Source organism: Sinomonas atrocyanea (assembly GCF_030811715.1).
Taxonomy (GTDB): Bacteria; Actinomycetota; Actinomycetes; order Actinomycetales; family Micrococcaceae; genus Sinomonas; species Sinomonas atrocyanea_A.
Window position 1 is genome coordinate 509,222 of the sequence record NZ_JAUSRH010000002.1, and the last position, 55,199, is coordinate 564,420.

At 73.0% G+C, this 55,199-nt stretch carries 57 protein-coding genes (2 of these 57 running past the window's edge); 42 read left to right on the forward strand and 15 right to left on the reverse strand.

The window, feature by feature from the left end:
- The 4 genes from J2W21_RS05155 to J2W21_RS05170 all read left to right on the forward strand — a co-directional run.
- Nucleotides 1–161 carry the end of an FtsK/SpoIIIE family DNA translocase gene (locus J2W21_RS05155; RefSeq protein WP_307113426.1) on the forward strand. It extends 2,734 nt beyond the left edge of the window, so 161 of the gene's 2,895 nt are visible here — the last part of the coding sequence; its start codon lies beyond the left edge, outside the window; it ends in the stop codon at nucleotides 159–161.
- 9 nt (nucleotides 162–170) lie between these two features.
- Nucleotides 171–764 (forward strand): CDP-diacylglycerol--glycerol-3-phosphate 3-phosphatidyltransferase, encoded by a 594-nt coding sequence (pgsA, locus tag J2W21_RS05160; RefSeq protein ID WP_307113427.1) that lies wholly within the window; start codon nucleotides 171–173, stop codon nucleotides 762–764.
- A gap of 4 nt (nucleotides 765–768) precedes the next feature.
- On the forward strand, nucleotides 769–1,296 hold the full coding sequence (locus tag J2W21_RS05165; protein WP_373423064.1) for a CinA family protein: 528 nt from the start codon (nucleotides 769–771) through the stop codon (nucleotides 1,294–1,296).
- A 147-nt stretch (nucleotides 1,297–1,443) separates the two neighbouring features.
- A complete protein-coding gene (locus J2W21_RS05170) occupies nucleotides 1,444–1,869 on the forward strand; it encodes a helix-turn-helix domain-containing protein (RefSeq protein ID WP_066497267.1) in 426 nt (141 codons plus the stop codon).
- A gap of 115 nt (nucleotides 1,870–1,984) precedes the next feature.
- Here the strand turns inward: J2W21_RS05170 and J2W21_RS05175 are convergent, their stop codons facing one another.
- A complete protein-coding gene (locus tag J2W21_RS05175; protein WP_307113428.1) occupies nucleotides 1,985–2,449 on the reverse strand; it encodes a MarR family winged helix-turn-helix transcriptional regulator in 465 nt (154 codons plus the stop codon).
- Nucleotides 2,450–2,518: 69 nt separating this feature from the next.
- On the opposite strand from J2W21_RS05175, the gene J2W21_RS05180 reads away from it, so the two are divergent.
- From J2W21_RS05180 to dapF, 7 genes are all read left to right on the forward strand, one after another.
- On the forward strand, nucleotides 2,519–2,740 hold the full coding sequence (locus tag J2W21_RS05180; RefSeq protein WP_307113429.1) for a DUF3046 domain-containing protein: 222 nt from the start codon (nucleotides 2,519–2,521) through the stop codon (nucleotides 2,738–2,740).
- Nucleotides 2,741–2,956: 216 nt separating this feature from the next.
- A complete protein-coding gene (gene recA / locus J2W21_RS05185) occupies nucleotides 2,957–4,009 on the forward strand; it encodes a recombinase RecA (protein ID WP_066497272.1) in 1,053 nt (350 codons plus the stop codon).
- A gap of 4 nt (nucleotides 4,010–4,013) precedes the next feature.
- A complete protein-coding gene (locus J2W21_RS05190) occupies nucleotides 4,014–4,565 on the forward strand; it encodes a regulatory protein RecX (protein ID WP_307113430.1) in 552 nt (183 codons plus the stop codon).
- 138 nt (nucleotides 4,566–4,703) lie between these two features.
- Complete coding sequence (locus J2W21_RS05195; protein ID WP_307113431.1) at nucleotides 4,704–6,041, forward strand: lytic transglycosylase domain-containing protein; 1,338 nt, start codon at nucleotides 4,704–4,706, stop codon at nucleotides 6,039–6,041.
- Between the two features lie 97 nt (nucleotides 6,042–6,138).
- Entirely contained in the window at nucleotides 6,139–7,671 is a 1,533-nt protein-coding gene (miaB, locus tag J2W21_RS05200) for a tRNA (N6-isopentenyl adenosine(37)-C2)-methylthiotransferase MiaB (RefSeq protein ID WP_307113432.1), read from the forward strand.
- Between the two features lie 71 nt (nucleotides 7,672–7,742).
- Nucleotides 7,743–8,786, forward strand: a complete 1,044-nt coding sequence (miaA, locus tag J2W21_RS05205; RefSeq protein ID WP_307113504.1) for a tRNA (adenosine(37)-N6)-dimethylallyltransferase MiaA — start codon at nucleotides 7,743–7,745, stop codon at nucleotides 8,784–8,786.
- 10 nt (nucleotides 8,787–8,796) lie between these two features.
- Nucleotides 8,797–9,738: a diaminopimelate epimerase gene (gene dapF, locus J2W21_RS05210; RefSeq protein WP_307113433.1), complete on the forward strand. Its 942-nt coding sequence runs from the start codon at nucleotides 8,797–8,799 to the stop codon at nucleotides 9,736–9,738.
- 5 nt (nucleotides 9,739–9,743) lie between these two features.
- On the opposite strand, the gene J2W21_RS05215 is transcribed toward dapF, so the two are convergent.
- Nucleotides 9,744–10,286: a DUF488 domain-containing protein gene (locus tag J2W21_RS05215; RefSeq protein WP_307113434.1), complete on the reverse strand. Its 543-nt coding sequence runs from the start codon at nucleotides 10,284–10,286 to the stop codon at nucleotides 9,744–9,746.
- A gap of 11 nt (nucleotides 10,287–10,297) precedes the next feature.
- Nucleotides 10,298–10,909 (reverse strand): class I SAM-dependent methyltransferase, encoded by a 612-nt coding sequence (locus tag J2W21_RS05220; protein ID WP_307113435.1) that lies wholly within the window; start codon nucleotides 10,907–10,909, stop codon nucleotides 10,298–10,300.
- Nucleotides 10,910–11,239: 330 nt separating this feature from the next.
- On the opposite strand from J2W21_RS05220, the gene hflX reads away from it, so the two are divergent.
- Nucleotides 11,240–12,847 (forward strand): GTPase HflX, encoded by a 1,608-nt coding sequence (gene hflX / locus J2W21_RS05225; RefSeq protein WP_307113436.1) that lies wholly within the window; start codon nucleotides 11,240–11,242, stop codon nucleotides 12,845–12,847.
- Nucleotides 12,840–14,924: an ATP-dependent DNA helicase gene (locus J2W21_RS05230; RefSeq protein WP_307113437.1), complete on the forward strand. Its 2,085-nt coding sequence runs from the start codon at nucleotides 12,840–12,842 to the stop codon at nucleotides 14,922–14,924. Before hflX ends, J2W21_RS05230 begins: the two co-directional genes overlap by 8 nt.
- Nucleotides 14,925–14,932: 8 nt before the next feature.
- Here the strand turns inward: J2W21_RS05230 and lexA are convergent, their stop codons facing one another.
- Nucleotides 14,933–15,640, reverse strand: a complete 708-nt coding sequence (gene lexA, locus J2W21_RS05235) for a transcriptional repressor LexA (RefSeq protein ID WP_066497283.1) — start codon at nucleotides 15,638–15,640, stop codon at nucleotides 14,933–14,935.
- A gap of 357 nt (nucleotides 15,641–15,997) precedes the next feature.
- Here lexA and J2W21_RS05240 point away from each other — a divergent pair, with 357 nt between their 5' ends.
- The 8 genes from J2W21_RS05240 to J2W21_RS05275 all read left to right on the forward strand — a co-directional run bounded on the left by J2W21_RS05240 (nucleotide 15,998) and on the right by J2W21_RS05275 (nucleotide 22,189).
- Complete coding sequence (locus tag J2W21_RS05240) at nucleotides 15,998–16,369, forward strand: LysM peptidoglycan-binding domain-containing protein (RefSeq protein ID WP_307113438.1); 372 nt, start codon at nucleotides 15,998–16,000, stop codon at nucleotides 16,367–16,369.
- An 89-nt stretch (nucleotides 16,370–16,458) separates the two neighbouring features.
- Complete coding sequence (locus J2W21_RS05245; RefSeq protein ID WP_307113439.1) at nucleotides 16,459–17,580, forward strand: histidinol-phosphate transaminase; 1,122 nt, start codon at nucleotides 16,459–16,461, stop codon at nucleotides 17,578–17,580.
- Nucleotides 17,581–17,627: 47 nt separating this feature from the next.
- Nucleotides 17,628–18,260, forward strand: a complete 633-nt coding sequence (gene hisB, locus J2W21_RS05250) for an imidazoleglycerol-phosphate dehydratase HisB (RefSeq protein ID WP_307113440.1) — start codon at nucleotides 17,628–17,630, stop codon at nucleotides 18,258–18,260.
- A gap of 83 nt (nucleotides 18,261–18,343) precedes the next feature.
- Nucleotides 18,344–19,009 carry an imidazole glycerol phosphate synthase subunit HisH gene (gene hisH / locus J2W21_RS05255; protein WP_307113505.1) on the forward strand — a complete coding sequence of 222 codons (666 nt, stop codon included), beginning with the start codon at nucleotides 18,344–18,346 and terminating at the stop codon, nucleotides 19,007–19,009.
- 12 nt (nucleotides 19,010–19,021) lie between these two features.
- Nucleotides 19,022–19,171: a hypothetical protein gene (locus J2W21_RS05260; protein WP_307113510.1), complete on the forward strand. Its 150-nt coding sequence runs from the start codon at nucleotides 19,022–19,024 to the stop codon at nucleotides 19,169–19,171.
- Nucleotides 19,172–19,201: 30 nt separating this feature from the next.
- Entirely contained in the window at nucleotides 19,202–19,942 is a 741-nt protein-coding gene (gene priA, locus J2W21_RS05265) for a bifunctional 1-(5-phosphoribosyl)-5-((5-phosphoribosylamino)methylideneamino)imidazole-4-carboxamide isomerase/phosphoribosylanthranilate isomerase PriA (RefSeq protein WP_307113441.1), read from the forward strand.
- Nucleotides 19,943–20,833, forward strand: a complete 891-nt coding sequence (locus J2W21_RS05270; protein WP_307113442.1) for an SseB family protein — start codon at nucleotides 19,943–19,945, stop codon at nucleotides 20,831–20,833.
- Between the two features lie 45 nt (nucleotides 20,834–20,878).
- A complete protein-coding gene (locus J2W21_RS05275) occupies nucleotides 20,879–22,189 on the forward strand; it encodes an MFS transporter (protein WP_307113443.1) in 1,311 nt (436 codons plus the stop codon).
- Between the two features lie 26 nt (nucleotides 22,190–22,215).
- On the opposite strand, the gene J2W21_RS05280 is transcribed toward J2W21_RS05275, so the two are convergent.
- Nucleotides 22,216–22,632, reverse strand: a complete 417-nt coding sequence (locus J2W21_RS05280; protein WP_373423065.1) for a DUF1844 domain-containing protein — start codon at nucleotides 22,630–22,632, stop codon at nucleotides 22,216–22,218.
- 321 nt (nucleotides 22,633–22,953) lie between these two features.
- Between J2W21_RS05280 and infC the strand changes: the two genes are divergently transcribed.
- From infC to J2W21_RS05305, 5 genes are all read left to right on the forward strand, one after another.
- Complete coding sequence (gene infC / locus J2W21_RS05285) at nucleotides 22,954–24,132, forward strand: translation initiation factor IF-3 (protein WP_307113444.1); 1,179 nt, start codon at nucleotides 22,954–22,956, stop codon at nucleotides 24,130–24,132.
- Nucleotides 24,133–24,303: 171 nt separating this feature from the next.
- Nucleotides 24,304–24,498 carry a 50S ribosomal protein L35 gene (rpmI, locus tag J2W21_RS05290; protein ID WP_066497294.1) on the forward strand — a complete coding sequence of 65 codons (195 nt, stop codon included), beginning with the start codon at nucleotides 24,304–24,306 and terminating at the stop codon, nucleotides 24,496–24,498.
- Nucleotides 24,499–24,590: 92 nt separating this feature from the next.
- Nucleotides 24,591–24,974 (forward strand): 50S ribosomal protein L20, encoded by a 384-nt coding sequence (gene rplT / locus J2W21_RS05295; protein WP_307113445.1) that lies wholly within the window; start codon nucleotides 24,591–24,593, stop codon nucleotides 24,972–24,974.
- A 147-nt stretch (nucleotides 24,975–25,121) separates the two neighbouring features.
- Nucleotides 25,122–25,985 (forward strand): TrmH family RNA methyltransferase, encoded by an 864-nt coding sequence (locus J2W21_RS05300; RefSeq protein ID WP_307113446.1) that lies wholly within the window; start codon nucleotides 25,122–25,124, stop codon nucleotides 25,983–25,985.
- Between the two features lie 93 nt (nucleotides 25,986–26,078).
- Entirely contained in the window at nucleotides 26,079–27,032 is a 954-nt protein-coding gene (locus tag J2W21_RS05305; RefSeq protein ID WP_307113447.1) for a cation diffusion facilitator family transporter, read from the forward strand.
- A gap of 30 nt (nucleotides 27,033–27,062) precedes the next feature.
- On the opposite strand, the gene J2W21_RS05310 is transcribed toward J2W21_RS05305, so the two are convergent.
- Nucleotides 27,063–28,202, reverse strand: a complete 1,140-nt coding sequence (locus J2W21_RS05310; RefSeq protein WP_307113507.1) for an MFS transporter — start codon at nucleotides 28,200–28,202, stop codon at nucleotides 27,063–27,065.
- Between the two features lie 263 nt (nucleotides 28,203–28,465).
- On the opposite strand from J2W21_RS05310, the gene J2W21_RS05315 reads away from it, so the two are divergent.
- Nucleotides 28,466–28,915, forward strand: a complete 450-nt coding sequence (locus J2W21_RS05315; protein ID WP_307113448.1) for a (deoxy)nucleoside triphosphate pyrophosphohydrolase — start codon at nucleotides 28,466–28,468, stop codon at nucleotides 28,913–28,915.
- A gap of 30 nt (nucleotides 28,916–28,945) precedes the next feature.
- On the opposite strand, the gene J2W21_RS05320 is transcribed toward J2W21_RS05315, so the two are convergent.
- Both J2W21_RS05320 and J2W21_RS05325 read right to left on the reverse strand, forming a co-directional pair.
- Nucleotides 28,946–30,022, reverse strand: a complete 1,077-nt coding sequence (locus J2W21_RS05320; RefSeq protein ID WP_307113449.1) for an Rv2578c family radical SAM protein — start codon at nucleotides 30,020–30,022, stop codon at nucleotides 28,946–28,948.
- A gap of 59 nt (nucleotides 30,023–30,081) precedes the next feature.
- On the reverse strand, nucleotides 30,082–30,735 hold the full coding sequence (locus tag J2W21_RS05325) for an SIMPL domain-containing protein (RefSeq protein WP_307113450.1): 654 nt from the start codon (nucleotides 30,733–30,735) through the stop codon (nucleotides 30,082–30,084).
- Between the two features lie 120 nt (nucleotides 30,736–30,855).
- On the opposite strand from J2W21_RS05325, the gene pheS reads away from it, so the two are divergent.
- The 3 genes from pheS to J2W21_RS05340 are packed head-to-tail and all read left to right on the forward strand — an operon-like array spanning nucleotide 30,856 to nucleotide 35,216.
- The gene (gene pheS / locus J2W21_RS05330) at nucleotides 30,856–31,905 is read left to right on the forward strand and encodes a phenylalanine--tRNA ligase subunit alpha (protein ID WP_307113451.1); all 1,050 of its coding nucleotides are present in this window, start codon (nucleotides 30,856–30,858) and stop codon (nucleotides 31,903–31,905) included.
- 4 nt (nucleotides 31,906–31,909) lie between these two features.
- The gene (gene pheT, locus J2W21_RS05335) at nucleotides 31,910–34,459 is read left to right on the forward strand and encodes a phenylalanine--tRNA ligase subunit beta (protein WP_307113452.1); all 2,550 of its coding nucleotides are present in this window, start codon (nucleotides 31,910–31,912) and stop codon (nucleotides 34,457–34,459) included.
- A 19-nt stretch (nucleotides 34,460–34,478) separates the two neighbouring features.
- Nucleotides 34,479–35,216: a 4'-phosphopantetheinyl transferase family protein gene (locus tag J2W21_RS05340; RefSeq protein ID WP_307113453.1), complete on the forward strand. Its 738-nt coding sequence runs from the start codon at nucleotides 34,479–34,481 to the stop codon at nucleotides 35,214–35,216.
- 35 nt (nucleotides 35,217–35,251) lie between these two features.
- Here J2W21_RS05340 and J2W21_RS05345 read toward each other — a convergent pair whose 3' ends face one another.
- Genes J2W21_RS05345 through J2W21_RS05355 form a run of 3 tightly spaced genes read right to left on the reverse strand, consistent with a single transcriptional unit; the run spans nucleotide 35,252 to nucleotide 41,529 of the window.
- Nucleotides 35,252–36,622, reverse strand: a complete 1,371-nt coding sequence (locus J2W21_RS05345; protein ID WP_307113454.1) for a M1 family metallopeptidase — start codon at nucleotides 36,620–36,622, stop codon at nucleotides 35,252–35,254.
- Nucleotides 36,619–40,515, reverse strand: a complete 3,897-nt coding sequence (locus J2W21_RS05350; RefSeq protein ID WP_307113508.1) for a Pls/PosA family non-ribosomal peptide synthetase — start codon at nucleotides 40,513–40,515, stop codon at nucleotides 36,619–36,621. The genes J2W21_RS05345 and J2W21_RS05350 overlap by 4 nt, the downstream gene beginning before the upstream one ends.
- Before the next feature lie 48 nt (nucleotides 40,516–40,563).
- Entirely contained in the window at nucleotides 40,564–41,529 is a 966-nt protein-coding gene (locus tag J2W21_RS05355; RefSeq protein WP_307113455.1) for a quinone oxidoreductase family protein, read from the reverse strand.
- 125 nt (nucleotides 41,530–41,654) lie between these two features.
- On the opposite strand from J2W21_RS05355, the gene argC reads away from it, so the two are divergent.
- From argC to J2W21_RS05390, 7 genes are read left to right on the forward strand one after another with little or no spacing between them, the layout of a single operon-like run.
- The gene (gene argC, locus J2W21_RS05360) at nucleotides 41,655–42,719 is read left to right on the forward strand and encodes an N-acetyl-gamma-glutamyl-phosphate reductase (protein WP_307113456.1); all 1,065 of its coding nucleotides are present in this window, start codon (nucleotides 41,655–41,657) and stop codon (nucleotides 42,717–42,719) included.
- A complete protein-coding gene (argJ, locus tag J2W21_RS05365; protein ID WP_307113457.1) occupies nucleotides 42,716–43,882 on the forward strand; it encodes a bifunctional glutamate N-acetyltransferase/amino-acid acetyltransferase ArgJ in 1,167 nt (388 codons plus the stop codon). Before argC ends, argJ begins: the two co-directional genes overlap by 4 nt.
- 4 nt (nucleotides 43,883–43,886) lie before the next feature.
- Nucleotides 43,887–44,852, forward strand: coding sequence for an acetylglutamate kinase (gene argB, locus J2W21_RS05370; protein ID WP_307113458.1), 966 nt, complete (start codon nucleotides 43,887–43,889; stop codon nucleotides 44,850–44,852).
- Nucleotides 44,849–46,168, forward strand: coding sequence for an acetylornithine transaminase (locus tag J2W21_RS05375; protein ID WP_307113459.1), 1,320 nt, complete (start codon nucleotides 44,849–44,851; stop codon nucleotides 46,166–46,168). Before argB ends, J2W21_RS05375 begins: the two co-directional genes overlap by 4 nt.
- Complete coding sequence (gene argF, locus J2W21_RS05380) at nucleotides 46,165–47,136, forward strand: ornithine carbamoyltransferase (protein ID WP_307113460.1); 972 nt, start codon at nucleotides 46,165–46,167, stop codon at nucleotides 47,134–47,136. Before J2W21_RS05375 ends, argF begins: the two co-directional genes overlap by 4 nt.
- Before the next feature lie 7 nt (nucleotides 47,137–47,143).
- Nucleotides 47,144–47,668 carry an arginine repressor gene (locus J2W21_RS05385; protein ID WP_307113461.1) on the forward strand — a complete coding sequence of 175 codons (525 nt, stop codon included), beginning with the start codon at nucleotides 47,144–47,146 and terminating at the stop codon, nucleotides 47,666–47,668.
- A gap of 3 nt (nucleotides 47,669–47,671) precedes the next feature.
- Complete coding sequence (locus tag J2W21_RS05390; protein ID WP_307113462.1) at nucleotides 47,672–48,112, forward strand: VOC family protein; 441 nt, start codon at nucleotides 47,672–47,674, stop codon at nucleotides 48,110–48,112.
- 50 nt (nucleotides 48,113–48,162) lie between these two features.
- On the opposite strand, the gene J2W21_RS05395 is transcribed toward J2W21_RS05390, so the two are convergent.
- On the reverse strand, nucleotides 48,163–48,957 hold the full coding sequence (locus tag J2W21_RS05395; RefSeq protein WP_307113463.1) for a LysM peptidoglycan-binding domain-containing protein: 795 nt from the start codon (nucleotides 48,955–48,957) through the stop codon (nucleotides 48,163–48,165).
- Nucleotides 48,958–49,228: 271 nt separating this feature from the next.
- Between J2W21_RS05395 and J2W21_RS05400 the strand changes: the two genes are divergently transcribed.
- Nucleotides 49,229–50,092, forward strand: coding sequence for a nucleoside-diphosphate sugar epimerase (locus tag J2W21_RS05400; RefSeq protein ID WP_307113464.1), 864 nt, complete (start codon nucleotides 49,229–49,231; stop codon nucleotides 50,090–50,092).
- Nucleotides 50,093–50,101: 9 nt separating this feature from the next.
- Here J2W21_RS05400 and J2W21_RS05405 read toward each other — a convergent pair whose 3' ends face one another.
- The gene (locus J2W21_RS05405) at nucleotides 50,102–50,680 is read right to left on the reverse strand and encodes a DinB family protein (protein ID WP_307113465.1); all 579 of its coding nucleotides are present in this window, start codon (nucleotides 50,678–50,680) and stop codon (nucleotides 50,102–50,104) included.
- Nucleotides 50,681–50,786: 106 nt separating this feature from the next.
- Here J2W21_RS05405 and J2W21_RS05410 point away from each other — a divergent pair, with 106 nt between their 5' ends.
- The 4 genes from J2W21_RS05410 to J2W21_RS05425 all read left to right on the forward strand — a co-directional run bounded on the left by J2W21_RS05410 (nucleotide 50,787) and on the right by J2W21_RS05425 (nucleotide 54,144).
- Nucleotides 50,787–51,251 carry a phage tail protein gene (locus J2W21_RS05410; RefSeq protein WP_307113466.1) on the forward strand — a complete coding sequence of 155 codons (465 nt, stop codon included), beginning with the start codon at nucleotides 50,787–50,789 and terminating at the stop codon, nucleotides 51,249–51,251.
- 100 nt (nucleotides 51,252–51,351) lie between these two features.
- Nucleotides 51,352–52,563 (forward strand): NAD(P)/FAD-dependent oxidoreductase, encoded by a 1,212-nt coding sequence (locus tag J2W21_RS05415; protein WP_307113467.1) that lies wholly within the window; start codon nucleotides 51,352–51,354, stop codon nucleotides 52,561–52,563.
- A 25-nt stretch (nucleotides 52,564–52,588) separates the two neighbouring features.
- Nucleotides 52,589–53,485, forward strand: coding sequence for an RNA polymerase sigma-70 factor (locus J2W21_RS05420; protein WP_307113468.1), 897 nt, complete (start codon nucleotides 52,589–52,591; stop codon nucleotides 53,483–53,485).
- 56 nt (nucleotides 53,486–53,541) lie between these two features.
- Complete coding sequence (locus J2W21_RS05425) at nucleotides 53,542–54,144, forward strand: GNAT family N-acetyltransferase (RefSeq protein WP_307113469.1); 603 nt, start codon at nucleotides 53,542–53,544, stop codon at nucleotides 54,142–54,144.
- A gap of 51 nt (nucleotides 54,145–54,195) precedes the next feature.
- On the opposite strand, the gene J2W21_RS05430 is transcribed toward J2W21_RS05425, so the two are convergent.
- The gene (locus J2W21_RS05430; protein WP_307113470.1) at nucleotides 54,196–54,738 is read right to left on the reverse strand and encodes a DapH/DapD/GlmU-related protein; all 543 of its coding nucleotides are present in this window, start codon (nucleotides 54,736–54,738) and stop codon (nucleotides 54,196–54,198) included.
- 32 nt (nucleotides 54,739–54,770) lie between these two features.
- A protein-coding gene (locus J2W21_RS05435; protein ID WP_307113471.1) for a GNAT family N-acetyltransferase crosses the window boundary here: on the reverse strand, nucleotides 54,771–55,199 show its 3' portion. Its footprint extends 138 nt past the window's final position; 429 of the gene's 567 nt are visible here — the last part of the coding sequence; its start codon lies off the right edge, out of view — the gene reads right to left on this strand; it ends in the stop codon at nucleotides 54,771–54,773.

Consider the following 55,199-nt stretch of genomic DNA (forward strand, 5'->3'; position numbering starts at 1 on the left):
ACGCCAGCGCCAACCACCATCTGGGCCAGTACGAGAACGACTCGCCCTACGCTGAGGACGTCGTGGCCAGGGACCTGGACGCGCGGCCGCAGGCGGTCGACTACCACGACGGTGACGACGACGAGGGCGGCGAAGACGCGTGGTCGCTGACCGGACGCTAGGCTGAGACGGTGACCACCTCGCCGTCGGCGTCCCCCTCCCAGCTCTGGAATCTCCCGAACATCCTCACGATGGCGCGGATCGTCCTCGTGCCGTTCTTCATCTGGTCGCTCCTGGCCGACGGCTCCGCGCACGGGCCGCTGCGCTGGGTGGCCTTCGCCCTCTTCGCCGTCGCGATCTACACCGACCAGCTCGACGGCTCGATCGCGCGCCGGCGCAACCTCATCACCGACTTCGGCAAGATCGCCGACCCGATCGCGGACAAGCTCCTGACCGGGGCGGCGCTGGTCCTGCTCTCGGTGCTGGCGGAGCTGCCCTGGTGGATCACGGTGCTGATCCTCCTGCGCGAGTGGGGCATCACCGCCCTGCGCTTCGTCGTGATCCGCTACGGCGTCATGCCGGCCTCGCGCGGGGGCAAGCTCAAGACCGTGCTCCAGACGGTGGCGATCCTGCTCTACCTCTTCCCGCTGACCCCCGGGCTCGCCGTGCTCTCGGCCGTCGCCTTCTGGGTGATGCTCCTGGCCCTTGCCGTGACCGTGGTCACCGGAGCCGACTACGTCCTCAAGGCCGCGCGGCTGCGGGCGGCCGCGCAGAAGGAGCAGTGAGCCGGTGCCCGCGGACCATGCCCGGGGCGTGACAGCGCGCGAGGTGGTGGAGGAGTTCATCGCCCGCGGGGCCACCGCCGCCACCGCCGAGTCGCTCACCGCGGGGCTCGTCGCGGCCTCCCTCGCGGACGTCCCCGGCGCGTCCGGGATGCTGCGGGGCGGCGTCGTGAGCTACGCGAGCGAGGTCAAGGCGGGGGTGCTCGGTGTCTCACCGGAACTGCTCGCGCGGGCCGGGTCGGTCGACGCCGAAGTGGCCCGGCAGATGGCCGACGGCGCCAGACGGGTCTGCGGCGCGGACTACGGGGTGGCGACGACGGGCGCGGCGGGCCCCGAGCCGCATGACGGGAAGCCGGTCGGCACAGTGTTCGTCGGGGTCTCGGGGCCGGGCGGCTCGGCCGTGCGCGCCTACACGTTCGATGGCGACCGTGCCGCGATCCGCCGTGCAGCGACCGAGGCGGCGCTGGCCGTCCTCCTCGAAGCGCTCCGGCACTCCGGCCGCAGACCCGGCCCCGAAACTGGGAGCGAGCTGTGAATTGGTTCGATGCGGCGCGCGGCGGGGAACAATGCAGGTGTCTTCAGAGTTGTGGATAGTGTCGTCAAGCGATGGCGGCACCACTAGGATGAGTCACACGGAGCCCCGACTGTCGGGGAGCCCCAGCCAAGGAGCGCATCGATACACATGGTTAAGCAGCCCGTATCCGTCAACGGCGTAGTGCGCTGGCGTGATGTGGGATTGGCCGACATCGGTAAGCAGGAACAGAAGGAGCGCAAGATGGTTGTTCTGCGTCATGAGATTGGAGACGTCCTGCGGGACGTCCGCCAGCGCCAGGGCCGTACGCTCCGTGAAGTCTCGCACAACGCGCGTGTATCGCTCGGGTACCTGAGCGAGGTGGAGCGCGGCCAGAAGGAAGCCTCCTCAGAGCTGCTGTCGTCGATCTGCTCCGCACTGGACGTCCCGCTCTCGGTCATGCTGCGAGAGGTCAGCGACCGGGTAGCCGTCGCGGAGGGCATCACCATTCCGGACACGGTGCCCCAGGAGTTCGCCCAGCGGTACGGGCGGGACATGAACACGGATTTCGACGCCGAACTGACCCAGGTCAGCTGACGTCATCAGCAGGGGGAGGGCCGGGCGCCGGGCGCCCGGCCCTTCGTCGTGTCCTGGGCTTCCGGGGGTCCAGGGGTGCTGGCCGCGTGAGGTGCGCAGCGTCGCCGGGGACCAGTCAGGCGCGGGGCGCCAGATCCTCGTTGAGCCGGTGCAGGTAGCGGGCGAGTTCGGCCAGTTCGCCCGTGTTCCACGCGGCGAGGCGCTCGGCGAAGTACTCGTGCCTGCGGGCCCTCAGGTCCTCGACATGGCTGCGGCCGGCCGGGGTGAGGGCCACGTGCTGGGCGCGGCGGTCGTGGGGATCGGCCTCCTTGGCCACGAGTCCGATCTCCTCGAGGAGCGCGATCTGGCGGCTCACGGTGGGCTTGCCCACGCCGACCGTCGCCGCGAGGTCGGTGACCCGTCGGGGCCCTTCACCGTGGAGGATCGTCAGCAGCCCGTAGGCGGCCGGGTCGAGCTCGGGATGGAGGTCCTTCGACAGGCCGAGGGACGCGGCGCGCCCGCGCCGCCAGAACAGGCCGAGCTGCTGCTCGACGTCGACCAGGGCGGCGTCGAACCCGGCGGAGGCAGGCGGAGAAGGCATGCCACCATCTTAGGTGCGCCGGTGCTGGCGTCGCGTGGCCGGCACCGGCGGGTGGAGGAGAATGGACCAGTGAGGAACAGCGATTTCTGGCGGCTCATGGAAGACGAATTCGGCAGCGGGTACGCCCATGTCCTGGCCTCGTCCGCAGTGCTCGCCGCCGTCGGCGGCCGTACTGCAGAGGAGGCGCTCAAGGCCGGCGTCCACCCCCGCGCCGTGTGGCTCGCCGTCTGCGACCTGCAGGATGTGCCCGCAGAGCGCCGGCTCGGCAAGGACCGCCCGCTCAAGGACTGATGACCGGATCCACGACACGCCGCGCAGGATTCGAAGATGTGTTCGGGAGAGGGGTAATGTCCTCCACAGAAGATTCCACGCGCGGCGGCGCGGCGAGATGTGCACATAGCAGGGTCGACGCGCTCGACTGTCGGTGGGCATCGGTAGCGTGAGCGGCATGGAGGAGCGGCGGGCAGGACAGGGCACTGCCGCGAACGACCAGACCCGGAGGTAGACATGGCAGCAGGAACGCCAGAGCGCCAGAAGGCACTCGAGGCAGCGCTCGCGCAGATCGACAAGCAGTTCGGCAAGGGGTCGATCATGCGCCTCGGGGACGATACCCGCGCCCCGATCGAGGTCATCCCGACCGGCTCGATCGCGCTCGACGTCGCCCTCGGAATCGGCGGCCTTCCGCGTGGGCGCGTCGTCGAGATCTACGGCCCGGAGTCCTCGGGCAAGACGACGGTCGCGCTCCACGCCGTCGCCAACGCGCAGCGGAACGGGGGCATCGCAGCCTTCATCGACGCCGAGCATGCCCTGGATCCGGAGTATGCGGCCAAGCTCGGCGTCGACACCGACGCGCTGCTCGTCTCGCAGCCGGACACCGGCGAGCAGGCGCTCGAGATCATGGACATGCTCGTCGGCTCGGGCTCCCTCGACATCATCGTCATCGACTCCGTCGCCGCGCTCGTGCCGCGCGCCGAAATCGAGGGCGAGATGGGCGACAGCCACGTCGGCCTCCAGGCCCGCCTCATGAGCCAGGCGCTGCGCAAGGTCACCGGCCGCCTCAACCAGACGAAGACCACCGCGATCTTCATCAACCAGCTCCGCGAGAAGATCGGCGTGTTCTTCGGGTCCCCCGAGACGACCACGGGTGGAAAGGCGCTCAAGTTCTACGCGTCCGTCCGCATCGACGTCCGCCGGATCCAGACGCTCAAGGAGGGCGCGGACTCCGTGGGCAACCGGACCAAGGCCAAGATCGTCAAGAACAAGATGGCTCCGCCCTTCAAGCAGGCCGAGTTCGACATCATCTACGGCCAGGGCATCTCCCGCGAGGGCGGCATCATCGACATGGGCGTGGAGCACGGCATCATCAAGAAGTCCGGCTCCTGGTTCACCTACGATGGCGACCAGCTCGGCCAGGGCATGGAGAACTCCCGTCGGTTCCTGCGCGACAACCCCGAACTCGCCGCGGAGCTCGAGCGCCTCATCAAGGAGAAGCTCGGCGTCGGCGTGAAGCCCGAGTCGGGCGAGGAGCAGCCGCGCCTGAAGGCTGTCGACGGCGAGTAGGCGCATGGCGGCCCGCAGCGGACGTCCTGTACCTCCGCAGGCGGAGCAGGATCCCGAGCCCGACCCGGAGTCGGTGGCCCGGGCGATCCTGCTCCGTCAGTTGACCCTCGGCCCCCGCAGCCGGCTGCAGCTCGAGCGGAAGCTGCGCGAGCGCAATGTCCCGGACGGTCTCGCGGAGAGGCTCCTGGACCGCTTCGAGGAAGTGGGCCTCGTGGACGACGCGGAGTTCGCCCGCCTCTGGGTTCGCAGCCGCGGCGAGACGAAGTCGCTCGGCAGGGCGGCCCTCCGGCGGGAACTCGGCGAGAAGGGGATCACGGGCGATGCCGCGGAGGACGCGCTCGGTGAGCTCTCGCCGGAGGCGGAGGAGGGGGCGGCGCGTCGCCTGCTCGCCCGCCGGGTCCGGCCCTTCGACCCGGACGACCCTGCGGCGCGGGACAAGGAGCTGAGGCGTCTGGTGGCAATGCTCGCCCGCAAAGGCCACGCTCCCGGCGCCGCCTTCAGGATCGCCGCGGAGGTCCTCGAGGGCACGGGGGAGGCCGAGCACGGGGAGGGCTGACGTCGCGCGGGCGGAGGCCGTGGAAGCCGGCATGGGTAGGCGGCCGCCCGTTCCCGAACGCCCGCGGCGTGTCTGTGTGATTGCTGAGAATCCTGTGACTAGAGTGACAAACGGGATTCCTGCGGTATCGTCTGACGCGTGCGATCAGAACGAGGTGCCCTCGCAGGCGGCCGCGTGCGTGCCGCCCGGGGCGCGCTCGTCCTTGCGCTCTGCCTGACCTCCGTCGTGCCGGCGGCGGCGCCGAGTGCGACGGCCGACGACAACACGCCTCCTTCGGGCTACCCGACGTGGGCGGACGTCCAGGCCGCCAAGGCGAATGTCGACTCCGCGAAGGCAGAGAGCGACCGGATCGCGTCCCTGCTGACCACCGTCGAGTCCAGCGCCGCCGATGCCTCGGCCAAGGCCGTGTCCGCCGGCGCCGCCTATGCCAAGGCCGCACAGGCCGTCAAGGACCAGGAGCAGGTGGTCGCCGCCCTCGAGCAGGAGTCGGCCAAACGGGCGTCGGAGCGGGACGCCGCCCAGCGCACCGCCGGGCAGTTCGCCGCCGACTCCTACATGGGCGGCTCGCCGAGCGATCCCATCGAGACCCTTTCCGTGCTGGGGCAGCAGGACGGGATCGGCCGCCTCCAGACCCTGCAGGTTCTCGGCGACCAGGCGGCGCAGGCCGTCACGGACTACCGCGTGGCGGCCAACGCTGCGACCGCCGCCGAGGAGAAGTCGCGCGCGGCCAAAGATGCCCTGGCCGACCTCGCTGCGACCGCGGCCCAGCAGCTCAGCGCCGCCCAGGACGCCCAGAAGCAGGCCGAGGACATGGTCTCCCAGACACAACAGCACGAGAACACGCTGCTCGCCCAGCTCGCCGACCTGAAGGGGACCTCGGCGAACGTCGAACGCGGCTACCGCGAGGGCCAGGCTGCGCAGGCCGCCTACGAGGCAGCCCAGGAGGCCAAACGCCGCGCCGCCGAGCAGGCTGCCCTCGAGGCCCAGCGCCGGGCCGCTGCCGAGGCCGCTGCCCAGCGGGCGCAGCAGCAGGCCCAGCAGGCAGCCCAGCAGCAGGCCCTCCAGCGGCAGAGCGCCGCAGCGGCCCAGCAGCCTGCCCCAGCCCCCGCGCCGGTGGTGATCCCGCCCCCGCCCCCGCCCGTCGTCAGCCCGGGGGTCGGCGTCGCGGACGACCCCGCCGGCGCGCAGGCCTTCGCCTCCAGCCAGCTCGGCGGGTACGGCTGGGGCGGCGGCGAGTACGGCTGCCTCGTCAACCTCTGGACCAAGGAGTCCAGCTGGATGACGGATGCAACCAACCCCTCGAGCGGCGCCTACGGCATCGCGCAGGCGCTGCCGCCGTCCAAGTACTCCACCGCGGGCAGCGACTGGCTCACCAGCTACCAGACCCAGATCACGTGGGGACTCGGGTACATCAGGGACCGCTACGGCTCACCTTGCGGCGCCTGGGCCCACGAGGTCGCCGACAACTGGTACTGACGCCCTGGCCGCGCGCCCGGCCCCAGCCCCGGCCCCGCCCCCGGCATCGGCTGGGCGGCATGCGGAGCTGCCGGGCTGCTGCCGGTACCCTTGTCGGGTGAGTTCCACCCTGCCCGCCCCGACGGCCCAGCCCGTCAGCACGGCCGCGCCGCGCTCCTACGAAGTGCGCACCTTCGGCTGTCAGATGAACGTCCACGATTCCGAGCGCATGTCCGGCCTCCTCGAGGCCGCCGGCTACACCAAGGCAGCTGAGGGCTCCGAGCCGGACGTGGTCGTCTTCAACACCTGCGCGGTCCGCGAGAACGCGGACAACAGGCTCTACGGCCACCTCGGGCAGCTGCGCCCGGTCAAGGAGCGGCACCCGGGCATGCAGATCGCCGTCGGCGGCTGCCTCGCCCAGAAGGACCGCGACACGATCCTGGCCAAGGCGCCGTGGGTCGACGCCGTCTTCGGCACCCACAACGTCGGCGCGCTCCCCGCGCTGCTCGAGCGGGCGCGCCACAACGACGAGGCCCAGCTGGAGATCCTCGAATCGCTCGAGGTGTTCCCCTCGACCCTGCCGACCAAGCGCGACTCGGCGTACAGCGGGTGGGTCTCCATCTCGGTCGGCTGCAACAACACGTGCACGTTCTGCATCGTCCCGAGCCTGCGCGGCAAGGAGCGCGACCGCCGTCCCGGCGAGATCCTGGCCGAGGTCCAGACCCTGGTGGACGACGGCGCGATCGAGGTCACCCTCCTGGGCCAGAACGTCAACTCCTACGGGGTCGAGTTCGGCGACCGGCTCGCCTTCGGCAAGCTCCTGAGGGCGTGCGGCCAGATCGAGGGCCTCGAGCGCGTGCGCTTCACGAGCCCGCACCCCGCGGCCTTCACGGACGACGTCATCGACGCGATGGCGGAGACGCCCAATGTGATGCCGCAGCTGCACATGCCGCTCCAGTCGGGCTCCGACCGGATCCTGCGCGAGATGCGCCGCTCGTACCGCAGCGCGAAGTTCCTCGGCATCCTCGAGAAGGTCCGCGAGCGCATCCCGCACGCGGCCATCACCACCGACATCATCGTGGGCTTCCCGGGGGAGACCGAGGAGGACTTCCGGGCGACCCTCGACGTCGTGGAGCGCTCCCGCTTCTCGAGCGCCTTCACCTTCCAGTACTCCCAGCGCCCCGGGACGCCGGCCGCGACCATGGCGGACCAGCTGCCCAAGGCCGTGGTCCAGGAGCGCTACGAGCGGCTCATCGCGCTCCAGGACAGGATCGCCGCCGAGGAGAACGCGGCCCAGGTGGGCCGCACGATCGAGGTCATGGCCACAGCGCAGGCCGGACGCAAGGCGGGGGAAACCCACCGCCTCTCCGGGCGTGCGCGGGACAACCGCCTCGTCCACTTCTCCGTCCCCGACGGCGCGCCCGCCCCCCGGCCGGGGGACTTGGTGACCGTGACCGTGACCGAGGCCGCCGCGTTCCACCTCATCGCGGACCCCGCCGGCCCGGCCGACTACTCGCTGCGCCGCTCGCGCGCCGGCGACGCGTGGGACCGGGCCCAGGCGGACTCCTGCGGCGTGCCCTCGCCGGGTGCCGGGTCCACGTCCCGCGGCGTGAGCCTCGGGATGCCGACGCTGCCCGTCCGCGGCGCATAGCCCCCGTGGGCCACACCGCACCGGGCGAGCAGGCGGGTCCCGCGGACGACGCCGGCCGCCCACCCGCCGTGGTGCCCCCACCGGAGGCGTCGCCCGCCGTCGTCCCCGCTGGCCTCCCCGCTCCGGCGCCGCCGGTCATCGCGGTCGTGGGGCCGACCGGCTCAGGCAAGTCGGACCTCGCCGTCGAGCTTGCGCTCGCCCTGGGCGGCGAGGTCGTCAACGCCGACGCGCTGCAGTTCTACCGCGGCATGGACATCGGCACCGCCAAGGCCACGCCCGAGGAGCGCCGCGGCGTCCCGCACCACCTCCTCGACGTGCTCGAGGTCACCGAGGAGGCCTCGGTCTCCCGCTTCCAGGGCTGGGCCCGCGCCGCCATCGCCGACATCCACGCGCGCGGCCGGCGCGCCATCCTCGCGGGCGGCTCCGGCCTGTACGTGCGCGCCGCGCTCGACGTCCTCGAGTTCCCAGGCACAGACCCGGCGGTGCGCGCCCGACTCGAGGCCGAGGCGCACGAGCACGGCCTCGGGCCGCTGCGCGAGCGGCTGCGCCGCGTCGACCCCGTCTCAGCGGGACGGCTGGGGGACGCGCGGCGGGTGATCCGCGCCCTCGAGGTGCACGAGCTCACCGGCCGGCCCTTCAGCTCCTTCATGCCCGAGCGCGAGTACGCCGCCCCGGCCGTCCAGATCGGCCTCGACCTCGACCGGGCCGCGCTGCACCGGCGCCTCGCCGCCCGCGTCCACCGCATGGTCGACGCCGGCCTGGCCGCCGAGGTCGCCCGGCTCGCCGCCGCGGGGCTCCGCGAGGGCCGCACCGCCTCGCGCGCTCTGGGCTACGGCCAGTTCCTCGCGGTCCTCGACGGGGCCTCGAGCACCGAGCAGGCCACGGAGCAGACCATCGTCGCCACACGGCAGTTCGCGCGCCGGCAGATCACCTGGTTCCGCGCCGACCCGCGGGTGCACTGGCTCGACGCGCAGGCGCCGGACCTGCTCGGGCGGGCGCTCGCCGTCGTCAGGGAGGCCGACGCCGCCTGGGCAGCGCCGTTACCCTCCGCAGCGACGTGCCCCTCCTCGGCGCCCGGGACGGCTCCCGGCGCAGGGCCCGGGGCGGCCCGGTAGGCTTGACCGCATGACCGTTCCGGCGACCTCGGCCCCCCACGTCCTCGCCTCCCTCGCAGGCCTTCCCTTCGCCAAGGGGCACGGCACCGGCAACGACTTCGTGCTCGTTGCCGATCCCGACGGCGCGCTGCACCTCGGCGAGGCCGAGGCGGCCGCGCTCTGCGACCGGCACCAGGGCCTCGGCGCCGACGGCCTCATCCGCGCCATCCGCTCGCGCCGCCTGCCCGAGGGCGAGGCCGTCCTCGCCCAGGAGCCGGACGCCGAGTGGTTCATGGACTACCGCAACGCTGACGGATCCCTCTCGGAGATGTGCGGCAACGGCGTGCGCGTCTTCGTGGCCTTCCTGCTCGATGCCGGCCTCGTCCAGCTCGCGCCCGGCGAGGTCCTGCCCATCGGGACGCGGGCCGGCGTGAAGCGCGTGGAGCGGCGAGAGGACGGCTTCGCCGTCGACATGGGCCCGTGGGCGTTCATCCATCCCGATCGTGCGGCCGCCGACGCGAGCGATGCGACCGTGACGGCCGTAGGCCTCGACGTCGCCCGGCCCGGCCTGAGCGTGAGCATGGGCAACCCGCACACCGTGGTGGCGCTCGCCGAACCGGGCGAGCTCGCCGGCCTCGGCCTCCACACGGCCCCGCTCGTCGATCCCATGCCGCCGCACGGGACCAACGTCGAGTTCGTGGTGCCCTCTGACCCGCTCGTGGCCTCGGGCGTGGGGAGCATCACCATGCGCGTGCACGAGCGCGGAGTGGGCGAGACGCAGTCCTGCGGCACCGGGGCGTGCGCGGCTGCGGTCGCCATCCGGCACTGGGCCGGTGCGGGCGCCCCCGACCGGTGGGCGGTCGCCGTCCCGGGCGGCACCGTCGGGGTGGCCTTCGTGCCGGGCACCGACGGGCGCGAGCACGTCGAGCTCTCCGGCCCCGCCGTCATCGTGGCGCACGGCACCCTCGCCTGAGGGGGTCAGCCTGCGCCGTTCCCCTCCGCGGGCGGGTAGGTGATGCCGCCGTCCGCGTCGACCCGGGCGAACGGTGTGAGCCGGGCCCGCTCCTCGGACGTGGGCGAGATGAGGTGCACCACCTCGACGCCGGCCACGAGGAGAGCGTCGGTGATGAGCCTGCGGTGGCAGCGCCACGGCACGGCCTCGCTGCACATGATGGCGGGGACGCCCTGCTCGGCCAGGCCGATGAGTTCCGCGAGGCCCTCGTGGAAGGCACTGCCGGCCATGTAGTCGGCGTAGTCGCGGAAGCCCTTGACCCGCCACCCGCCGTTCGGCGTCGGGGTGCCGGCCGGCGTGTGCCGGCGGCCGCCGAGTGCCGGCAGCCACTGGTAGCCGAGCCCGGCGGGGAGGCCTTCGCGGACCGCGTCCTGGTTCCACTGGGGATTCTTCCTCGACGCGGGGAACGAGCGTACGTCCACCAGCTGCGTCACCCCGTGGGGGAGCAGCATCGCCACGAGCTGCTCGAGCTGCCGGGTCGAATGGCCGATGGTGAAGACTTCCGTCACGGGCGCGCCCCCTATCGGCGGCGGGTGAGGCGCAGCACGCGGAAGCCCTTCGACGTCGCCGGCCGCGCGACGTCGTACGCGTCGCCGAGCTCCTCGGCGAGCCAGCGCGCGAGCGAGTCCGCGCCGAGGTTCTTCTGCACCACGAGCCACGCCTCGCCGCCCACCTCGAGCCGGGGCAGCCAGGTGCGCAGCAGCTCGTGCAGGGCGTCCTTGCCGATGCGGATGGGCGGGTTGGACCAGATGGTCGCGAAGCGGATGGCTGGGTCGACGTCGCCCGGGAGCTCCGCCGCGACGTTCGCGAGCCCGAGCAGGCCGGCGTTCTCGGCGGTCAGGGACAGGCTGCGGGTGTTGACGTCGACAGCGTGGACCCGGGCCGCGGGGGAGCGCAGGGCCATCGTGAGGGCGATCGGGCCCCAGCCGCAGCCGATGTCGAGCAGGTCGCCTTCCGGGGCCGGGTCGGGGGCCTCGGCCAGGAGCACCGCCGTGCCCTTGTCGATGCCGTCCGGGCTGAAGATGCCCGCCGAGGTCCGCAGGGTCACCTCGCGCCCCTCCAGGACGACGGCGAGCGGCCGGCGCACGTCCGGGATGCCCGGGTCGGCGTTGAAGTAATGAGCCTGGTCCATGGGAATCGAGCCTAGTGCGAATCCGCCCGCGGGCGTGAGCCGCGCGCCCGCGGTGTACCGCGGAGGGCTCCGCGCATCCCGTATACTTGGTCCATGCGCCTGTTCAAGTGACCCGATGACGCCTCGTGCTGCCCCCTGATGGGCGAGCAGCCGACGCTTCCGGGCAGATCCCCGAGCCGATGACCATCCCGGCCGGACCATGAACAGAGACATCCAAGGAGCAGCGTGCTACCCGAGCACCCTCTCGGCGCTTTTCCACAGCGCATCACGCCTCGCAGTGGCGCCGCCGCGCGCCCGCACTATTCTGGAACTGCATCCTCGAAGGAGACCATGACCGACGAACAGCACACCACGGGTTCGTCCCGTGCGGCAGGGGGCAGCAACGCGCCCCAGGACCTCAGCCCGGCCGACATCCAGGCGGTGATCGACAGGATCCTCGCCAAGGAGGAGGCCGCGACCGCCAAGGGCGCCCGCGCCGACCAGGACACCGAGGCCCCGCGCAGGGCCTTCGGCGACCGACGGGCGCTGGCCATCTCCGACGTCGAGACCGAGCACGGCGACTACGACGGCGACCAGCAGGACCTCGCCGAGCGGCGCGCGCTGCGCAGGGTCGCGGGCCTCTCGACCGAGCTCGAGGACGTCACCGAGGTCGAGTACCGGCAGCTGCGCCTCGAGCGCGTGGTGCTCGCCGGCCTCTGGTCCGAGGGCACGCTCGAAGATGCGGAGAACTCCCTCCGCGAGCTGGCGGCGCTCGCCGAGACCGCCGGCTCCGAGGTGCTCGACGGCGTGGTCCAGCGCCGCCAGAAGCCCGATGCGGGGACGTTCCTCGGTTCGGGCAAGGCGCTCGAGCTGCGCGACATCGTCGCCGCGACCGGGGCCGACACGGTGGTCGTGGACTCGGAGCTCTCCCCGTCCCAGCGCCGCGGGCTGGAGGACATCGTCAAGGTCAAGGTCATCGACCGGACCGCGCTCATCCTCGATATCTTCGCCCAGCACGCCAAGAGCCGCGAGGGCAAGGCCCAGGTGGAGCTGGCGCAGCTCGAGTACCTGCTCCCGCGCCTGCGCGGCTGGGGTGAGTCGATGTCCCGGCAGGCCGGCGGCCGCGTCGGCGCCGCCGGCGGCGGCATCGGCTCCCGCGGCCCGGGCGAGACCAAGATCGAGCTCGACCGGCGGCGCATCCGCACCCGCATGGCCAAGCTGCGCCGCGAGATCGCGGGCATGAAGCCGGCCCGCGAGACCAAGAGGGCCAACCGCAGGCGCAACGAGGTCCCCTCGGTCGCGATCGCCGGCTACACGAACGCCGGCAAGTCCTCGCTGCTCAACCGGCTCACCGACGCGGGCGTGCTCGTGCAGAACGCGCTGTTCGCAACCCTCGACCCGACCGTGCGCCGGGCCGAGACTCCGGACGGCCTGCCGTACACGCTCGCGGACACGGTCGGATTCGTCCGCTCGCTGCCCACGCAGCTCGTGGAGGCCTTCCGCTCGACCCTTGAGGAAGTCGCGGACGCCGACCTGATCCTCCACGTGGTGGACGCCTCGCACCCGGACCCCGAGGGCCAGATCGCCGCCGTGCGCGCCGTCCTCGCGGACGTCGACGCCCGGAAGGTTCCCGAGATCATCGTCCTGAACAAGGCCGATGCAGCGGACCCGTTCGTCCTCGAGCGGCTCCGGCAGCGCGAGCCGCGCCACGTCGTGGTCTCGGCCCGGACGGGGCAGGGCATCACGGAGCTCAAGGAGGCCATCAGCGACGCGATCCCGCGCCCGGACGTGGCCCTGACGATCCTCGTGCCCTACAGCCGCGGCGACATCCTCAACCGGCTGCACACCTCGAGCGCGGAGATCCACTCGCTCGAGCATGTCGAGGCGGGCACGCGCGTCGAGGTCGTGGTGCGGAAGGAGTTCGCGGCGGAGCTCGAGCCGTTCGTCGTCCATGACTGATCCCGTCCACACCGCAGCGCACGACGGCGGGGGCGCGCCCGCCGTCGTGCGCTCCCCGTCCGCCGGCTCGGGAGACGAACGCGAGGCCCTCGGGCTCCTGGACGCGGCGGTCGCCGCGATGGGCGGCCAGCAGCGCGACGGCCAGCACGAGATGGCCCGCCAGGTCGCCCGGGCGATCGCCGACGGCCAGCACCTCCTCGTCCAGGCGGGCACCGGCACCGGGAAGTCGCTCGCGTACCTCGTGCCGCTCATCGCCCATGCGCAGGCCAGCGAGCGGCCGGCCGTCGTCGCGACCGCGACGCTCGCCCTCCAGGCCCAGATCGTGGGGCGCGACCTGCCCCGCCTCCTCGAGGCAGTCACGCCGCACCTGGACAGGCCGGTCGACGTGGCCCTCGTGAAGGGCCGCTCGAACTACCTGTGCCGGCACAAGCTCGAGGGCGGGTTCCCCACCGACGAGCCCGCCGAGGGGCAGCTGTTCTCCCTCGGCGAGGGCGCGGTCGCCCACCCGGGCGCCGGGCCGGCGACGCAGCTCGGCCGCGAAGTGCAGCGGCTGCGGGAGTGGGCCGAGGAGACCGAGACCGGAGACCGCGACGACCTCGTGCCGGGCGTGACCGACCGTGCATGGCGGCAGGTGTCCGTCACCGCGCTCGAGTGCATCGGCGCCCAGAAATGCCCCTTCGCCGCCGAATGCTTCAGCGAGCTCGCCCGCCAGCGCGGTGCGGAGGCCGACATCGTCGTGACCAACCACGCGATGCTCGCCATCAACGCCTTCGAGGGCCTGAACGTCCTGCCCGAGTACGACGTGGTGGTCGTGGACGAGGCCCACGAGCTTGCCGACAGGGTCACCGGGGCCGTGAGCGCCCAGCTGTCCGGGCAGATGATCCAGGCCGCCGCCTCGAGCGCGCGCAGGCACTGCACCATCTCCGTCGAGGCGCTCCAGGGCGCCGCGGCCGCCCTCGAGCTCTCGCTCACCTCGGCACCCACCGGCCTCCTCCCGCGGGGCCTGAACGAGGAGCAGTCGCAGAACGTCGCGCTCGTGCGGGACGCCTGCCGCGTCGCCCTCTCCGAGTCGAAGCCGGGGGAGGCGCAGGCCGCCGACGGCGCCCGCCAGGTCGCGCGGTCGCGGCTCATGGCCGTCCTCGAGGTCTGCGAGCGGCTCCTCGATGCCGAGGCCAACCGCGAGGTCGTGTGGGTGACCCGCATGGGCGCCCCGGACCCCGTCACCGGCTACTCGGCACCTGACGACGATGCGCCGGCCATGCTCCACATCGCGCCGCTGAGCATCGGCGGCAGGCTCCGCGACGGCCTCTTCGACGGGCACACCGTGGTGCTCACGAGCGCGACGCTCGCCATCGGCTCCGCCTTCGAGCCCACCGCCGGCGCCCTCGGCCTGCTCGGCCCGGGCGCACCCACCTGGACCGGGGTGGACGTGGGATCCCCGTTCGACTACCCGAAGCAGGGCATGCTGTACGTCGCCCGGCACCTCCCCAAGCCCGGCCGCGGCGTCTCGCCGGAGGCACTCGACGAGCTGGAGGCACTCCTTGTCGCCTCGCGCGGCGGGGCGCTGTGCCTGTTCTCCTCGCGCCGCGCCGCCGAGGAGGCCGCCGACGAGCTGCGGACGAGGCTCGAGACCACGATCCTGTGCCAGGGCGAGTCGTCCATGAGTGCGCTCGTGAAGCAGTTCGCAGCCGAGCCCGACACGTGCCTGTTCGGGACGATGTCCCTCTGGCAGGGCGTGGACGTCCCCGGGCAGTCGTGCAGGCTCGTCGTGATCGACCGGATCCCGTTCCCCCGCCCGGACGACCCGCTCATGTCCGCCCGCTCCCGGGCCGTCGCGCAGGCAGGGGGAAACGGCTTCATGAGCGTCTCAGCGACCCATGCTGCGGTGCGCCTCGCCCAGGGCGCCGGCCGGCTCATCCGCACGACGGCGGACCGCGGCGTGGTGGCCGTCCTCGACTCGCGCCTCGCCACGGAGCGCTACGGCGCCTTCCTGCGCGGGGCCCTGCCGCCGCTGTGGGGCACGACCGACCGCCGGGTGGTGCTGGACGCACTCGCGAGGCTCGCCCAGGCGGGCTGAGGCCGCCCTCAGACGGAGCGCAGCACCGAGACGACCTTGCCCATGACGGTCGCCTCGTCGCCCAGGATGGGCTCGTACCTGGTGTTCTGCGGCAGCAGCCAAGTGTGTCCATCCCGCTGCCGGAAGGTCTTGACCGTGGCTTCGTCGTCGAGCAGGGCCGCGACGATATCGCCGTTCTCGGCGCTGTTCTGCCGCCGGACCACGACCCAGTCGCCGTCGCAGATCGCCGCATCGATCATCGAGTCGCCCTTGACGCGGAGCATGAACAGCTCGCCGTAGCCCACGAGCTGGCGGGGGAGCGGCATGACGTCCTCGACGGCCTGGTCCGCGAGGATCGGGCCGCCGGCGGCGATGCGGCCGACAAGCGGCACCATGGCCGTGTCCGCCGCGGAGGCCATCGTCTCCAGCGTGGCCCCGCCGGCGCCGAGGAGCGCCGCGGCGCCCTCGCCGCTGACGCTGAGCTCGCCCTCGTCGAGCGTGAGCGGCATGAGCACTTCCATGGCACGCGGCCGCTTGGGGTCGCGCCGCAGGTAGCCGAGCTTCTCGAGCTGGGACAGCTGGTGCGTGACGCTCGAGAGGCTCGCGAGTCCGACCGTGTCGCCGATCTCGCGCATCGAGGGCGGGTACCCCTTGAGCTGTACCGAGCGCTGGATCGTCTCGAGGATCCTCTTCTGGCGCGCCGTCAGCCCTTTCGCCGCCTTCGTCCGTGGTGCCATGCCGTCCCTGTCCCTTCGCCGCCCGCGGGATTCCGCGGTCTGTGCCGACTCGGGACCAGGAATGTCGGACCCCCTCCGCACCATGGATCCATGGCCTCGAAGGAAGCAGCCGGTCCGATACTCGGGCCCGTGCCCCGTGCTGCTCCCACCGTAGGACAGTTCACTGCACCTTTCAAACACATGTTCGAGCGAGTCTGGACATGCTTCGCGAACAGGTGCTAAGAAGGATCACAAAAGTTCGAAGATGCATTCGAAAAATCTGCACACTCCGACTCCGGCCCTGCGCCGGATCTTCGAAAATGAGGTCGGAGGCCCCCGCGCTGCGGGAGGCCCGGGGTGGGCAGGGGAAGGCAGACCATGGCACACGCGATCCATCTCGGCACGCTCCCGGCGCCCCGCACGGCGCGGGCACCCCGTCCGGCGCTGCGCCTGACGCGACGGGGCCGGATCGTCCTCGTCGTCATCCCGCTGTTCCTGGCCACGCTGGCCCTGCTTGTCGCCTGGGCGGCGCTCACCGCGCCCGCCCAGGCCGCCGCCGAGCCCCTCACCGGCCCCGGCGGGACGGTGACGGTGACCGTGCAGCCCGGGGAGTCCCTGTGGACCATCGCCGCCCGGCGCGTGCCGAACCAGGACCCGCGGGTCACCATCAGCCAGATCCAGGACCTCAACGGGCTCACCGGCGTCCGGGTGCTCCCCGGCGAGCAGATCCTCGTCCCGGTCCTGCGCTAGCCCGCAGCCGCTCCGACGGGGCGTCACGAACGGCCCGTCGTGCCGCCGCCGAATGGGGCCGGCCGAGGGCGCTGGCGTAGGCTGGAGCGGTGGACGACCAGCTTCAACGACTCAACCGGCTCCCCCTCCGCGACGATCTCCGCGGCCAGCATCCGTACGGCGCGCCGCAGATCGACGTCCCCATCCAGCTCAACGTCAACGAGAACACCCACGGCGTCCCGCAGGATGTCCAGGACGCCATCGTCGAAGCCGTCCGCGGGGTTGTCGGGGGCCTGAACCGGTACCCGGACCGCGAGTTCACCCGGCTGCGAGAGTCCCTCGCCGAGTACCTCGGCCACGGCCTCGCTCCGGAGCAGCTCTGGGCAGCCAACGGCTCGAACGAGGTGCTGCAGCAGATCCTGCAGGCCTTCGGCGGCCCCGGGCGCTCGGCGCTCGGCTTCCCTCCCACCTACTCGATGTACCCGCTGCTTGCCGCCGGTACGGGCACGGCGTACTTGAAGGGCACACGCGAGGAGGACTTCGAGCTCACGGCCGCCTCGGCCGCGCGCCAGGTGCGCGCGCTCGCCCCCAACGTCGTCTTCCTGTGCTCGCCGAACAACCCGACCGGGACGGCACTCGGCCTCGACGTCGTGGAGGCCGTCTACGAGGCAGGCGAGGCGAGCCAGGCCATCGTGATCGTCGACGAGGCGTACGCCGAGTTCGCCCAGCTCGGCACGCAGAGCGCGCTCACGCTCCTGCCGGGGCGCCCTCGGCTGATCGTCACCCGCACCATGAGCAAGGCCTTCGCCCTCGCCGGCGCCCGGCTCGGCTACCTTGCCGCCGCCCCCGAGGTCATCGACGCCCTGCGGCTCGTCCGGCTGCCCTACCACCTCTCGGCCGTCACCCAGGCCACGGCGCTCGCCGCGCTCGGGCACCGCGCCTCCCTCATGGCCGAGGTCGAGGAGATCAAGCACCAGCGGGACCGCATCGTGAAGGAGCTCGAGCGGATGGGCCTCACCCCGGCGTCCTCCGACTCGAACTTCGTCTTCTTCACGGGCCTCGACGACCCGCAGAAGATCTGGCACGGCCTGCTCGAGGCCGGCGTGATCGTGCGGGACGTCGGGATCCCCGGCAGCCTCCGGGTCACCGCCGGCACCGAACGCGAGACGACCGCGTTCCTGACCCGGCTCGAGGAGCTCCTCGCCGCGGATGGGCGCCTGCCCGCCGCCTAGAATAGAGAAGCACCCCCCGCACACGCCTGATCGAAGGACACACACCCATGAGTACCGAGCTGCAGACCGCGCCCGTGACCCAGCGGACCGCGCGGATGGAGCGCACGACGAGCGAGTCCTCGGTCCTGGTCGAGATCAACCTCGACGGCACCGGCCGCTCCGACATCTCCAGCAGCGTCCCGTTCTACGACCACATGCTCACGGCCCTGTCCAAGCACTCGCTGATCGACCTGACCGTCAAGGCGACGGGGGACACCCACATCGACGTGCACCACACGGTCGAGGACATCGCGATCACGTTCGGCGAGGTCCTCAGGCAGGCGCTCGGGAACAAGGCCGGCATCCGCCGCTTCGGCGAGGCCTCGGTGCCGCTCGACGAGGCCCTCGCCCACGCGGTCGTCGACGTCTCGGGGCGCCCCTACCTCGTCCACGGCGGGGAGCCCGCGGGGCAGGAGTACCACCTCATCGGCGGACACTTCACCGGCTCGCTCACGCGCCACGTGTTCGAGGCGATCACCCTGCACGCCGGCATCTGCCTGCACATGAACGTCCTGGCAGGCCGCGACCCGCACCACATCGTCGAGGCCCAGTTCAAGGCCTTCGCGCGCGCCCTGCGCGCCGCCGTCGAGCCGGACCCGCGCATCGGCGACGCCATCCCGTCCACGAAGGGGGCCCTGTGACCGCATCGCCGGACGCGCTTCCCGCAGCTCCCGAGGGCACCCCGGATGCGGTCGTCGTCGACCCGCGGCACGCCGCGGAGAAGGTGCCGGACCCGCACGGGCGCCCCACCGTCGTCGTCCTCGACTACGGGTCCGGCAACGTCCGCTCCGCGGTCCGCGCCCTGGAGCGCGCCGGCGCGGCCGTGACCCTGAGCGCGAAGGCCGAGGACGCGCTCGCCGCGGACGGCCTCGTCGTCCCCGGGGTCGGGGCCTTCGCCACCGTCATGAAGGAACTCGCCGCGGTCGACGGCCTGCGCATCATCGGCCGCCGCGTCGCCGGCGGCCGGCCCGTCCTCGCCATCTGCGTCGGGCTGCAGGTCATGTTCGAGCGCGGCATCGAGCACGGCGTCGAGGCCGAGGGCCTCGGCGAATGGCCCGGCACGGTCGAGCTCCTCCCCGCCGAGGTCGTCCCGCACATGGGCTGGAACACCGTCAAGGTCCCCGAGGGCTCGAAGCTGTTCGCCGGGGTCGAGGACGAGCGTTTCTACTTCGTGCACTCCTACGGCGTGCAGTCGTGGGACTTCGAGGTCGCCCAGCCGCGCATGGCGCCCCCTCTCGTGACCTGGAGCGAGCACGGCGCCCCGTTCATCGCCGCGGTGGAGAACGGACCGCTGTGCGCCACCCAGTTCCACCCCGAGAAGTCGGGCGACGCCGGGGCCCGGCTCCTGCGCAACTGGGTCGAGTCGCTCGCCAAGCCCGGGGCGTCCTGACGCATGTGGTCCGTGCTGCTGTTCGGCCTCGCCGGGCTGCTCGTCGGCGGTGCCGTCTCGTTCCGCCGCCAGGGCCTGCCCAACTGGACCTGGATCGCCTTCGGGGCGCTCGCCGCGGCCGCCCTCGTGGCGGCCTACCTGCTGACCCTGCCGGCCCCGTGAGCCGGCGGAGACGACACTGAGGGAGACACCATGACCGACGAGGCCCCCATCCTCGAACTGCTGCCCGCCGTCGACATCGTCGACGGCCAGGCCGTCCGGCTCGTCCAGGGCGAGGCCGGCAGCGAGACCGGCTACGGCTCGCCGCTGGATGCCGCCCACGCGTGGCAGGACGCCGGCGCGGAGTGGGTCCACCTCGTGGACCTCGACGCGGCGTTCGGCCGCGGCGACAACCGCGCGCTCATCGCCGAGGTCGTGCGCGGCCTCTCGCTCAAGGTCGAGCTGTCGGGCGGCCTGCGCGACGACGCGTCCCTCGAGGCGGCCCTCGAGCTCGGGGTGGCCCGGGTGAACCTCGGCACGGCGGCGATCGAGGACCCCGACTGGACCGCCAAGGCCATCGCCCGCCACGGCGAGCGGATCGCCGTCGGCCTCGACGTGCGCGGCACGACCCTCGCCGGCCGCGGCTGGACCAAGGAGGGCGGAGACCTCTGGGAGGTGCTCGCCCAGCTCGAGGACGCTGGCTGCGCCCGCTATGTCGTCACCGACGTCACCAAGGACGGCACGCTGCGCGGGCCGAACGTCGAGCTCCTGCAGCAGATGTGCGCCCGCACGGACAAGCCGGTCGTCGCCTCCGGCGGCATCTCCAGCCTCGATGACCTGCGCACCCTGCGCGGCCTCGTGCCCCTCGGCGTCGAGGGCGCGATCGTGGGCAAGGCGCTCTACTCCGGCCAGTTCACCCTGCCGGAGGCGCTCGACGTCGCCGGGCGGCGCTGAATGGCCCCGACGGACGACGACGGCCCGTCGCCTTCTGCGGGACGTCACCTCCCCGGCCACATCGCCGCGGCGCTCGCCCGCGCGGGAAGCGCCGCCGACTCCGCGGGACAGCCCTGGGAAGGCCGCGACCTGCGCGGCGACGGCAACCCGCTCCACCAGTTCGACGCAGACGACGGCCGGCCCGACCCGGCCGTGGCGGCCGCGGTCGCGGACCTCCTCAGGGGCACCGGCGGCGAGGCCGACGTCCACCGCGCCCTCGCCGGGGCGCGCGTGTTCGTCGCCGTCGTGGCGAGCCTCGCCGAGGGAGGGCTCGGGGAGCATGGCTTCGCCGAGGACAAGGAGGCAGACATGGCACTCGTGACCGTCGCCGCCCCCGACGGCCGCAAGGCACTGCCGGTCTTCACCTCCGTCGAGCGCCTCGAGGCGTGGCACCGGGACGCGCGCCCGGTCGCCGTGTTCGCGCCCCGCGCGGCGCTCTCCGCCGTCTCGGAAGGGGCCGAGCTTCTGGTCCTCGACCCGGGCGCCGAGCTCACCCTCGTGCTGCGGCGCCCCGCCGTCTGGGCGCTCGCCCAGCAGAAGGAGTGGACCCCCTCCTACGCTGACCCGGCCCTCGTGGACGAGGTCGAGAAGGCGGCCGAGGGGCTTGCGCCGGTGCGCGGCATCGCGATCTCCCCGGGCGCAGGGGTGGCCTCGAGGGACGCGGAAGGCCGCGTCGTCGCGGGCGGCGGGGCGGGGCCCGAGCTGCGCCTCACGGTCTCCCTCGCCCCGGGTTTGCCAGCCGAGGCGGTGCGTGAGACGGTGTCAGAGCTGAACGGCAGGCTCGCCGCCAGCACGCGCTTCGCGGAAGCCGTCGACTCCATCGAGGTCAAGCTCCGCGCCGCGAACGGCTGAGTTCCGCCCTGCCACCGCCGGGCGGTGCGCACGGAAGAGGAACCCATGGACTTCGCCCAGTACGGGCACCTGTGGCGCCGGAAAGAGGTCCGCCGCCTCCTGCTCGTGGCGATGGTGGCGCGGCTGCCGCACTCGGCCGCCGGCGTGCTCCTGACCCTCCACGTCGTCCAGACCCTCGGCCTCGGGTACGCGGCCGCGGGCGCCGTCGCGGCGGTGCTGACGATCGGGATCGCCCTCGGCGCCCCGTGGCGCGGCCGCAGGGTCGACACGGCGGGACTTCGGCCGGCGCTCGTCCCCTCGATCGTGGCGGAGGCGCTCGTGTGGGGGGTCGCGCCGCACCTGGACTACCCGTGGCTGCTCGTCGCAGCCCTCGTCGGCGGCCTCTTCGCCCTGCCGATCTTCTCGGTGGTGCGCCAGTCCCTCGGCGTCATGACGCACGCCGGGCAGCGCCGCACCGCCTTCGCCCTGGACTCGATCTGCACCGAGGTGACCTTCATGGTCGGCCCGGCGCTGGCCGCGACCGTCGCCGTGAACGTCTCCACGGTCTGGGGACTCACGGGCGTCGGCGTCTCGGCCGCGCTGGCGGGCCTCGCACTGCTGTGGTTCAACCCACCCACGCGCTCGGGCCAGCCCGGCGCGGTCCCCGCTTCCGCGGCGGAGGACGCCGATCTCGTCGAGGTCGCCTCGGGACCCGAATCGGCCGAGTCTCCGGCGCCGACCGAGGTGGCCGCCGGGCAGGCGGACGGGGCCTCGGGCCTCCGGCGCCTCCTCGGCAGGGCCCGCGGAGGCCCCGCCTGGGCAGGGGTCGCCGTCGTCGTCGTGATGGCCGTCGCGGCCGGCGCCGGCATGGTCCTCTCAGGCACCGACGTGGGCATCGTGGCGATCCTGCGCGAGCACGGCCAGGGGGGCCAGCTCGGCGTCGTGTTCTTCTTCTGGTGCTTCGCCTCCCTCGTGGGAGGCCTGCTCTACGGGGCGATGCACCGGCCGGTCTCCCCGCTGGTCCTGCTCACGGCCATGAGCGTGCTGACCATCCCGATGGGGCTCGCCCACGACACTGTGACGCTGAGCCTGCTCTCGGTGCTGCCCGGGCTCCTGTGCGCGCCCACCCTCTCGGCAGCGTCGGAGCGGGTCGCCGAGCTCGTCCCGGAGCGCCGCCGCGGCGAGGCGATGGGCTGGTACGGCTCGGCGCTCACGGCGGGCACCGCCCTGGGCTCGCCGCTGACGGGCACGATGATCGACGCCGTGGGCCCGTGGTCCGGCTTCGTGGGCATCGGCGCCGCCGGGACCCTCCTGTGCCTGGGCGGCATCGTCGCGCAGAGCGCACGACGACGCCGCTCGCCGCAGTCGGTCGGCTGACCGCGGCCGCCCGCGGGCCTCCCGCGCTAGTTGACCGGGCCCGTGTACTTCTCGCCCGGGCCCTTGCCCGGCTCGTCCTGGATCACCGACGCCTCGCGGAACGCGAGCTGGAGGGAGCGGAGCCCGTCCCGCAACGGCCCGGCGTGCTGCGAGCCGATCTCGGGGGCGGCGGCGGTCACAAGCCCCGCGAGCGCCGTGATGAGCTTGCGGGCCTCGTCGAGGTCCTTCAGCTCCGCAGCGTCCGCGCCGTCGGCCAGCCCGCACTTGACGGCGGCTGCGCTCATGAGGTGGACCGCCGTCGTCGTGATGACCTCCACCGCCGCGACCTCGGCGATGTCGCGCACCTGGGCGTCCACGTCCGGGGCGCCGGCGGGGCCCGCGTCGAAGCTGTGGCGGTGGGCGTCGTCGGAGGACAGGGGGGCATTGGGGCTGGTGCTGCTCATGCTGATAAGCTTGGCACAGACCGACTGGATGTCGTTATTCACGTGTGAGCCGTTCGACAGCCCGGCTAGCAGCCCCCGGGGGCGCTGGTGAGGGTTTTCGTGCGTCCACCCTGTATACTTGACTGACAGTTTGCAAGCGGAGATCACCTCCCACCTGTCGGCGTCCGGGCCTCACGGCCGGAAAGCTGCCGGGTACCCAGGTTGGCCGGTCCGGCGTACGTCGGACCGAGCAGGCCCGCCCCGATGGGGAGGGCGCCATCCGAGGCCTCCGATTGCACCGGCAATCGGGGGCCTTCCTTGTTGCCGGGGCACTTCCGTCACATGTACAGGAGCTTGAACATTAGCGATCCACGCATCAATGAGCGAATCCGCGTTCCCGAGGTTCGCCTCGTAGGCCCTGCGGGCGAGCAGGTGGGCATCGTACGCATCGAAGATGCGCTGCGACTGGCTACGGAGTCAGACCTCGACCTCGTCGAGGTGGCGCCCCAGGCCAAGCCACCGGTATGCAAGCTGATGGACTTCGGCAAGTACAAGTACGAGGCTGCGGTCAAGGCACGCGAGGCGCGGAAGAACCAGACGAACACCGTTCTGAAGGAGATCCGGTTCCGCCTCAAGATCGACAAGCACGACTACGAGACGAAGAAGGGCCACGCGCTCCGCTTCCTCGGTGCCGGCGACAAGGTCAAGGCCATGATCCAGTTCCGTGGCCGCGAGCAGCAGCGCCCCGAAATGGGCATCCGGCTGCTCCAGCGGTTCGCGGAGGACGTCGCCGAGGTCGGTGCGATCGAGTCGACGCCGCGCATCGATGGCCGCAACATGGTCATGGTGATCGGCCCCCTGAAGAACAAGGCTGAGGCCAAGGCGGAGGCCCGCCGCGCGGCGCAGCGCGCTGCCGACAAGGCCAAGGCGGAGGAAGCGAAGTCCGCATCGGTCACGGCCGGGCAGGCACCGCTGACCCAGTCGCTGGGAGACGCGATCCCGGCCGAGTTCCTCCAGGCCGCCCAGGCCCGCGAGAACGCGGAGCCGGAGGCCGCCCCCGCCGAGGCGGAGGCCCCGGAGGAATCCGTGGCCCAGGCCGCGGAGCCGGCCGAGGCCGCCGAGACTGAGGCTCCCAAGGCTGAGGCCCCGGCGACGGCTGCCCCCAAGGTTGAGGCCCCGAAGGCTGAGGCCCCCAAGGCTGAGGCCCCGGAGACCGCCGCCCCCAAGGCCGAGGCCCCGAAGGCTGAGGCTCCGAAGGCCGCTGCCCCCAAGGTCGAGGCCCCCAAGGTCGAGGCGCCCAAGGCTGAGGCCCCCAAGCAGCCGGCCGCGCCGAAGCCCGCAGCCGAGGCGGCCCCGAAGCCGGCCCAGTCGGCCCCACGGCCGGCCGCAGCGCCCAAGCCGGTGGCGGCACCGAAGCCCTCGGTGCCCAAGCCGGGTGCACCGCGGCCGTCGGCTGCGGCACCGAAGCCGTCCGCCCCGAAGCCGACGGCGCCCCGGCCGTCCGGCCGCCGGGGCAACTAGACCAGACCCGGCCGGGCCGGGCCGCTCGCCCCTGGTGAGCGGACCGCCCGCCGAGTCCGCCGCCGCAGGCCCAGCGCCTGCGGGCGGCACGCAACGAGTCGGCCTGCGCGAGCAGGCCGCCAACGAAATCCGCGGCCCTGTGCCGCGGGAAGCAAAAGGAGATCGGTTCCCATGCCGAAGATGAAGACGCACAGCGGCGCCAAGAAGCGCTTCAAGCTGACCGGTTCCGGCAAGCTCAAGCGCCAGCAGGCCAACCGCCGCCACTACCTCGAGCACAAGCCGACGACGCTCACGCGCCGCCTCGCCGCGGACAAGATCGTCTCGGGCGGCGACGCCAAGGTCATCAAGCGCATGCTCGGCATCTGATTTCTTCCACCCACCGGCCCTGAGAGGGGCCACGAGCCATCCCGGCCGGGCACAGCCCGGGTGCCTGGGAGAGATTCAAAAGGAGTACGCACGTGGCACGTGTGAAGCGGGCAGTCAACGCCCATAAGAAGCGCCGTACCGTCCTCGATCGGGCGTCCGGCTACCGCGGACAGCGCTCGCGCCTGTACCGCAAGGCCAAGGAGCAGCTGCTCCACTCGTTCGTCTACAGCTACCAGGACCGCCACAAGCGGAAGGGCGACTTCCGCCGCCTGTGGATCCAGCGCATCAACGCTGCGTCCCGCGCCAACGGCCTGACCTACAACCGCCTCATCCAGGGCCTCAAGGCCGCTGAGGTCGAGGTGGACCGCCGCATGCTCGCCGAGCTGGCCGTCTCCGACGCCGCCGCGTTCTCGGCCCTCGTCGAGGTCGCGAAGAAGGCCCTGCCGGCCGACGTCAACGCCCCGGTCGCCAAGTAGCACACCGAGAGGCAGCACCGCCGGGGCGCTGGCCCCGCGCGGGTGCGTCCATCGTCCAGCGCCCGCGCAGCCCAGGCTGCGCGGGCGCTGGCGCGTTCTCGGGAGGACTCGGCTCGCTAGAGTTGGTCCGTGATACCGAGCCCGATCATGACCAACCCCCGTGCCGACCGCGTCCGCGATGTCGCCAAGCTGGCCACCCGGGCCGCGCGGACCCGCCGCCGCCAGTTTCTGGCCGAGGGACCGCAGGCAGTGCGCGAGGCGCTCCGGCTGGACGCCGAGCGCCGCGCCGAGGGGGGCAGCGCCGTCGTCGTGGAGCTCTACGCGAGCGAGCCCTGCCTCTCCCGCCACCCCGAGATCGCCCACCTCGCCGAGGCCACCGGCCGGCTGCGCCTCGCGGATGACGACGTGCTCGCCGCCATGGCCGACACGGTGAACCCCCAGGGCATCCTGGCCGTGTGCACCATGCTCGACGTCCCGCTCGACTCCGTCCTCGCGGAGCGGCCCCGCCTGCTCGCCGTCATGTGCCGGGTCCAGGACCCCGGCAACGCGGGCACGATCCTGCGCGCCGCCGACTCCGCCGGGGCCGCCGCGGTCGTCCTCACGGCCGGGAGCGTCGACATCTACAACCCCAAGGCGGTCCGCAGCACCGCCGGGTCGATCTTCCACGTGCCCGTGGTGCTCGGCGCCGATCCGGCGGACTTCGCTGCCGCGGCCCGCGGCGTGGGCCTCGGGATCCTCGCGGCCGACGGCGCGGGGCCGCTCGACCTCGACGAACTCCAGGACGCCTCGGCCGCGCGCAGGACCGGAGCCGGCGGGGCCGCGGGGGAGTACCGCCTCGAGGACCCGACCGCCTGGCTCTTCGGCAACGAGGCCCAGGGCCTCAGCGAGGCCGAGAAGGAGCTCGCCGACCACCGGGTCGCGGTCCCGCTCTACGGACGCGCGGAGAGCCTCAACGTCGGAACCGCGGCGACCGTCTGCCTGTACGCGAGCGCCAGGGGGCAGCGGCGCTGAGCAGGAGCCGGATGCCCGTAGGGTAGGACGGAGCCGTCCGTGCGCACCTCACGTGACGGCCGCACATCTGGCTGGGCTGTGAAGGAGGGGACCATGTCGTCCGGTGGTGGGTCCAAGGCTGTCGTTGCCGCGCTGGCAGCAAACCTGTCGATCGCGGTGATGAAGTTCCTCGCGTTCGCGCTCACGGCATCCTCGTCCATGCTTGCCGAGGCTATCCACTCGGTCGCCGACTCCGGCAACCAGCTGCTGCTCCTCCTCGGCGGCAAGCGCTCGCGCAAGCAGGCAAACCCGGAGCACCCCTTCGGCTACGGCCGCGAGCGGTACATCTACGCGTTCATCGTCTCGATCGTGCTGTTCAGCGTCGGTGGCCTGTTCGCCCTCTTCGAGGCGTGGGAAAAGTTCAAGGAGCCCCACGGCATCGAGGGCCCCTGGTGGTGGGTGCCCCTCGTCATCCTCGTGGGCGCCGCGACGGCGGAGGGCCTGTCCTTCCGCACCGCAGTCGGCGAGGCGAACCAGCTCCGGGGGGCCCAGTCCTGGGTGGCCTTTGTCCGGAACGCCAAGCAGCCCGAGCTGCCCGTCATCCTCCTCGAGGACTTCGGCGCGCTCCTGGGTCTCCTGTTCGCCCTCGTCGGCGTCTCGCTCACGCTCGTGACCGGCAACGGCCTCTGGGACGCCGCGGGAACGGCCATGATCGGCCTGCTCCTCGTGGTGATCGCCACCGTGCTGGCCCTCGAGACCAGCTCGCTGCTGCTCGGTGAATCGGCCACCCGCTCGGACGTGCGGCGCATCGAGGCTGCCATCACCGCCGACGGGACCCGGATCATCCACCTGCGCACCATGCACCTGGGCCCGGAGGAGCTGCTGGTCGGCGCCAAGATCAGCGTGGCCCGCGGAGCGAGCGGCGCCCAGATCGCCCGGACCATCGACGAGGCCGAGGCTCGGATCCGGGCCTCCGTCCCGAGCGCACGGGTCATCTACCTCGAGCCGGACATCCACCGCGACGGGGACGCACAGCCGCCCGCCGCCGCGGAGCAGCCGGCCCGATAGCCGCCGGGAACGCTCAGCCGCCCGGGACGCTCAGCGCGCCCGCCGCCGCTCGAGGGCGCCGCTCAGCAGCGCGATCCCGAGGCCGAGCACGGCGAGGGCCGCGCCGACGTACGCCGGCGCAACGAAGCCCCACCCCGCGGCGATGACCACGCCCCCGAGGAACGCGCCCAGGGCATTGGCCACGTTCAGGGCCGAGTGGCTCAGCGACGTGGCGAGGGTGGCGGCCCCGGGTGCCGAGTCCAGCAGGCGCGCCTGGAGCGCGGGGATGAGGACCGAGCCGGATCCGCCCACCACGAACACCATGAGGAGGGCCAGCGGCCACACGGGGGCGGCGAGCCCGTAGAGCACCATGACCCCCGCCACGGCCGTGAGCGCCCAGTAGATCGTTCCCATCACGGAGCGGTCGGCGAGGCGGCCGCCGGCCATGTTGCCCACTACCATCCCGAGGCCGTACAGCGCCACGACCACAGGCATCAGCGCCTCCGGCAGCCCCGCGACGGAGGTCATCGTATGGGCGATGTACGTGTAGGTGGCAAAGAATCCGCCGAATCCGACCACCCCGACCGCGAGGGCAAGCCACAGCTGGCCGCGCCGGAGGGCGGAGAGCTCCCGGCGGATGCTCGCCTCCGGGTGTGGCGGCTCGTAGGGGACGAACCGTGCCACCATCGCCACGCACGCGAGCCCGATCGCCGCGGTGACGACGAACAGCAGGCGCCAGCCGAGGGACTGGCCGAGCCAGGTCGCGGCGGGCACGCCGAGGACGTTGGCGATCGTGAGGCCGGACATGACCGTCGCGATGGCCCACCCCCTCTTCGTGGGTGCCACGAGCGAGGCGGCGATGACAGCGGCCGTGCCGAAGTAGGCGCCGTGCGGAAGGCCCGCGGCAAAGCGGGAGACGAGCATCGCGCCGTAGTCGGCCGCCACGAACGAGGACAGGTTGGCGACCGCGTAGAACGCCATGAGGCCGAGGACCAGCGCCTTGCGCGGCAGCCGGGCCCCGACGGCCGCGAGCAGCGGCGCCCCCACCACGACGCCCAGTGCGTAGGCGGAGATGAGCTGTCCTGCCTGCGGGGTGCTGATCGCGAGCCCGCGTTCGATCTCCTTCAGCAGCCCCATGGTCGCGAACTCGACGGTGCCGATGGCGAAGCCGCCGAGCCCCAGGGCGAGCATGGCCCAGAAGAGGGGCCTCGGCTCGAGCAGCGTGGAACGATGCGCCGGCGCCGTCTCGGGGCGAGCGCCGGAGGCGCTGGGGGAGCGGACCCCGGCGGCGGGGGCGTGCAGGGGAGCGGGCGATTCGGACGTGGGCACGGTGGCATTCCTCGTGTCGGGGCCGGGGGGATCTCTCGGGCGGGGGGGGGAGGAACGGCGTCGGCCCTCGTCTCGTGCCAACAGTACGGGAGGCGCCCCCATTCCGCCCGCCCTAGACTGGGCCCGTGCAGACGCAGACCCAGGGAGCCGGCCCGCAGTTCGTCCAAGTGGTCGGGGGAGCGATCGTCGACTCGCTCGAGCGGCCCACCATGCTCCTGGCGGCGCGCAGGACGGCGCCCCCGGCCTTCGCGGGCCTGTGGGAGTTCCCGGGGGGAAAGGTCGAGCACGGCGAGTCGGCCGAGGACGGACTGCGCCGCGAGCTGGACGAGGAGCTCGGCGTCGCGGTGGCCCTCGGCCCGGAGGTGCCCGGCCCGCTGCCGCAGGGCTGGCCGCTCAACGACCGTGCGGCAATGCGGGTATGGCTCGCCGAGGTGCGCGCGGGCGTGCCCGAGCCCCTGCAGGACCACGACGAGCTGCGGTGGGTCGGACTCGATGGGGACGCCCTGACGGAACTGGCGTGGATCCCCGCGGACTTCCCGATCGTGGACGCGGTGCGCCGCCACGCCGTCCGCTGATCCTGAGGATCCCGTGACGTCCCGCCCGGCTCAGAACAGGGCGTCCTGCCGCGCAGCGGGTGAAGGGATGTGGGCAGCCGGGCCGCCCGCGGCGAGGACGTCCCCGTCGCGGTGGCCGAAGGCCTCGTCGCGCTCGAACCCCCGCCCGAAGCCGTGGCGCGCCTTGGCTGCCGCGATGCGCCGGCCCAGCCATGCGCGGTACTCGGACGGGGCGTAGGCGCCCTTCGCATAGAGCCTGCGGTACCGGCCGACCAGCTGCGGATGCGTCCGCGCGAGCCAGCCCATGAACCACTCCCGGGTCCCCGGGCGCAGATGGAGCGCGCCCGCCGTGACCCCCGTGGCACCCGCCTGCGCGAGCTTGCCCATGAGCGCGTCGAGGTGTTCCTCGGAATCGGTGAGCCAGGGGAGGATGGGCATGGCCATGACACCGCAGGGCAGGCCCGCGTCGCGCAGCCTCGACACGAGGTGCAGCCGGGCGGCGGGGGAAGGGGTCCCCGGCTCGAGGGCGGACTGGAGCTCGGGGTCGAGGACGGCGAGGGAGATCCCGGCCCCGATCGGCACCTGGGTCGCAGCCGCCTTCAGCAGCGGGAGGTCGCGGGCCAGGAGCGTGCCCTTCGTCAGGATGGAGAACGGGGTCCCGGAATCGGCGAGGGCCCGGATGATGCCGGGCATCAGGGCGTAGCGGCCCTCCGCCCGCTGGTAGGGATCGGTGTTGGTCCCCAGCGCCACGTGCTCGCGCGCCCAGGAGCGCCTGGAGACCTCCGCACGCAGCACCTCGCCGACGTTCACTTTCACCACGAGCTGCCGGTCGAAGTCGAGGCCGGAGTCGAGGTCGAGGTAGGTGTGGGTGTTCCGGGCGAAGCAGTAGACGCACGCATGGCTACAGCCGCGGTAGGGGTTCACTGTCCAGCGGAACGGCATGGAGGACGCCGGCGGGACCTTGTTGAGCGCCGATTTCGCGGCGACCTCGTGGAAGGTGATTCCCTGGAACTCCGGCGTCCTCACCGTGCGCAGCGCGCCCGCAAGGGACAGGAGGGGCGGCTGGGCCGGGGCGCCGTCGTCCGGCCCGGAGAGCGGCTCGGCGACCGACTGCGTGTTCCATCGCATGCCCTTCATTCGAATACATCTTCGAATCGGTGTCAAGGGCAGCGCGTGCCGGAGCTCTGCTAGGCGCCATCGGCGAGCGACCACGTCACCGTCACGCTGGCCCGCACCTCGGTCTCGCCCGGCTCGAGCGGCGCGCTCGGATCGGCCGCCGCGAGGGCGACGCGGCGCAGCGGCACCGGCGGGCCGGGCGCTGCCGCGAGAGGCGCGCCGGCATCGATGCGGACCGCGGCGCCGAGCGCCCGCCCCGCCAGGGCGGCGAGCCGCCGGGCGGCACCCTCGGCCTCGTGGAAGGCCGCCTCCTGGGCCGAGGCCTCCGCTGCTGCCGGGTCCGAGACGCCGAGCGAGATCCCGTGGATGCGCACGGCGCCGCCACCGGCCGAGACCACCGCGTCGAGGAGCTCGCCCGTGCGGGCCAGGTCCCGGGCCCCGATCGTGAGTCCCCGGCTCGCGACGTAGCCCACGAGCTGCTGGCCGCGGCCCTCCTCCCAGGTCAGCTCCGGCGCGACCGAGAGGGAGGCGGAGACGATGTCGGAGCGCGTCACACCGGACCGCAGCGCCGCGGCGACGATGGCCTCGGAGGCCCGGGAGGCGCCGTCGTACGCCTCGCCCAGACGGGGGGAGCGGACCTCCGCCCCCACGCGCAGCACCGCGATGTCGGGAACCACGGTCACCGATCCGGTGCCGGTGACGGTGATGGAGTCCGGACTGCTCATCGCTTCAGGTCCTTCCGCAGGCGGTGTGCGCGCCGGGGCGCGCACAGGGGCATCGTAGCCGTGAACTAGACTTGACGGGTGCCCGAGACTACGCCCCCATCTGCCCAGACAGAGGTTCCCGTGAGCGAGACGAGCGTCCCCGATCCCGTCGACGAGGCGGCCGTCGCCGCCGTCGTCGAGAGGGCGCTCGAGGCCGTCGCGGGTGCCGCCGACCTCGATGCGCTCAAGGCGGCGCGCATCGCCCACACGGGGGAGAAGTCCCCCCTCGCGCTCGCCAACCGCGCGATCGGCTCCCTCCCCAAGGAGTCGAAGGCCGCGGCGGGCAAGCTCGTGGGCGGCGCGCGGGGCCGGGTCAACAAGGCGATCGCCGAGCGGCAGTCCGTGCTCGAGGCCGAGGACGAGGCCCGGATCCTCGTCGAGGAGACCGTCGACGTCACGGCGGCCCCCCGCCGCCGCCGCGCCGGCGCCCGGCACCCGCTCTCGACCCTGCAGGACCGGGTCAGCGACATCTTCGTGGGCATGGGCTGGGAGATCGCCGAGGGTCCCGAGGTCGAGTCCGAGTGGTTCAACTTCGACGCGCTCAACTTCAAGCCGGACCACCCCGCGCGCGAGATGCAGGACACGTTCTTCATCGACCCGCCCGAGGCGCACCTGCTCCTGCGCACGCACACCTCGCCGGTGCAGGTCCGCTCGATGCTCGAGCGCGAGGTCCCCATCTACGTGCTCTGCCCCGGCAAGGTGTTCCGCACCGACGAGCTCGACGCGACCCACACCCCCGTGTTCCACCAGTTCGAGGGCCTCGCCATCGACAAGGGCCTGTCCATGGCGGACCTGCGCGGGACGCTCGAGCACTTCGCGCGGCAGATGTTCGGCGCCGAGGCCCAGATCCGGCTGCGCCCCAACTACTTCCCGTTCACCGAGCCGAGCGCCGAGCTGGACATCTGGCACCCCGGCGCGAAGGGCGGGCCCGCGTGGATCGAGTGGGGCGGGTGCGGCATGGTCAACCCCAACGTCCTGCGGGCGGCGGGCATCGACCCCGAGGAGTACTCGGGGTTCGCGTTCGGCATGGGCATCGAGCGCACCCTCATGTTCCGCAACGAGGTCGCCGACATGCACGACATGATCGAGGGCGACGTCCGCTTCAGCCAGCACTTCGGGATGGAGATCTAGTTCAATGCGAATCCCCCTTTCGTGGCTGCGCGAGTACACGCAGCTCCCCGCGGACGCGACCGCCGAGGACCTCATGGCCGACCTCGTCAAGGTCGGCCTCGAGGAGGAAGCCGTCCACCGGCCCTCCGACTCGATCCGCGGGCCCATTGTGGTCGGCCAGGTGCTCAGTGCGGTCAAGGAGCCCCAGAGCAACGGCAAGACCATCAACTGGTGCCAGGTGCGTGTGGTGCCCGAGGGCCAGGAGCAGACCCTCACGGGCAAGGGCATCGACCCGTCCGGCGTTCAGGGCATCGTGTGCGGCGCGCACAACTTCGCGCCCGGGGACAAGGTCGTCGTGACCCTGCCCGGCGCCACGCTGCCCGGCGACTTCCACATTGCCGCCCGCAAGACCTACGGCCACGTCTCGGCCGGCATGATCGCCTCCGTGCGCGAGCTCGGGATCGGCGACGACCACGACGGCATCCTCGTCCTCTCCCGCATCGGGCTCGACCCGGAGGTCGGGACGGACGCGCTCGAGCTCCTAGGGCTCACCGACGAGGCCGCCGAGATCAACGTGACCCCGGACCGCGCGTACTGCTTCTCCATCCGCGGGATCGCCCGCGAGTACTCGCACGCGACCGGCACCGAGTTCACCGACCCCGCCGAGCTCGTGACGGCGCCCCAGGCGCTCGAGGGCGGCCACGGCGTCGTCCTCGACGACCAGGCGCCGATCTACGGCGTGCCCGGATGCGACCGCTTCGTGGCACGCACCGTGCGTGGGGTCGACCCGACCCGGCCCACCCCGCAGTGGATGGTCTCGCGGCTGCGCCTCGCCGGGGTGCGCTCGATCTCCCTGCCGGTGGACATCTCGAACTACGTCATGTTCGAGCTCGGCCAGCCCACGCACTGCTACGACCTCGACACGCTCACCGGGCCCATCACCGTCCGCCGCGCCGCGCCGGGGGAGAAGATCACCACCCTCGACGACAAGGTGCGCACCCTCGACCCCGAGGACCTGCTCATCACGGACGAGTCTGGCCCGATCGGCATCGCCGGCGTCATGGGCGGGGCCGCGACCGAGTGCTCCGACACGACCGTGAACGTCCTCATCGAGGCCGCCCACTTCGACACCGTGAGCATCGCCCGCTCGCGCCGCCGCCACAAGCTGCCCTCCGAGGCGTCCAAGCGCTTCGAGCGGGGCGTCGACTGGAACGTCGCCGGCGTCGCCGCCCAGCGCGTCGTCGACCTCCTGGTCCAGTACGGCGGCGGGATCGCCGACGAGGCGGGCACCGATGTCGGGACCGCGCCCGCCCCGGTGCGGATCGAGCTCCCGGTCGGGTTCGCATCCTCCCGGATCGGCATGGAGTTCAGCGAGGAGCTCGTCACCCGCGCCCTCGGCGACCTCGGCGCCGACGTCGTGCGCGCGGGCGAGGACTTCGTGGTCACGCCGCCGAGCTGGCGCAACGACCTCGAGACCAAGGAGGACCTGTCCGAGGAGATCGCCCGGCTCGTCGGCTACGACAAGATCCCCTCGACCCTGCCGACCGCGCCTCCGGGCCGCGGGTTCACCCGCAGCCAGCAGCAGCGCCGCCGGCTCGTCCAGGCGCTCGCGGACGCGGGCCTGACCGAGGTGCTCGCGTACCCCTTCGCCACGAAGGCCGAGAACGAGACGTTCGGCGTGGCCGAGGAGGGCGCCCCGCGGCCCGCCGTCAAGCTCGCCAACCCGCTGAGCGAGGAGCGCGGCTGGCTGCGCACCTCCCTGCTGCCCGGGCTCCTCGAGACCGCCCGGCGCAACCACGGGCGCGGCTTCCGCGACCTCGCCCTCTTCGAGGCCGGCCTCGTCTTCCTCCCCGGGGACGGGCCGCTCGGCACCGCGGTCATCCCGCCGCTGGGCGCGCGCCCGGCGGACGAGGTCCTCGACTCCCTCTACAACGGCCTGCCGGACCAGCCGCTCCATGTCGCGGGCGTGTTCACCGGCAAGGACATGCCCGAGGCGCCCGGAAGCGCGCCGCGGGCCTGGGACTGGGCCGACGCGCTGGACTACGCCCGGATCGCCGGGGACGTCCTCGGCGTGGAGCTCGTGGTCAGCCAGGGCTCGCACCAGGCGTTCCACCCGGGCCGGACGGCCCAGCTGTCGCTGCGCTCCGGCGAGACCGTGGGCCACGCCGGCGAGCTGCACCCGAAGCTCCTCGCCGGGCTGGACCTTCCGGCCCGGTCGGTCGCCTTCGAGCTCGACGCAGACGCCCTCTTCGAGGCCGCCGCCGACGTGGTGGTGGCCCGGCACCTCTCGACGTTCCCCGTCGCGACCCAGGACGTCGCACTGATCGTCGACGCCGGGATCCCGGCCGACGCCCTGCTCGGCGCGCTCCGCGAGGGCGCCGGCGACCTCCTCGAGGACGTCCACCTGTTCGACGTGTACACAGGCAAGGGCATCGACGAGGGCAAGAAGTCCCTCGCGTTCGGCCTGCGGTTCCGCGCCGACGACCGCACGCTCACCGCGGACGAGGCGTCCGAGGCGCGCGCCGCCGCCGTGGCCCTGGCCGCCGAGCGCTTCGGCGCGGTCCAGCGCGGCTAGGCAGCACCCGACAGCCGCGATGCTCCTGCGGGCAGTGCCGCTCGGTCACCCCGGGTCGGCGCTGCCCGCCGGCGTCTGCACCCCTGGCGAACTCGAACGGGCCGCGGCGATCCTCGGCGCGCAGCGCAGCCATGAGTTCGTCGCGGGCCGGCTCGCGCTGCGGTGCCTGGTCGCAGAGCTGCTCGGGGCGGACCCGCGGCTCGTGGTCCCCGTGTACCGCTGCCCCGCGTGCAGGCCGGGGGAGCACGGCGCCCCCGGCTTCGCGCTCGCCCGCGAGGTTCCGGGCACCGCGCACGACGACGGGACGCGGCTCGCGCTGCCCGTCACCGCGAGCATGTCCCGGGCCGGCGGGTGGGCCCTCCTGGCCGCCGAAGTCACCCCGTGGGAGCGCGAGGTCACCCCGTGGACGCGCGAAGTCACCCCGTGTGAGTGCGAGGTCACCCCGTGTGAGTGCGAGATCGGGGCCACAGCGCCCCGGCTCGGCGTCGACCTGGCACGCGTCGCAGACTTCCGTGGCGCGATCCCGGACGCCGCGTTCTCGGCGGCCGAGCGCCGTCGGGTGTCGGCAGCGGAAGATCCGCCCACGGAGGCGGCGCAGCTGTGGGTCCGCAAGGAGGCCCTCCTCAAGGCCCTGGGGACGGGCCTGCGCGTCCAACCCGCAGCGGTCAGTACCAGTGGCGACAGCAAGGTGGAAGACCTCGATGGGAAGGCGCTCGGGCTTCCGGCCGGCTTCGTCGCCGCTCTGGCACAGATCTGACCCCGGGGCGCGTGCAAGGTGACCCCGGGCCGGGACTAGGCCGGCAGCGGCGGCAGCGGGCCCTCGAACAGCCACGGGCGCAGGATCGCGGCGGCGTCGAACCCGGGTGCCCCGGCGCCCACGCGGCCGAGGAGCTCGAGGAAGTCGGCGGTCGAGGCGTTCCCGTGCCGGTACTCCTCCCCGAAGGCCCTCAGGGCGCGGAAGAACCTGTCCTCCCCGAGCGCGTTGCGCACCGCGTGCAGGGCGAGGGCGCCCCGCTTGTACACGCGGTCGTCGAACATCATCGCGGGCCCCGGGGCGCCGATCACGAGATCCTGCTCCTGCCACGCCACGAGCTTCCAGGCCGCGGCAGCCCGCGAGGCCACGGACCCCTGGCCCGCGTGCTCGCTCCAGAGCCACTCCGCGTAGCACGCGAAGCCCTCGTGGAGCCAGATGTCCTCCCACCGCCGGGCCGTCACCGAGTTGCCGAACCACTGGTGGGCGAGCTCGTGCGCGAGCAGCCGCTGCGACTCCCAGCTGCGGGTGATGTGGTTGCGCCCGACGATGGAGAGCGTCTGCGCCTCGAGCGGGATCTCGAGCTCGTCCTCGGTGACCACGACGGTGTAGTCCCGGAAGGGGTACGGCCCGAACAGGTCGGTGAACAGGGCGAGCATCGCCTGCTGGTCGCGCAGGCCGGCGAGTGCGCTCTCGCGCAGGGCTGGCGGCACGGCGGCGAACACCCCGACCGAGGGGTGCTCCCGTCGCGGCAGGCGCCCGAGCTCGAGCAGCTGGAACCGGCCGATCAGCAGCGTCGCGAGATAGGGCGCCATCGGCTCGTGGACCTCGTAGACCCAGGTCTCGCGGCTGGCCTTCCGCCGGTGCCCGACCACGAGGCCGTTCGACACGACGCGGTACCCGGCGTCCGCCGTGGCCGAGATCCGGAACGTGGCCTTCTGGCTGGGGTGGTCGTTGCACGGGAACCAGGTGGGCGCCCCGACTGGCTGCCCGGCGACGAGGACGCCGTCCTCGAGCTCCTCCCAGCCCACATCGCCCCACTCGCCGTCCGTGGGGCCCGGACTGCCCTCGTACCGGATCTCGAGGGAGAAGTCCCTGCCCGCGGGCACAGGCGTGGCCGGCGTGATGCGCAGCTCCTCCCCGCGCTGGACGGCCTTGGCCCTCGCGCCCTCGACCTGCACCTTGAGCACGCGGAGCCCGGCGAGGCTGAGGGTGATCGCCTCGAGGCGCTGGTTCGCGGTGGCGCGCAGGCGCGCCCTGCCCGCGAGGCGGTTGCTCGCGAGCTTGACCTCGAGGTCGAGGTCGTAGTGCGTGACCGTGTAGGCGGCGCTCCCGTGCCCCGGCGTGTAGGGATCGGGGAGCGCGGGGCGGCCGGGCGGCATAGGCAGGGCGATGTGATGGTCCTGTCTCACCTGGTGGGTGCCTCCGGTTCCTTCCACGGCACCACCGGGTTGCCCCGCCAGTACGTTCCCGCGGGCACGTGCTCGCCCCGCATGACGAGCGACGCCGGCCCTACCGTTGCGCCGTCGTCGATCCTCGCGCCGGGCAGGACGACGCCGTGCGGCCCGAGCGTCGCTCCCTCGCCCAGGGTGGCGGTGTCGATGGCCATGATGCGGTCGTGGAAGAGGTGCGTCTGCACGACGCAGCCCCGGTTCACGGTCGAGCTCCGCCCGAGCGAGACGAGGTCCGCCTCGGGCAGCCAGTAGCTCTCGCACCAGGCTCCGGAGCCGATCTTCGCCCCGAGGGACCGCAGCCACCACACGAGGGCCGGGGTCCCGGCCGCCGCCCGCGCGAACCACGGGGCGGCGACCATCTCCACGAATGTGTCCTGGACCTCGTTGCGCCACACGAACGAGCTCCACAGCGGGTGCTCGCCGGCGCGGATCCTGCCCACGAAGAGCCACTTCGCGGCCGTGGCAGACGCCGCCGCGACGGCCCCGGCCGCAAGCATGACGGCCCCGCACAGCAGTGCCGCGGGCAGGTACCCCCACGCGGCGGCGAGCCAGTCGAGGGCTGCGAACACGGCGACGGCGATCGCCACCGTGAGCACGACGGGCACCGCGCGGCACAGCTCCCACAGCGCACGCGCGACCTTGAGGCGGGGTGCCGGCCGGAACGTCCGCCCGGCGTCCGTCGAGATCGCGGTGCGGCGGAGGCGGACCGGCGGGCTCCCGAGCCAGGACGAGCCCGGCTTCGCCTTCTTCGGCGCGGCGGAGAGGACGGCGACGAGGCCGTCCTTCGGCACGGACCGGCCCGCCGCCGTCATCCCCGAGTTGCCGAGGAAGGCGCGCTTGCCGACCTTGGCTGGGGCGATCTTCAGCCACCCGCCGCCGAGTTCGTAGCTGGCCACCATGGTGTCGTCGGCGAGGAAGGCCCCGTCGGCGACCGTGGTCATCGACGGCAGCAGCAGCACGGTGGACGCCTCGACGTCCTTGCCGACCTTCGCGCCCAGGATCCGCAGCCAGACGGGGGTGAAGAGGCTCGCATAGATCGGGAACAGGACCTCCCGGGCCAGGTCGAGGACCCGTTCGGTGGCCCAGACCTGCCAGCCGGTCCGCGAGCGGACGCGGTGGTACCCGGCGGAGAGCCCGAGGCCCAGCAGGCGGGTGGTGACGGCGATGAGGACGAGGTTGAGGAGGAACCACGCGGCCGCCGCGAGGGGCGTCGCCGCGAGCAGCGGCACGAGGGCGGCGTGGAGCGAGCCGTGCCCGCGCGCCGCCCAGGCGAGCACGACGCCGGCCGCCGCGGCCGAGGCGAACGGGACGAGCGCCAGGAGCGCCGAGCCCGCCGCGAAGGCCGCGATCCACATCCCCTCGCGCGCCCGCGATCGGCGCACGGCGGCCTCGGGCCAGCCCGGCTTCGCCTTGCCCACCCGGCTCGCGGGGGATCCGGCCACCCGCAGGCCCGCCTTGACCTTGCCCGACACGGCCGAGCCCGGGTCGACGACCGCGCCGGCGCCGATGCGCGCCCCGGGCAGCAGGGTGCTCCGGGCGCCGACGGCCGCGCCGGCCCCGATGCTGATGCCGCCGAGGTGGACCCAGTCGCCGTCGATCCACCAGCCCGACAGGTCGACCTCCGGCTCCACGGACGCGCCGGGCCCGACGGAGAGCATGCCGGTGACCGGCGGGACGGAGTGCAGCACGGCGTCCCGGCCGATCTTCGCCCCGAGGGCCCGCGCGTAGTACGGGACCCACGGCGCGCTCGCGAGGCTCACGGCCTGCGCGAGGTCGGCGATCTGCTCGGCGAGCCAGAGCCTCAGGTGCACCGAGCCTGCCCGCGGGTACCGGCCGGGGGAGACCCCGCGCAGGAGGAGGCGTGCGGCTGCCACTGAGATGGCCATCCTGCCCCAGGGGCTGACGAACACGAGCCAGGAGGCGGCGACCCACCACCAGGAGAGCGTCGGGGCCGCGGCGAGTCCCGCGGTGGCCGCGAGGATGTTGTTCGCGGCCGCGAGGTAGGTCAGCCACCGCATGCCCACGAGGATGAACAGCGGGACGCCCATGAGCGTCTGGAGCCACTGGGTCCGCGCGGGCGTGGGCCGCACGGCGCGGACCGGCCCGGGCTGGGCGGAGGCCGTCCCGACCACGGCGTCGATGAGGGCGCCGACCCTGGGGTGGGCGTACACGTCGGCGACGGTGACGGTGGGGTAGCGCCGGCGCAGCGCGGAGACGAGCTGGGCGGCCGCGAGGGAGCCGCCGCCGTGGGCGAAGAAGTCGGCATCGAGCCCCGGAGCTGCGGTGCCGAGGACGGCACCCCACTGCTCCACGACCCACGCGGCGTCCTCGGGGAGCTCGAGGTCGGGACCCTCCTCGTTGTCCTGCCCCGGCAGCGGCCACGGGAGGGCCTTGCGGTCCACCTTGCCGCTCGTTGTGGTCGGGAGGGAGTCGACGACGGCGAGCACCGGCACGAGCGCGGCCGGCAGCTCGCGCGCGAGCCGCTTCCGGTACGCGGCGACGTCCGGCGCGGCCCCGCGGGCCGGCGCGAGGTACCCGACCAGGATCTGGTTCCCGGCCGCCGTCGTGCGCACCGCGGCGGCCGCGGCGGCGACGCCGGGGAGCGCCTGCAGCGCGGCGTCGACCTCGCCGAGCTCGATCCGGCGGCCGCCGAGCTTGACCTGCTCGTCCGCCCGGCCCTGGAAGGAGAGGCCCTCGGGCTCGAACCGCACGAGGTCGCCCGAGCGGTAGGCCCGGTCCCATCCGAGCGCTGGGACGGCGGCGTACTTCTCGGCGTCCTTGGCGGGGTCGAGGTAGCTGGCCAGGCCCACGCCGCCGATGATGAGCTCGCCCACCTCGCCGGCGGCCACGGGCACGCCGGCGGCGTCGACGACCGCGAGGTCCCAGCCGTCGAGGGGGAGCCCGATCCGCACCGGCCCCGTGCCGTCCAGGAGCGCCGCGCATGCCACGACCGTCGCCTCGGTGGGCCCGTACGTGTTCCACACCTCCCGGCCCTCCACGGCGAGCCGCGCGGCGAGCTCCGGGGGGCAGGCCTCGCCGCCGAAGATGAGCAGGCGCACGTTCTCGAGCGCCTCGGCGGGCCACAGGGCGGCCAGGGTCGGGACGGTCGAGACGACCGTGATCCCGCGCTGGACGAGCCACGGGCCGAGGTCCATGCCGGTGCGCACGAGCGCCCGCGGGGCGGGCACGAGGCACGCCCCGTGCCGCCACGCGAGCCACATCTCCTCGCACGAGGCATCGAAGGCGACGGAGAGGCCGGCCAGCACCCGGTCGTCTGGCCCGATCGGCTCGCCCTGCAGGAAGAGCCGGGCCTCGGCGTCGACGAACGCCGCGGCCGAGCGGTGGCTGACCGCGACCCCCTTGGGCGTGCCGGTCGAACCGGACGTGAAGATGATCCAGCAGTCGTCCCCGGGCCCGGGCAGCCTGGGCTCCGGGAAGGGCTTGGGGCGGTCCTTGGCGACCACCATGGACCCGCCGCGGCGCAGGATCCCGGCCACCTTCGCCTCGCTGAAGACGAGCTTCGCCCGCTCGTCCGGGTCGTCGGCATCGACCGGCACGTAGGCGGCCCCCACCAGCATCGTCGCGAGGATCGCCACGTACAGCTCGGCGGTGCCCGAGGGGATGCGGATGCCCACGCGGTCCCCGGCTCCCAGGCCCGCGGCGTGCAGCCTGCGTCCCATCGCCCGGACCTCCTCGAGCAGCTCCGCATAGGAGAGGGAGGTCGACCCGTCGTCGAGCGCGGGGGCCTCCGGGAAGGCCTCCGCGCTCGCGGTGAGGATGTCGACGAGGGTGCGGGGATCCGGTGCCCGGCCCGCATTCCTGAGCTGGGCCGCGGCCCCGGCCCGGGGCAGGGGCTCGTGCGTCTCGGTCACTGCCGTGCCTTCTTCACTGGTGGGCGGCTACGGGACGAGGAGGACCTTGCCGGTGGTGGCGCGGCCCTCGAGCGCGGTGTGCGCGGCGGCGGCCTCCCACAGGGGGAACTGCGCCCCGATGCGGACGTTGAGCGAGCCGTCGGCCACCGCCCCGAAGACCTCGGAGGAGCGCCAGCGCCGCTCGGCGGCATTGAGCAGGTGGTGGGCGAGCGTGGGACGGGTCAGGAAGAGCGAGCCGCCGGCGTTGAGCCGCTGGGGGTCCACCGGGGGCACCGGGCCGGACGCCGCGCCGAACAGCACGAGCATCCCGCGGACGCGCAGGCTCTTCAGGGAGCCGTCGAACGTGTCCCGCCCCACGCCGTCGTACACGACGTCGACGCCGGCCCCGCCGGTGAGCTCCCGGACCTGCTCGGGGAAGCCGTCGTAGCGGATCACGTGGTCCGCGCCGGCGCCGGAGGCCAGTTCGGCCTTGGCGTCGTTGGAGACCGTGGTGATGACGCGGGCGCCCTTGGCCTTGAGCAGCTGGATCATGAGCAGGCCCACTCCGCCGGCGCCGGCGTGGAGCAGCACCGTCTGTCCGGGCTCGACCCGGAACGTCGAGTTGACGAGGTAGTGGGCCGTCATCCCCTGGAGGGGGAGCGCGGCTGCGGTGAGCAGGTCCACACCCTCCGGGATCGGGAGGGCCTTGTCCGCGTCGATGAGCGCGTACTCCGCGTAGGTCGCGGTCCCCTCGGCGGTCGCCACCCGGTCGCCCTCGGCGAAGTCGGCGACCCCCTCGCCCACGGCTGCCACGACGCCCGAGGCCTCCGCGCCCGGGGTGAAGGGGAAGGACATCGTGTAGAGGCCCTGGCGCTGGTACGTCTCGATGAAGTTGATGCCGGCCGCGGCGACGCGGACCAGGATCTGGCCCGGGCCGGGCTCCGGCCTGGCGATCTCGGTGGGCTTGAGGACTTCCGGGCCCCCGGGGGCCGTGGCGACGATGGCGTTGATCATGGTTCTCCTGCGTGTCTCGAAGTCCAGTGTCGTTCGGTTCGCATCCCCATCCTAGGGAAGGCGCCCGGGAAGAGCCCGATGCATAAATATTGACTGCAATGCATAAACTTGCCTAGAGTGGGCCGGTGACCATTACTGCAGCTGTCTCCGGAGCCAGCGGCTACGCCGGGGGAGAGGTCCTCCGCCTGCTGGCCAACCATCCCGAGGTCGAGATCGGTGCCATCACGGCGCACTCGAGCGCGGGCAGCCGGCTGGGGGAGCTCCAGCCGCACCTGCTCCCGCTCGCCGACCGCGTCATCGTCGAGACCACGGTGGACAACCTCGCCGGCCACGACGTCGTCTTCCTCGCGCTCCCGCACGGGGCGTCCGCCGAGGTGGCCGCGGCGCTGCCCGCGGACACCCTCGTGATCGACGCCGGCGCGGACCACCGCCTCGAGGACCCCGAGGCCTGGTTCCGGTTCTACCGCTCCGAGCACGCCGGCACCTGGCCCTACGGGCTGCCCGAGCTGCCGATCGGCCCGGGTGGTGGCGCAGGCAGCGGCCAGAAGCAGCGCGAGAAGCTGCGCGGGGCGCGGCGCATCGCCGTCCCCGGCTGCTACCCGACCTCCGCCCTGCTCGCCCTCACCCCGGGCTTCGCCGCCGGCCTCCTCGAGCCCGACGACGTCGTCATCGTCTCGGCGTCCGGGACCTCCGGCGCGGGCAAGAGCGTCAAGCCGCACCTGCTCGGCTCCGAGGTCATGGGCTCGATGAGCCCGTACGGTGTGGGCGGCGGGCACCGGCACACGCCGGAGATCGAGCAGGGCCTGGCCAACGCCGCCGGCGAGCCCGTCACCGTCTCCTTCACCCCGACCCTCGCGCCCATGAGCCGCGGCATCCTCACCACGGCCACGGCACGCGTCAAGGACGGCGTCGGGGCCGCGTCGCTGCGCGCCGCCTGGGAGGCCGCCTACGGCGACGAGCAGTTCGTCCACCTCCTGCCGTCGGGCCAGTGGCCCGCCACGCAGATGGTCCTCGGCTCCAACAACGCCGTCATCCAGCTCGCCTTCGACGAGCACGCCGGCCGCGTGATCGTGAGCTCGGCCATCGACAACCTCACCAAGGGCACCGCCGGCGGCGCGGTGCAGTCCATGAACATCGCGCTGGGCCTGACCGAGGGCACCGGCCTCGCACAGCTGGGAGTCGCACCGTGACCGTCACCGCACCCAAGGGCTTCCGGGCCGCCGGCGTCACCGCGGGCCTCAAGGCCTCCGGCAAGCCGGACATGGCCCTCGTCGTCAACGACGGCCCGGACCGCCATGCCGCCGCCGTCTTCACCACCAACCGGGTCATGGCCGCGCCCGTGCGCTGGTCCAAGCAGGTCGTCACGGACGGGCGCGTCGACGCCGTCGTGCTCAACTCCGGCGGCGCCAACGCCTGCACCGGCCCACAGGGGTTCCAGAACACCCACACGACGGCCGAGAAGGCCGCCGACGTCCTCGGCATCTCGGCCGGCGACGTCGTGGTCTGCTCGACAGGGCTCATAGGCGAGCAGCTGCCCATGGACAAGATCGTCCCCGGCGTGGACGCGCTCGCGGCGGCCCTCACGGACGACGGCGGCCACGACGCCGCCCGCGCGATCATGACCACCGACACCGTGCCCAAGGAATCGGTGTTCACGGGCACCGACGCTGCCGGCATCGAGTACACCATCGGCGGCATCGCCAAGGGCGCGGGCATGCTCGCTCCTGGCCTCGCCACGATGCTCGTGGTCCTCACCACCGACGCCGCCGCCGCCCCGGAGATGCTCGACGCCGCCCTCCGGGACGCGACCCGCGTGACCTTCGACCGGGCCGACTCCGACGGCTGCATGTCCACGAACGACACGGTCGTGCTGCTCTCCTCCGGTGCCTCGGGGGCCGTTCCGGACGCCGACGCGTTCGCCGCCGGCCTCACCCAGGTCTGCGCCGAGCTCGCCCGCAAGCTCATCGGCGACGCCGAGGGCGCCGCGCACGACATCGCGGTGCGCACCTTCAACGCCGCCAACGAGCGCGACGCCGAGGTCGTCTCCCGCGCGGTCGCGCGGTCGAACCTGTTCAAGACCGCGATCTTCGGGAAGGACCCCAACTGGGGCCGCGTGCTCTCCGCCGTCGGCACCACCGACGCGGTGTTCGAGCCCGACTCCCTGAACGTGTCCATCAACGGCGTCGAGATCTGCCAGAACGGCGGCATCGGCAAGGACCGCTCCCTCGTGGACCTCGAGCCGCGGGAGGTGCTCGTCGAGATCGACCTCGCCGCCGGGGACGCCGAGGCGACCATCTGGACCAACGACCTCACGCACGACTACGTGCACGAGAACTCCGCCTACTCGAGCTGAGACGATGACTGACGCACGCACCGACCCGCAGAGTCCCAACCTCCGCCTCGCCATGGACAAGGCCGAGACCCTCATCGAGGCCCTGCCCTGGATCCAGAAGTTCGCCGGCACCACGATGGTGGTCAAGTACGGCGGCAATGCGATGGTCAACGACGAGCTCCGCCGCGCGTTCGCTGAGGACATCGTCTTCCTGCACCACGTCGGCATCCGCCCCGTGGTGGTCCACGGGGGCGGGCCGCAGATCAGCGCGATGCTGGGCCGGGTGGGCATCGAGAGCGAGTTCAAGGGCGGGCTGCGCGTCACGACCCCGGAGGCCATGGACATCGTCCGCATGGTCCTCACCGGCCAGGTGGGCCGCGAGCTCGTAGGCCTGATCAACTCGCACGGCCCCTACGCCGTGGGCCTCTCAGGCGAGGACGCGGGCCTCCTCCGCGCCGTCCGCACCGGCGCCGTCGTGGACGGCGAAGAGGTGGACCTCGGCCTCGTCGGCGAGGTGGTCGGCGTCGAGCCCGGCGCCGTGCTGGACATCCTCGAGGCCGGCCGCATCCCCGTGATCTCCGGCGTCGCCCCCGAGGTCGAGGACGCGGAGGCGGCCGACGGCGCCGCCCCCTACCAGCCGACCGGCCAGGTCCTCAACGTCAACGCGGACACGGCCGCGGCCGCGGTCGCGGTGGCCCTGAAGGCCTCGCGCCTCGTGATCCTCACCGACGTCGAGGGCCTGTACCGGAACTGGCCGGACCGGGACTCGCTCGTCTCGCAGATCTCCGCCTCGGAGCTTCGCGAGATGCTGCCCGGCCTCGCCTCCGGCATGATCCCGAAGATGGCAGCCTGCCTCAAGGCCGTCAGCGAGGGGGTGGACCGCGCAGCCATCGTGGATGGCCGCAGCCCGCACACCATGCTCCTCGAGATCTTCACCAACGCCGGCGTCGGGACCCAGGTGGTCCCCGACGGGGAAGGAACGCGCGCATGAGCCAGGACAGCAGGCAGAGCACCGAGAACGCACCGGAGGCCCGCCCCGCCTCGGAGCTCGCGGGGACCTCGAGCGGGAGCGAGTGGCTCTCGCGCTACTCGGATTCGCTCATGGGCGTGTTCGGGACGCCGCAGCGCGTCCTGGTCCGCGGGCAGGGCTGCTACGTGTGGGACGCCGACGGGAAGCAGTACCTCGACCTCCTCGGCGGCATCGCCGTCAACGCCCTCGGCCACGCGCACCCGTTCGTGACGAGCGTGATCTCCTCGCAGCTGGCCACGCTCGGGCATGTCTCGAACTTCTTCACGAGCCCCACCCAGGTGGCCCTCGCCGAGAAGCTCCTCGAAGTCACCGGCGCCCCGGCCGGATCCAAGGTCTTCTTCGCGAACTCCGGGACCGAGGCCAACGAGGCCGCGTTCAAGCTCGCGCGCCGCAACGCCGGCACCGCCGAGGAGCCGAGGACCAAGGTCGTCGCCCTCGAGGGCGCCTTCCACGGCCGCACCATGGGAGCCCTCGCCCTCACGGCGAAGAAGGCCTACCGCGAGCCGTTCGAGCCCCTCCCGGGAGGCGTGGTCCACGTGCCGTTCGGCGACGTCGACGCCCTCGCCGCGGCCGTGGACTGCACCACGCAGGCCGTGTTCCTCGAGCCGATCCAGGGCGAGGCCGGCGTCGTGCCCCTCCCGCCCGGATACCTCGCCGCGGCGCGGAAGATCACGCGCGACGCCGGCGCCCTCCTGATCGTCGACGAGGTCCAGACGGGCATGGGCCGCACCGGCACGTGGCTCGCGATCGAGGGCTCCGGGATCGTGCCCGACGCGGTCACCCTCGCCAAGGGCCTCGGCGGCGGCTTCCCGATCGGCGCCCTCGTCACGTTCGGCGAGGAGAACAGCGCCCGCCTCACCGCGGGCCAGCACGGCACCACGTTCGGGGGGAACCCGGTAGCGACGGCGGCCGCGCTCGCCACGCTGCACACGATCGAGACGCAGGGAGTCCTCGCCAACGTCCGGGCCGTGGGGGAGCGGCTGCGCGACGCGCTCGCCCACCTGCCCGAGGTCGTCGAGGTGCGCGGGCGCGGGCTGCTCCTCGGCATCGATCTGGCGGCCCCCGCCGGGGTGCCCGACGGCGCGAACCTGGCCGCCGCCGTCGTCAACGCCGCCCTCGAGGCGGGCTTCATCGTCAACGCGCCGGGCCCGCGCACCATCCGCCTCGCCCCGCCCCTCATCCTCACGGCCCAGCAGGCCGACACGTTCGTCGCCGCGCTGCCCCGGCTCGTGGCCACCGCCGCCGAGCGGCTCGCGGCAGAAAAGGAGACCCAGTGACCACGCGCCACTTCCTCAAGGACACCGACCTCAGCCCCGCCGAGCAGGCCGAGGTCCTCGACCTCGCCGTGCGGATGAAGGCCGCGCCCTACTCGGTGCAGCCGCTCGCCGCCGAGGGCTCCGCCCGCAAGACCGTGGCGGTCATCTTCGACAAGACCTCCACGCGGACGCGCGTGTCCTTCTCGGCCGGCGTGTCCGACATGGGCGGCACCCCGCTCATCATCAACCCGGGCGAGAGCCAGATCGGGCACAAGGAGTCGGTCGAGGACACCGCCAAGGTCCTCGAGCGCATGGTCGCAGCCATCGTGTGGCGCACCGGGGCCCACCAGGGCCTGGTCGACATGGCCGCGAACTCCCGCGTCCCGGTGGTCAACGCGCTCTGCGACGACTACCACCCCTGCCAGCTCCTCGCGGACCTGCTCACGGTCAAGGAGCACAAGGGCGAGCTCGCCGGCCTGTCGATGGCCTACCTCGGCGACGCGGCGAACAACATGGCCAACTCCTACCTCCTCGCCGGCGTCACGGCGGGCATGCACGTGCGCATCGCCGGGCCCGAGGGCTACCTCCCCGCGGCTGACGTCGTGGCGGAGGCCGAGGCCGTCGCCGCCCAGACCGGCGGATCGGTGCTCGTCACCGTCGATCCGGCCGCCGCCCTCGAGGGCGCCGATGTGGTCACCACGGACACCTGGGTCTCAATGGGCCAGGAGGCGGAGAAGGAGGCGCGCCTGTCGCTCTTCCGCGACTACTCGGTCGACGCCGCCGCGATGGCCAAGGCCGCGCCCGACGCCGTGTTCCTCCACTGCCTCCCGGCCTACCGCGGCTACGAGGTCGCCGCCGAGGTCATCGACGGCCCGCAGTCCGTCGTGTGGGACGAGGCCGAGAACCGCCTGCACGCCCAGAAGGCCCTGCTCGCGTGGGTCCTGCACTACTCGGGCCAGGCCGTCGTCGAGGGCCTCCCGGCCCTCTGACGAGGCGATGACCATGACAGCGGTTCCGGGCGCCGCCCCGCAGACGAAGGCCGCCCGCCAGGCGCGCATCCGAGCGCTCCTGGCGGGGCAGCCGGTGCGCTCGCAGGCCGAGCTCGCCGCTCTCCTCGCGGACGACGGCGTGCAGGTCACCCAGGCGACCCTCTCCCGCGACCTCGTGGAGATCGGGGCCGTCCGGGTCCGAGGCGCCGACGGCGGCCTCGTCTACGCGGTCCGGGGCGAGGGCGGGGACCGCAGCCCCCGCCTCGGGCAGGCCCCCGAGGTCCTCGACGCCCGGCTCGCGAAGCTCTGCGCCGACCTGCTCGTGACTGCCGAGTCCAGCGCGAACATCGTGGTGCTGCGCACCCCGCCCGGCGCGGCGAACTTCCTGGCGCTCGCGATCGACCATTCGGTGATCCCCTCGATCCTCGGCACCATCGCCGGGGACGACACGGTCATGATCGTCACCCGCGATCCCTCTGGGGGAGAGGCCGTCGCGGCCCGCTTCCTCGACCTCGCCTCCCAGGGGGCCTGAGCCATGGCACGGGTGCGGCGCCTCGACCACGTGGGCATCACCGTGGCGGACCTCGAGGCGGCCACGGCGTTCTTCGTCAGCCTGGGCCTCGAGGTCGAGGGCCGGATGGCCATGGAGGGCGAGTTCGTCGACACGGTCATCGGCATTCCCGGCTCCCGCAGCGAGATCGTCATGCTGCGGCCGCGCGACGGAGGCGCCGGCGTGGAGCTGTCCAGCTTCGTCCGGCCCGCCCACGAGCCGGGCTCGCCTGCCGCGATGTCCACCGAACTGGGGCTGCGCAACGTGGCCTTCGAGGTGGAGGACCTCCAGGCGGCCGTCGAGCGGCTGGCCGCGGACGGCTACGGCCTCGTCGGCGGGGTGGGCGAGTACGAGCACGCCTGGCGCATGGCCTACGTGCGCGGCCCGGAGGGGATCATCGTGGCCCTGGCCGAGCGGATCGACTAGCGTCCAAGGGCCGATGAGTCATTTCCTGATGGGCTGGTTCGGGTCCACGCTCAGGGTCTGGCCCGGGGCCAGCTCCCCGAACGGGCGTCCAGGTAGGTGGAGGAGGCTGGAGGGCCCGGCTTGGCGGTGGGGTTGGCCCTGTACAGGTCCTGCACCCCCAGGTTGAAGCGTTCCAGCACCCCGTCTTCGGTGTCGCCCGGGGCGGTCGTGTACGTCTCGGGGAGCCCCTGTGAGTCGGCGGTGAAGGTTCCCTGCGCGCCGACGGCGGCCTGGTCGAGCGGGGCCAGGCGCAGGCGCGTGCCCGGGGGAATCGGTGCGTCGGCGGCAAGGCCCGGATTGAGGGCCAGCAGCCGCCCGCGGGTCCGCCGCACCCTGTAGCCGATGCCGTCGAGGCTGTCCCCGGCCACGGTCCAGTAGTAGTCAGGGTTCCCCACCATGTTGTAGAGGATGTTCCCGGTACCCGAGCGCGGGTTGACCGGGTGCTTCTGCAGCTGGATGGTCCTGCCGGCCTGGGGGTACGGACGGAGCTGCGTGTGGCGTTCGGCGGGGACCATGTTGGCCTCGTCCAGCTGCTCGACGGTCAGGCCGAACCGGTAGGAGATTCCGTCGGTCCCGTCCTCCGGCGCGGCCGTGTAGGTCAGCGGGACGCCTGCCGCGTCCACGGTCGATGCGCCTTCGGCGCCGTCAATCGGTACGTCCGCCGGGATGAGGCGCAGCTTCGTCCCGGCGCCCAGCGGAGCGCCGGGGGAGAGGGCGTTGAACTCGGCGATCTTCACCGCTGACAGCCTGAGTGCTGTGCTGAGCGCGGCCAGGGTGTCGCCGGCCGCGGTGATGTAGTAGTCCACGTTGCCGAACGAGTCCGCGATTCGTTGGCCCTTCGGGGCAGATGCCTGCTGTCAAGACCAGATCCCCCCGGACGGACGGCCCACGGCCGGCATAGTTGCAGAAGGCAATCAAGGCGAGCATAGACCACACCTGCGGCGGGTGCCGTAGAGTGTGCAGGTTCTGCAGGAGGGAAGCGAGGGGGCAGCTGTGCGGGCAGTCCTGTTGGGCGGTACCGGGGCGATGGGCGGGGCGACCGCCCTGCAGCTTGCGCGGCGCGGGTGGGATGTCGACGTGACCGGACGGGACTCCGCAAGGATGCCCGCGGACCTCGTGGCCGCCGGGGTGCGCTTCCACCGGGTGGAGCGGGGCGACACCCGCGGCATCGGGCGCCTCCTGGGCAGCGGCGCCGACCTCATGGTGGACCTGGTGGCCTACACGGCCGACCACGTCAGGGCCCTCCTGCCGGTGATGGGAGAGGTGGCCTGCCCGGTGCTCATCTCGAGCCGCGCGGTCTACCTGGACGGGTCCGGCAGGCATGTCAACGGCGCCGAACCGCCACGCTTCGACGGGCCCATCCGGGAGGACGCGCCGACGCTTCCCCCCGCCGGGGACCACGTGGACCCGTACACGCGGGAGGGCTACGCGCCGTGCAAGGCCGCCGCCGAGCGGGCAGCCCTCGATTCGGGACTGCCGGTCACGGTGCTCCGTCCCGGAAAAGTGCACGGCCCGTGGGCCCGCAACCCGCGCACCAAGGGCATCGTCGATCGGATGCTCGACGGCGAGCCGACCATCCGCCTGGCCGAGCCGGACACCGCGGACCACCTCAGCGCGGCCGCCAACGTCGCCGCCCTTATCGGCACGGTCGCCCAGCATCCGGGCGCCCGTGTGCTCAACGCCGCCGATCCGGACACGCCGACCGCGGCGGAGATCGTCCGGGTCATCGCGGCGCGCCTCGCGTGGCCCGGCACCGTGGTGCGCGTCGCGGAGGGCGACGACGGGGCGCACCCCTGGCGGACCCCGATGATGCTCGACACCACGGCCGCGCAGGAGCTCGGCTACCGGCCCCTCGGCCGGGCCGTCGATCTGCTCGGCCACGAGGTCGACTGGGTGCGGGCCGTACGCGCCGGCACCGGGGCCAGCGCACCCGGTAGTTGAAGGGGTCGGTCAGAACTTGTCCGCGAGGGCGGTGAGCTTCTGCACGTACGCGGACCAGTCCTGGTCCGGGAGGTTGCTGCTGTCCACGATGAGGCCCGCCGCGCCGTCGATTCCCTCGCGGAGGATGTCGGCATGGCCCGCATGCCGGGCGAGGTCGGCAAGGACGTGCACGAGGACGCGGCCGAGCGTCACCTCGCCGTCGTTCCACCAGGGAACGCGACCGGGGGCGTCGAGGGGCAGGGCCTCGATGGTGGCGTCGGCGAACGCCCAGACGCGACGGTAGAGGTCGACGATGCCGGCCGCGCTCTCGCGCTCCGTCGCGTACCAGTCGGCCTGCGGGTCCGCCTCGACCTCGGCATCCGAGACCCGCTCCTGGGGCGTGAGCCACGGGCGGCCGAAGGTGTCGCCGAAGTACCCGATCTCCACGTTCGCAGCATGCTTGACGATGCCGAGCAGGTTGGTCCCGGTCGGCGTGCGCGGCGTCCTCAGCTCCCGCTCGCCGAGCCCGTCGAGTTTCCACAGGAGCGCCTCGCGGGCCTCCTGGAGGTAGTGCCTGAGCGCGTCCTTGGGGTCGGTGAGGTCCGTCATGCCTGCATTCTGCTACGGCAGCATCCGATCGATCAGGAATCGAGAAGGGGCGTCGCAGGTCCAGCCGTAGTGTGGGCGGTGCAAGGACCACTTCGAGGAGCGACAGATGCCGTACACCGTAGATTTCAAGGACGTGTCCACCGTGGGACTCGAATCGTCCCCCGTCGCGGAGGCCCTGGCCGGGCTGAGGGCCAATGAGTCCCGCTACTTCAAGAACAAGTACGACCACGACTTCACCGTCACCCCGGCCAGTGAGGCCCCCGAGACCCTCGAGTGGATCCAGCGGATCCTCGCCGAGGAGCGCAGCCTGACCATCGCCTCGCGCCCGCTCGAGGTCACCTCCTTCGAGGTGGACGGCATCAGGATGGCCTACGTGTTCTACGAGTCGGGCCTCTCGATCAACGTCATGTACTCCCTCGACGACGGCGGCAAGCGGGCGGTGGGCTTCAAGCTCTCCCAGGGCATGGAAGTCCCCGAGGAACTCGCGGGCACCTTCAAGTTCGCCCGGCAGAAGTCGAAGCTCGCCGGCGAGATCCGTGGCTCCTACTTCGTGATCAAGGGCGAGCACTGATCCCAGGACCCGGGGGGGAGCGGGCTGTCACACGGCGAGGCCGGCCGGTGTCCTATGGCTGGAATCCCGAGACGACGGGACCAGACGAGAAGGAGACACCGTGGGTGAGAACACCGGCACAGGGCGCCACCGCGTCGTCGTCATCGGCGGAGGGTACGCCGGCACCATGGCGGCCAACCGCCTGACCCGCAGGGACGCAGAGGTGACGCTCGTCAATCCCCGCCCCGAGTTCGTCGAGCGGATCCGGCTGCACCAGCTCGTCGGCGGGACGCACGACGCCGTTCACCGCCTCCGCGACGTCCTGGCCGAGCGCGTCGCCCTCGTCGTGGACGAAGCGACCAGGATCGACACTGCTCGGGGCGCCGTGGACCTCGCCTCCGGGCGGACCCTCGAGTACGACTACCTCGTGTACGCCGTCGGGAGTGCCGGGGCCGAACCGACCGTGCCGGGCGCGGCCGAGTTCGCCCACCCGCTGTCGACCCTCGAGGACGCCCGGCGGGCGCGGGCGGCGGTCGAGGCGGCGCCGCTGGGGGCGCCAGTGGCGGTTGTGGGCGGCGGCCCCACCGGGATCGAGGCCGCCGCCGAGCTTGCCGAGCGGGGCCGGCCGGTCACGCTCGTCACCGGCGGCGTGCTCGGCCCCTCCCTGCACCCGGCAGCCCGGCGGGCGCTCGCCGCCCGCCTGCGCGCGCTGGGCGTCCTGGTGCTCGACGGCGCCGGCGCCCGGGCCGCCGAGGTGGGCCCCGCCGTCGTGCGCCTCGACGACGGCCGCGCGGTCCGCAGCGACGTGACCCTCTGGACCGCCGGATTCGGGGTCCCAGACCTCGCCGCCCGCAGCGGCCTGAGCACCGACGGGGCGGGCCGTCTCCTCACGGACGAGACCCTCACGAGCGTGGACGATCCGCGGATCGTGGCCGCCGGCGACGCGGCCGCGCCCTCCGGGGCGCCGTACCGGATGAGCTGCCAGGCGGCGCTCCCGCTGGGGTCGCACGCGGCCGATGTGCTGCTCGCCCGCATGGCGGGCACGACGCCGCCCACGGTCGCCGTGGGCTTCGTGGGCCAGTGCCTCAGCACGGGGCGCAGCTCGGGCCTCGTCCAGACCGCCTCGACGGACGACCGGGCCAGGGCGCCCTTCGTCCGCGGGCGGGCAGCGGCGGCCATCAAGGAGGCCGTCTGCTGGTCGACCTACGCCGGGCTCGTCGTCGAGGGCCGGCACCCGGGTCTCGTGCAGTGGGCCTTCGTCAAGGACGGCCGCCGCCGGCGCCTGCTCGAGGCACCGCGCCGCTGCGACGCCGCCAGGTCCCGGACCGCGTAGCGTGGACGGGCGAGAGGGAGTGCCGATGACGGACGGAGCTGCCGACCGGGCCACCACCGTGTTCGTGGCCCACCGCAATCTGCTGTTCACGGTGGCCTACGAGATGCTCGGCTCGGCCGCCGACGCCGAGGACGTCCTCCAGGAGACCTGGCTGCGGTGGTCCGCGGTGGACCTCGGGCAGGTCCGCGACGAGCGGGCCTACCTCGTGCGGATCACCACTCGCCAGGCCCTCAACCGGCTGCGGACCCTGAGCCGCCGCAGGGAGTCGTACGTGGGTCCGTGGCTGCCCGAGCCCCTCCTCACCGCTCCGGATGTGGCCGACGACGTCGAGCTGGCCGAGAGCGTCTCGATGGCCCTCATGCTCGTGCTCGAGACCCTCGCCCCGATCGAACGCGCGGTGTTCGTGCTGCGGGAGGTGTTCGACTTGGGCTACGACGAGATCGCCGCAGCAGTCGGGAAGGCCCCCGCGGCCGTGCGGCAGATCGCCCACCGCGCTCGGCGGGGCGTCGAGGCCCGCAGGCCCCGCGAGACGCCCGCCCCGGCCGAGGTCAGGGCGGCCTTGGCCTCGTTCCAGCGCGCGGTCGACACCGGCGACCTCCAAGGGCTGCTCGACGTGCTCTCACCCGAGGTCGTCCTCGTCTCCGACGGCGGAGGGCTCAGGCAGGCGGCCCGGAAGCCCATCCTCGGGGCAGAGAAGGTCCTGCGGTTCTTCGCCGGAATCCTGGCGAAGGCCCCCGGCCCGGTCACGAGCGAGCAGACCCAGGTCAACGGCGCGCCCGGCCTCCTGTTCCGCATCGGCGGCGAGCTCGACGGCGTCCTGGCCGTGCGCCTGGACGGCTCCCTGGTCGCGGGCATCTACTACGTCCGCAACCCCGAGAAGCTCCACCGCGTCGGGACCGAGGCGGAGCTCAGGCTCGGATGACGTGCGCGGCCGGACCCGGCATGTACAGGGCTCCGCGCGAGTCCTACCCTGAGGCGGTGGACACGGCAGACGAGGGGGCGGGCACCCTTCCCGACGGCCTCACCGTCGTGGCGCTCAGTTCCGCCACCTGGGATGCCTTCGCGGACCTGGCCGAGCGCAACAACGGCGTCTTCGGCGGGTGCTGGTGCATGTGGTTCCAGACCTTCTACGCCGACAAGCGGCTCGCCGAGGAGGACAACCGCACCCAGAAGCGCCGCCTCGTCGACGAGGGCAGGGCGCACGCTGCGCTCGTCCTGCAGGACGGGGAGGCCGTGGCCTGGTGCGAGTACGGCACACCTGACGAGCTGCCGAACATCTACCACCGCAAGCAGTACGAGGCCGAGCTCGATGTGCTGCCGGACTACCGGCTCACGTGCATCTTCGTGGACAGGCGCCACCGCCACCGCGGCCTCTCCTCGGTCGCCGTCCGGGGCGCGCTCCGGCTCATCGCGGAGGCAGGCGGGGGCGTCGTGGAGGGCTACCCGCACGACACCGGCGGTGCGCGCCAAGCAGTCCTCTACAACGGCACCAGACGGCTCTTCGAGGCCGCGGGGTTCGAGTACATCCGCCCCAAGGGCAGCAAGAACTGCGTCATGCGCACCGTCGTCGCGGCCGCCTGAGCCGCTCGGGCCCGGTTCGCCCGGCCCACGTTGTGCCCGGCCTCCCGGGGGTCACCACTGCCGGCGCACCGCGGCCTTCGCTCCGGTGACCAGGGTCGCCGGAGGGACGTCGTCGGCCACGACGGCGCCCGCGGCGATGACGGCGTCGCGCCCGATGCTGACGCCGGGCAGGATCGTGGCGCCAGCGCCGATCCACACGTTCTCCGCCACGTCGATGGGCGCGCCGGTGAGCCACAGCCGCCGCTCGGCGGGGTCGACCGGATGGCCGTTCGTGATGAACGTGACCCCGGGCCCGACCATGACGCGTTCGGCCAGCCGGATCCCCGCGTAGTCGAGGAAGGTGCAGTTCTGGTTGATGAACACCCGCTCGGCGAGGTCGAGCCTGAGGCCGTGGTCGGTGTAGAAGGGCGGGTAGATCGTCACGCGCGGCGGCAGCGGCCTGCCCAGGATCTGCTCGAAGAGCGCGGCCTTGCCCTCCTCGTCGTCGAAGGGCATGACGTTGAGGCGGGAGGTCAGCTCGGTGACACGCAGCACGCGTTCGCTCATCGCCTGGAACTCCGGGCTGTGGACGGCCATGAATCTCTCGCGGGACACCGCCCCATCCTCTCCTGCCGGCGCCGCCCCGGCTACCCGAGCCGCGCGAACGGTGCGGCGTAGCGGAAGGTGCCCCGCGCGCCGTCGTCTGCGGACAGCAGGCGCACCTGGAACAGCTCGCCCCAGGCGGGGTCCGGAGCGGCCACACCGTGGCGGGCGGCGGGCTCCCAGCCGTGGGCGCCGTAGTACGCGGGGTCGCCGAGGAGCGCGATGAGGCGCTCGCCCCGGGCCTCGGCAGTGCGGACGGTCGCCTCGAGCAGCGCCGCGCCGATGCCCCGGCCCTGACGGTCCGGCCGCACGGAGATCGGCCCGAGGCCCAGGGCCGGCACAGGCTCGCGGCCGGGCGCGTCGAGCCAGCCGCGGGTCGTGATGGCGTGGCCGACGACGGCGCCCTCCTCCTCCGCGACGAGGGCCAGCTCGGGCAGGTACCCCGCGTCGGCGCGGAGCCACTCGAGCAGCGC

What these genes read in the sequence shown, in the direction of transcription:
- dapF (WP_307113433.1), top strand. Translation starts at nt 8,797, where the DNA reads ATGACCGTTCCGGCGACCTCGGCCCCCCACGTCCTCGCCTCCCTCGCA.
- hflX (WP_307113436.1), top strand. Translation starts at nt 11,240, where the DNA reads ATGACCGACGAACAGCACACCACGGGTTCGTCCCGTGCGGCAGGGGGC.
- lexA (WP_066497283.1), bottom strand. Translation starts at nt 15,640, where the DNA reads ATGGCACCACGGACGAAGGCGGCGAAAGGGCTGACGGCGCGCCAGAAG.
- argB (WP_307113458.1), top strand. Translation starts at nt 43,887, where the DNA reads ATGACTGACGCACGCACCGACCCGCAGAGTCCCAACCTCCGCCTCGCC.
- J2W21_RS05325 (WP_307113450.1), bottom strand. Translation starts at nt 30,735, where the DNA reads ATGAGCAGTCCGGACTCCATCACCGTCACCGGCACCGGATCGGTGACC.
- J2W21_RS05275 (WP_307113443.1), top strand. Translation starts at nt 20,879, where the DNA reads ATGGACTTCGCCCAGTACGGGCACCTGTGGCGCCGGAAAGAGGTCCGC.
- J2W21_RS05305 (WP_307113447.1), top strand. Translation starts at nt 26,079, where the DNA reads ATGTCGTCCGGTGGTGGGTCCAAGGCTGTCGTTGCCGCGCTGGCAGCA.
- J2W21_RS05340 (WP_307113453.1), top strand. Translation starts at nt 34,479, where the DNA reads ATGCTCCTGCGGGCAGTGCCGCTCGGTCACCCCGGGTCGGCGCTGCCC.
- rpmI (WP_066497294.1), top strand. Translation starts at nt 24,304, where the DNA reads ATGCCGAAGATGAAGACGCACAGCGGCGCCAAGAAGCGCTTCAAGCTG.
- J2W21_RS05240 (WP_307113438.1), top strand. Translation starts at nt 15,998, where the DNA reads ATGGCACACGCGATCCATCTCGGCACGCTCCCGGCGCCCCGCACGGCG.
- J2W21_RS05170 (WP_066497267.1), top strand. Translation starts at nt 1,444, where the DNA reads ATGGTTAAGCAGCCCGTATCCGTCAACGGCGTAGTGCGCTGGCGTGAT.
- J2W21_RS05320 (WP_307113449.1), bottom strand. Translation starts at nt 30,022, where the DNA reads ATGCGATGGAACACGCAGTCGGTCGCCGAGCCGCTCTCCGGGCCGGAC.
- J2W21_RS05420 (WP_307113468.1), top strand. Translation starts at nt 52,589, where the DNA reads ATGACGGACGGAGCTGCCGACCGGGCCACCACCGTGTTCGTGGCCCAC.
- J2W21_RS05270 (WP_307113442.1), top strand. Translation starts at nt 19,943, where the DNA reads ATGGCCCCGACGGACGACGACGGCCCGTCGCCTTCTGCGGGACGTCAC.
- J2W21_RS05175 (WP_307113428.1), bottom strand. Translation starts at nt 2,449, where the DNA reads ATGCCTTCTCCGCCTGCCTCCGCCGGGTTCGACGCCGCCCTGGTCGAC.
- J2W21_RS05300 (WP_307113446.1), top strand. Translation starts at nt 25,122, where the DNA reads ATGACCAACCCCCGTGCCGACCGCGTCCGCGATGTCGCCAAGCTGGCC.
- J2W21_RS05310 (WP_307113507.1), bottom strand. Translation starts at nt 28,202, where the DNA reads ATGCTCGCCCTGGGGCTCGGCGGCTTCGCCATCGGCACCGTCGAGTTC.
- J2W21_RS05220 (WP_307113435.1), bottom strand. Translation starts at nt 10,909, where the DNA reads ATGGACCAGGCTCATTACTTCAACGCCGACCCGGGCATCCCGGACGTG.
- hisB (WP_307113440.1), top strand. Translation starts at nt 17,628, where the DNA reads ATGAGTACCGAGCTGCAGACCGCGCCCGTGACCCAGCGGACCGCGCGG.
- J2W21_RS05390 (WP_307113462.1), top strand. Translation starts at nt 47,672, where the DNA reads ATGGCACGGGTGCGGCGCCTCGACCACGTGGGCATCACCGTGGCGGAC.
- infC (WP_307113444.1), top strand. Translation starts at nt 22,954, where the DNA reads ATGTACAGGAGCTTGAACATTAGCGATCCACGCATCAATGAGCGAATC.
- J2W21_RS05375 (WP_307113459.1), top strand. Translation starts at nt 44,849, where the DNA reads ATGAGCCAGGACAGCAGGCAGAGCACCGAGAACGCACCGGAGGCCCGC.
- J2W21_RS05385 (WP_307113461.1), top strand. Translation starts at nt 47,144, where the DNA reads ATGACCATGACAGCGGTTCCGGGCGCCGCCCCGCAGACGAAGGCCGCC.
- J2W21_RS05230 (WP_307113437.1), top strand. Translation starts at nt 12,840, where the DNA reads ATGACTGATCCCGTCCACACCGCAGCGCACGACGGCGGGGGCGCGCCC.
- J2W21_RS05190 (WP_307113430.1), top strand. Translation starts at nt 4,014, where the DNA reads ATGGCGGCCCGCAGCGGACGTCCTGTACCTCCGCAGGCGGAGCAGGAT.
- recA (WP_066497272.1), top strand. Translation starts at nt 2,957, where the DNA reads ATGGCAGCAGGAACGCCAGAGCGCCAGAAGGCACTCGAGGCAGCGCTC.
- J2W21_RS05405 (WP_307113465.1), bottom strand. Translation starts at nt 50,680, where the DNA reads ATGACGGACCTCACCGACCCCAAGGACGCGCTCAGGCACTACCTCCAG.
- pheT (WP_307113452.1), top strand. Translation starts at nt 31,910, where the DNA reads ATGCGAATCCCCCTTTCGTGGCTGCGCGAGTACACGCAGCTCCCCGCG.
- J2W21_RS05410 (WP_307113466.1), top strand. Translation starts at nt 50,787, where the DNA reads ATGCCGTACACCGTAGATTTCAAGGACGTGTCCACCGTGGGACTCGAA.
- J2W21_RS05280 (WP_373423065.1), bottom strand. Translation starts at nt 22,632, where the DNA reads ATGAGCAGCACCAGCCCCAATGCCCCCCTGTCCTCCGACGACGCCCAC.
- J2W21_RS05355 (WP_307113455.1), bottom strand. Translation starts at nt 41,529, where the DNA reads ATGATCAACGCCATCGTCGCCACGGCCCCCGGGGGCCCGGAAGTCCTC.
- priA (WP_307113441.1), top strand. Translation starts at nt 19,202, where the DNA reads ATGACCGACGAGGCCCCCATCCTCGAACTGCTGCCCGCCGTCGACATC.